At 73.2% G+C, this 55,591-nt stretch carries 51 protein-coding genes and 1 pseudogene (1 of these 52 cut by a window edge); 20 read left to right on the top strand and 32 right to left on the bottom strand.

Going from position 1 to position 55,591, the window contains the following annotated elements:
• From IE239_RS05340 to IE239_RS05325, 4 genes are all read right to left on the bottom strand, one after another.
• A protein-coding gene (locus IE239_RS05340) for a helix-turn-helix domain-containing protein (protein ID WP_190148095.1) crosses the window boundary here: on the bottom strand, positions 1 to 923 show its 5' portion. It extends 739 nt beyond the left edge of the window; the window shows 923 of its 1,662 coding nt (coding positions 1-923); it begins with the start codon at positions 921 to 923; the stop codon falls past the left edge of the window.
• A gap of 527 nt (positions 924 to 1,450) precedes the next feature.
• Entirely contained in the window at positions 1,451 to 1,714 is a 264-nt protein-coding gene (locus IE239_RS05335) for a hypothetical protein (protein WP_190148094.1), read from the bottom strand.
• A gap of 9 nt (positions 1,715 to 1,723) precedes the next feature.
• On the bottom strand, positions 1,724 to 1,954 hold the full coding sequence (locus IE239_RS05330; protein ID WP_190148093.1) for a DUF397 domain-containing protein: 231 nt from the start codon (positions 1,952 to 1,954) through the stop codon (positions 1,724 to 1,726).
• Between the two features lie 8 nt (positions 1,955 to 1,962).
• Positions 1,963 to 2,766 carry a helix-turn-helix domain-containing protein gene (locus tag IE239_RS05325; RefSeq protein WP_190148092.1) on the bottom strand — a complete coding sequence of 268 codons (804 nt, stop codon included), beginning with the start codon at positions 2,764 to 2,766 and terminating at the stop codon, positions 1,963 to 1,965.
• Between the two features lie 236 nt (positions 2,767 to 3,002).
• Between IE239_RS05325 and IE239_RS05320 the strand changes: the two genes are divergently transcribed.
• The 3 genes from IE239_RS05320 (at position 3,003) to IE239_RS05310 (ending at position 5,199) form a co-directional block, all read left to right on the top strand.
• A complete protein-coding gene (locus IE239_RS05320; RefSeq protein ID WP_190148091.1) occupies positions 3,003 to 3,425 on the top strand; it encodes an ATP-binding protein in 423 nt (140 codons plus the stop codon).
• A 33-nt stretch (positions 3,426 to 3,458) separates the two neighbouring features.
• Positions 3,459 to 4,373: an RpnC/YadD family protein gene (locus IE239_RS05315; protein WP_190148090.1), complete on the top strand. Its 915-nt coding sequence runs from the start codon at positions 3,459 to 3,461 to the stop codon at positions 4,371 to 4,373.
• 121 nt (positions 4,374 to 4,494) lie between these two features.
• Positions 4,495 to 5,199, top strand: a complete 705-nt coding sequence (locus IE239_RS05310; protein WP_190148089.1) for a DUF6445 family protein — start codon at positions 4,495 to 4,497, stop codon at positions 5,197 to 5,199.
• A gap of 30 nt (positions 5,200 to 5,229) precedes the next feature.
• On the opposite strand, the gene IE239_RS05305 is transcribed toward IE239_RS05310, so the two are convergent.
• Positions 5,230 to 5,760 carry a hypothetical protein gene (locus IE239_RS05305; protein ID WP_229877820.1) on the bottom strand — a complete coding sequence of 177 codons (531 nt, stop codon included), beginning with the start codon at positions 5,758 to 5,760 and terminating at the stop codon, positions 5,230 to 5,232.
• Between the two features lie 236 nt (positions 5,761 to 5,996).
• Between IE239_RS05305 and IE239_RS05300 the strand changes: the two genes are divergently transcribed.
• Entirely contained in the window at positions 5,997 to 6,485 is a 489-nt protein-coding gene (locus IE239_RS05300; RefSeq protein WP_190148088.1) for a DUF7144 family membrane protein, read from the top strand.
• Positions 6,486 to 6,528: 43 nt separating this feature from the next.
• Here the strand turns inward: IE239_RS05300 and IE239_RS05295 are convergent, their stop codons facing one another.
• Complete coding sequence (locus IE239_RS05295; protein ID WP_190148087.1) at positions 6,529 to 7,407, bottom strand: M23 family metallopeptidase; 879 nt, start codon at positions 7,405 to 7,407, stop codon at positions 6,529 to 6,531.
• 62 nt (positions 7,408 to 7,469) lie between these two features.
• Entirely contained in the window at positions 7,470 to 8,453 is a 984-nt protein-coding gene (locus IE239_RS05290) for a glycoside hydrolase family 26 protein (RefSeq protein ID WP_190148086.1), read from the bottom strand.
• A gap of 335 nt (positions 8,454 to 8,788) precedes the next feature.
• On the opposite strand from IE239_RS05290, the gene IE239_RS05285 reads away from it, so the two are divergent.
• Positions 8,789 to 10,486, top strand: a complete 1,698-nt coding sequence (locus tag IE239_RS05285; RefSeq protein WP_229877819.1) for a lysyl oxidase family protein — start codon at positions 8,789 to 8,791, stop codon at positions 10,484 to 10,486.
• A gap of 294 nt (positions 10,487 to 10,780) precedes the next feature.
• Positions 10,781 to 12,178 (top strand): LCP family protein, encoded by a 1,398-nt coding sequence (locus tag IE239_RS05280; protein WP_190148084.1) that lies wholly within the window; start codon positions 10,781 to 10,783, stop codon positions 12,176 to 12,178.
• Positions 12,179 to 12,570: 392 nt separating this feature from the next.
• Here IE239_RS05280 and IE239_RS05275 read toward each other — a convergent pair whose 3' ends face one another.
• From IE239_RS05275 to IE239_RS05240, 8 genes are all read right to left on the bottom strand, one after another.
• Positions 12,571 to 14,184, bottom strand: a complete 1,614-nt coding sequence (locus IE239_RS05275; protein WP_190148083.1) for an NADase-type glycan-binding domain-containing protein — start codon at positions 14,182 to 14,184, stop codon at positions 12,571 to 12,573.
• A complete protein-coding gene (locus IE239_RS05270) occupies positions 14,181 to 14,738 on the bottom strand; it encodes a phage tail protein (protein ID WP_229877815.1) in 558 nt (185 codons plus the stop codon). Before IE239_RS05270 ends, IE239_RS05275 begins: the two co-directional genes overlap by 4 nt.
• Positions 14,735 to 16,693: a putative baseplate assembly protein gene (locus IE239_RS05265; protein ID WP_190148082.1), complete on the bottom strand. Its 1,959-nt coding sequence runs from the start codon at positions 16,691 to 16,693 to the stop codon at positions 14,735 to 14,737. Before IE239_RS05265 ends, IE239_RS05270 begins: the two co-directional genes overlap by 4 nt.
• The gene (locus IE239_RS05260; RefSeq protein ID WP_190148081.1) at positions 16,693 to 17,136 is read right to left on the bottom strand and encodes a GPW/gp25 family protein; all 444 of its coding nucleotides are present in this window, start codon (positions 17,134 to 17,136) and stop codon (positions 16,693 to 16,695) included. Before IE239_RS05260 ends, IE239_RS05265 begins: the two co-directional genes overlap by 1 nt.
• Positions 17,137 to 17,185: 49 nt before the next feature.
• Positions 17,186 to 19,087, bottom strand: a complete 1,902-nt coding sequence (locus IE239_RS05255; RefSeq protein WP_190148080.1) for a VgrG-related protein — start codon at positions 19,085 to 19,087, stop codon at positions 17,186 to 17,188.
• Complete coding sequence (locus IE239_RS05250; RefSeq protein ID WP_190148079.1) at positions 19,087 to 19,812, bottom strand: CIS tube protein; 726 nt, start codon at positions 19,810 to 19,812, stop codon at positions 19,087 to 19,089. Before IE239_RS05250 ends, IE239_RS05255 begins: the two co-directional genes overlap by 1 nt.
• Before the next feature lie 99 nt (positions 19,813 to 19,911).
• Positions 19,912 to 20,337, bottom strand: a complete 426-nt coding sequence (locus IE239_RS05245; RefSeq protein WP_069774064.1) for a phage tail protein — start codon at positions 20,335 to 20,337, stop codon at positions 19,912 to 19,914.
• A gap of 155 nt (positions 20,338 to 20,492) precedes the next feature.
• The gene (locus IE239_RS05240) at positions 20,493 to 20,876 is read right to left on the bottom strand and encodes a hypothetical protein (protein ID WP_229877813.1); all 384 of its coding nucleotides are present in this window, start codon (positions 20,874 to 20,876) and stop codon (positions 20,493 to 20,495) included.
• A gap of 2,263 nt (positions 20,877 to 23,139) precedes the next feature.
• Between IE239_RS05240 and IE239_RS05235 the strand changes: the two genes are divergently transcribed.
• Positions 23,140 to 23,937, top strand: coding sequence for a hypothetical protein (locus IE239_RS05235; RefSeq protein WP_190148077.1), 798 nt, complete (start codon positions 23,140 to 23,142; stop codon positions 23,935 to 23,937).
• A 479-nt stretch (positions 23,938 to 24,416) separates the two neighbouring features.
• On the opposite strand, the gene IE239_RS05230 is transcribed toward IE239_RS05235, so the two are convergent.
• The 4 genes from IE239_RS05230 to IE239_RS05215 form a co-directional block, all read right to left on the bottom strand.
• Complete coding sequence (locus IE239_RS05230; RefSeq protein ID WP_167467653.1) at positions 24,417 to 24,575, bottom strand: DUF6760 family protein; 159 nt, start codon at positions 24,573 to 24,575, stop codon at positions 24,417 to 24,419.
• Positions 24,572 to 25,066, bottom strand: coding sequence for a hypothetical protein (locus IE239_RS05225; RefSeq protein ID WP_190148076.1), 495 nt, complete (start codon positions 25,064 to 25,066; stop codon positions 24,572 to 24,574). The genes IE239_RS05230 and IE239_RS05225 overlap by 4 nt, the downstream gene beginning before the upstream one ends.
• On the bottom strand, positions 25,066 to 25,509 hold the full coding sequence (locus IE239_RS05220) for a phage tail protein (protein WP_069774061.1): 444 nt from the start codon (positions 25,507 to 25,509) through the stop codon (positions 25,066 to 25,068). The genes IE239_RS05225 and IE239_RS05220 overlap by 1 nt, the downstream gene beginning before the upstream one ends.
• Before the next feature lie 72 nt (positions 25,510 to 25,581).
• The gene (locus tag IE239_RS05215; protein WP_190148075.1) at positions 25,582 to 27,174 is read right to left on the bottom strand and encodes a phage tail sheath family protein; all 1,593 of its coding nucleotides are present in this window, start codon (positions 27,172 to 27,174) and stop codon (positions 25,582 to 25,584) included.
• Positions 27,175 to 27,496: 322 nt separating this feature from the next.
• On the opposite strand from IE239_RS05215, the gene IE239_RS05210 reads away from it, so the two are divergent.
• Positions 27,497 to 28,909, top strand: a complete 1,413-nt coding sequence (locus IE239_RS05210; RefSeq protein WP_190148074.1) for a hydrolase — start codon at positions 27,497 to 27,499, stop codon at positions 28,907 to 28,909.
• A 182-nt stretch (positions 28,910 to 29,091) separates the two neighbouring features.
• On the opposite strand, the gene IE239_RS05205 is transcribed toward IE239_RS05210, so the two are convergent.
• The 3 genes from IE239_RS05205 to IE239_RS05195 all read right to left on the bottom strand — a co-directional run bounded on the left by IE239_RS05205 (position 29,092) and on the right by IE239_RS05195 (position 32,667).
• Positions 29,092 to 31,092 (bottom strand): ATP-binding protein, encoded by a 2,001-nt coding sequence (locus IE239_RS05205; RefSeq protein WP_190148306.1) that lies wholly within the window; start codon positions 31,090 to 31,092, stop codon positions 29,092 to 29,094.
• A gap of 89 nt (positions 31,093 to 31,181) precedes the next feature.
• Positions 31,182 to 31,856 (bottom strand): Pvc16 family protein, encoded by a 675-nt coding sequence (locus IE239_RS05200; protein ID WP_190148073.1) that lies wholly within the window; start codon positions 31,854 to 31,856, stop codon positions 31,182 to 31,184.
• A 151-nt stretch (positions 31,857 to 32,007) separates the two neighbouring features.
• Positions 32,008 to 32,667, bottom strand: a complete 660-nt coding sequence (locus tag IE239_RS05195) for a helix-turn-helix transcriptional regulator (protein ID WP_308435381.1) — start codon at positions 32,665 to 32,667, stop codon at positions 32,008 to 32,010.
• Positions 32,668 to 32,958: 291 nt separating this feature from the next.
• Between IE239_RS05195 and IE239_RS05190 the strand changes: the two genes are divergently transcribed.
• Positions 32,959 to 36,027: an AAA family ATPase gene (locus IE239_RS05190; RefSeq protein WP_190148072.1), complete on the top strand. Its 3,069-nt coding sequence runs from the start codon at positions 32,959 to 32,961 to the stop codon at positions 36,025 to 36,027.
• A gap of 249 nt (positions 36,028 to 36,276) precedes the next feature.
• Positions 36,277 to 36,630, top strand: coding sequence for a hypothetical protein (locus IE239_RS05185; RefSeq protein WP_190148071.1), 354 nt, complete (start codon positions 36,277 to 36,279; stop codon positions 36,628 to 36,630).
• 96 nt (positions 36,631 to 36,726) lie between these two features.
• Here IE239_RS05185 and IE239_RS05180 read toward each other — a convergent pair whose 3' ends face one another.
• Positions 36,727 to 38,286: a DEAD/DEAH box helicase gene (locus tag IE239_RS05180; protein WP_190148070.1), complete on the bottom strand. Its 1,560-nt coding sequence runs from the start codon at positions 38,284 to 38,286 to the stop codon at positions 36,727 to 36,729.
• A 101-nt stretch (positions 38,287 to 38,387) separates the two neighbouring features.
• Positions 38,388 to 38,591 carry a cold-shock protein gene (locus IE239_RS05175; RefSeq protein ID WP_057577999.1) on the bottom strand — a complete coding sequence of 68 codons (204 nt, stop codon included), beginning with the start codon at positions 38,589 to 38,591 and terminating at the stop codon, positions 38,388 to 38,390.
• A gap of 266 nt (positions 38,592 to 38,857) precedes the next feature.
• Here IE239_RS05175 and IE239_RS05170 point away from each other — a divergent pair, with 266 nt between their 5' ends.
• Positions 38,858 to 39,238 (top strand): DUF952 domain-containing protein, encoded by a 381-nt coding sequence (locus IE239_RS05170; RefSeq protein ID WP_190148069.1) that lies wholly within the window; start codon positions 38,858 to 38,860, stop codon positions 39,236 to 39,238.
• 130 nt (positions 39,239 to 39,368) lie between these two features.
• Here IE239_RS05170 and IE239_RS05165 read toward each other — a convergent pair whose 3' ends face one another.
• Both IE239_RS05165 and IE239_RS05160 read right to left on the bottom strand, forming a co-directional pair.
• Positions 39,369 to 39,824 carry a tellurite resistance TerB family protein gene (locus tag IE239_RS05165; RefSeq protein WP_190148068.1) on the bottom strand — a complete coding sequence of 152 codons (456 nt, stop codon included), beginning with the start codon at positions 39,822 to 39,824 and terminating at the stop codon, positions 39,369 to 39,371.
• A 149-nt stretch (positions 39,825 to 39,973) separates the two neighbouring features.
• Positions 39,974 to 41,005: an SCO2400 family protein gene (locus IE239_RS05160; protein ID WP_190148067.1), complete on the bottom strand. Its 1,032-nt coding sequence runs from the start codon at positions 41,003 to 41,005 to the stop codon at positions 39,974 to 39,976.
• Positions 41,006 to 41,302: 297 nt separating this feature from the next.
• Here IE239_RS05160 and IE239_RS05155 point away from each other — a divergent pair, with 297 nt between their 5' ends.
• A complete protein-coding gene (locus IE239_RS05155; RefSeq protein ID WP_190148066.1) occupies positions 41,303 to 42,529 on the top strand; it encodes a right-handed parallel beta-helix repeat-containing protein in 1,227 nt (408 codons plus the stop codon).
• Positions 42,530 to 42,687: 158 nt separating this feature from the next.
• Here IE239_RS05155 and IE239_RS05150 read toward each other — a convergent pair whose 3' ends face one another.
• The gene (locus IE239_RS05150; RefSeq protein WP_190148065.1) at positions 42,688 to 43,413 is read right to left on the bottom strand and encodes a helix-turn-helix domain-containing protein; all 726 of its coding nucleotides are present in this window, start codon (positions 43,411 to 43,413) and stop codon (positions 42,688 to 42,690) included.
• 235 nt (positions 43,414 to 43,648) lie between these two features.
• On the opposite strand from IE239_RS05150, the gene IE239_RS05145 reads away from it, so the two are divergent.
• From IE239_RS05145 to IE239_RS05135, 3 genes are all read left to right on the top strand, one after another.
• Positions 43,649 to 44,317 (top strand): DUF4097 family beta strand repeat-containing protein, encoded by a 669-nt coding sequence (locus IE239_RS05145; protein ID WP_190148064.1) that lies wholly within the window; start codon positions 43,649 to 43,651, stop codon positions 44,315 to 44,317.
• A gap of 122 nt (positions 44,318 to 44,439) precedes the next feature.
• Positions 44,440 to 45,402 carry an ATP-binding cassette domain-containing protein gene (locus tag IE239_RS05140; protein ID WP_190148063.1) on the top strand — a complete coding sequence of 321 codons (963 nt, stop codon included), beginning with the start codon at positions 44,440 to 44,442 and terminating at the stop codon, positions 45,400 to 45,402.
• Entirely contained in the window at positions 45,399 to 46,226 is an 828-nt protein-coding gene (locus IE239_RS05135) for an ABC transporter permease (RefSeq protein WP_190148062.1), read from the top strand. The genes IE239_RS05140 and IE239_RS05135 overlap by 4 nt, the downstream gene beginning before the upstream one ends.
• Before the next feature lie 185 nt (positions 46,227 to 46,411).
• Here IE239_RS05135 and IE239_RS05130 read toward each other — a convergent pair whose 3' ends face one another.
• Entirely contained in the window at positions 46,412 to 47,113 is a 702-nt protein-coding gene (locus IE239_RS05130; RefSeq protein WP_190148061.1) for a TetR/AcrR family transcriptional regulator, read from the bottom strand.
• A 139-nt stretch (positions 47,114 to 47,252) separates the two neighbouring features.
• Between IE239_RS05130 and IE239_RS05125 the strand changes: the two genes are divergently transcribed.
• Both IE239_RS05125 and IE239_RS05120 read left to right on the top strand, forming a co-directional pair.
• Positions 47,253 to 48,287, top strand: a complete 1,035-nt coding sequence (locus tag IE239_RS05125; RefSeq protein ID WP_190148060.1) for a medium chain dehydrogenase/reductase family protein — start codon at positions 47,253 to 47,255, stop codon at positions 48,285 to 48,287.
• 207 nt (positions 48,288 to 48,494) lie between these two features.
• Positions 48,495 to 49,214: an SRPBCC family protein gene (locus IE239_RS05120; protein ID WP_190148059.1), complete on the top strand. Its 720-nt coding sequence runs from the start codon at positions 48,495 to 48,497 to the stop codon at positions 49,212 to 49,214.
• Positions 49,215 to 49,373: 159 nt separating this feature from the next.
• On the opposite strand, the gene IE239_RS05115 is transcribed toward IE239_RS05120, so the two are convergent.
• The 3 genes from IE239_RS05115 to IE239_RS05105 form a co-directional block, all read right to left on the bottom strand.
• On the bottom strand, positions 49,374 to 49,652 hold the full coding sequence (locus tag IE239_RS05115; RefSeq protein ID WP_190148058.1) for a CBS domain-containing protein: 279 nt from the start codon (positions 49,650 to 49,652) through the stop codon (positions 49,374 to 49,376).
• 83 nt (positions 49,653 to 49,735) lie between these two features.
• Complete coding sequence (locus tag IE239_RS05110; protein WP_190148057.1) at positions 49,736 to 51,244, bottom strand: DEAD/DEAH box helicase; 1,509 nt, start codon at positions 51,242 to 51,244, stop codon at positions 49,736 to 49,738.
• A 201-nt stretch (positions 51,245 to 51,445) separates the two neighbouring features.
• Positions 51,446 to 51,649 (bottom strand): cold-shock protein, encoded by a 204-nt coding sequence (locus tag IE239_RS05105; protein WP_030224351.1) that lies wholly within the window; start codon positions 51,647 to 51,649, stop codon positions 51,446 to 51,448.
• A gap of 496 nt (positions 51,650 to 52,145) precedes the next feature.
• Here IE239_RS05105 and IE239_RS05100 point away from each other — a divergent pair, with 496 nt between their 5' ends.
• Positions 52,146 to 53,009 carry a polysaccharide deacetylase family protein gene (locus IE239_RS05100; protein ID WP_190148056.1) on the top strand — a complete coding sequence of 288 codons (864 nt, stop codon included), beginning with the start codon at positions 52,146 to 52,148 and terminating at the stop codon, positions 53,007 to 53,009.
• 118 nt (positions 53,010 to 53,127) lie between these two features.
• On the opposite strand, the gene IE239_RS05095 is transcribed toward IE239_RS05100, so the two are convergent.
• Entirely contained in the window at positions 53,128 to 54,321 is a 1,194-nt protein-coding gene (locus tag IE239_RS05095) for a YihY/virulence factor BrkB family protein (RefSeq protein WP_229877808.1), read from the bottom strand.
• Between the two features lie 246 nt (positions 54,322 to 54,567).
• Here IE239_RS05095 and IE239_RS05090 point away from each other — a divergent pair, with 246 nt between their 5' ends.
• Complete coding sequence (locus IE239_RS05090) at positions 54,568 to 55,092, top strand: MSMEG_6728 family protein (protein ID WP_190148055.1); 525 nt, start codon at positions 54,568 to 54,570, stop codon at positions 55,090 to 55,092.
• Between the two features lie 221 nt (positions 55,093 to 55,313).
• A pseudogene (locus tag IE239_RS05085) lies at positions 55,314 to 55,591 on the top strand (hypothetical protein); the annotation flags it as partial.

The following is a 55,591-nucleotide window of genomic DNA, read 5'->3' as shown; positions in this document are numbered from 1 at the left end:
ACGGACCCGCGGTCTTCCAGCAGCGCACGGGCCGCGTCCTCGACGAGACGGTCGTCCGAACTGTGGGTGCGATGGTGCAGCAGGTGGGCGGCGGCGGCCCGGGCCGCCGCGCGCAGGGCTTCGGAGGCGTTGGGCGCCAGCGGCCGACCGGCCACGGCGGCCACCCAGATCGATCCGAGCGCCTCCCCGCCCGCCCGCACGGCGCCCACCAGGCGCTCCGGGTTCTGTCCTTGCGCCGGCCGGTGCAGTACGTCGTCCCCCGCCCACAGCGCCTGGAAGAACCCCGCCTCGCGCATGGCGGCCACCCGCCACGGTGGGACACGGCGGCCGAGGATGGTCAATCGGCGCTGCTCGTCCACGTTCTCCTCGGTGGAGGAGTAGGCCAGCACCCGGGACTCGGTGTCCTCGATGGTCACCGCGCCGCCCACCAGGGCCGCCACCGCGTCGGCCAGCGAGTTGAGATCCCCCAGACGCGGCCCGCCGAGCCCGGCCATCGGCGGCACGCCCGCCGAGGCCAGCCCCGCCCGCAGCACGCCCACCAGATGGGCCCAGGTGCACCAGGCGGTACGGAACAGCAACGCCGTACCGCCCTCCTCGGCGGCCGTCTGAAGGGCTCCCGCGGTGGGTTCGGGCCGGCCCGGACCGAACACCACGCCCGCCGCACCCGACTCGCCCGCCCGGCGCACGACGTCGACCGCCAGGGCCGAGCGCGGATCGACGCCCACGGCGAGCAGCAGTTCCCGTGGGCTGACCGCGGGCTCCCGGAGGTCGAACACGTTCACGCCGGTGACCGTGGTCCCCAGTCCCTTGGGCGCCGAGTGCAACTCCACGGCGCCCACCCCCACGACGGACAGCAGCCGCTCCAACGTCACCCGTGACTCGCCGGCCGTGTCCCAACCGGCCGCCACCCCAAGGTCCGTCATGTCGCCCCCGTCTCGTGCCCCCGCCCGGCCCCGCGCCGAGCCAGAGGCGTACACACGCCACCACGCTCGGTGGCCGATCGGGAAAACGTACGACATCACGGTTTCGGCCCGCAGTCGATGCGGGCCGAAACCGGTTCTTCGGGATCTCCTCGTGCGTGGCGATGACGACCGCCTCCATCCGGTCGACGCCGAGGGTGGGCGGCCGGCCCGGCCGGGGCTCGTCCACCAGGCCGTCCATCCGCTCGGCGAGGAACTGCCGCCGTCACTTGCGGACCGTGTCCGCGGAAATCCGCAGGTGGCGTGCCACCTCGACGATGGGCGGGACGTCAGGGCCCGCACACGCAGGCACGATCCGCGTCCGCAACGCCAACGCCTGGGCGGAGTTCGCCCGCCGGGTCCGGCGTTCCGGTACAGCGCGGTCGTCATCGCCCGGCAGCAGCGGTTCCGGCTTCGGACCACGACGCGGCACCGGCACCCCGGCAGGAGAACTCGTACAAGGTCTCACGGCGGACTGCCGGTGCAGGACCCTAGATGCCCTCGATGCGCTTCACGCCCTCGACCCGCGCCATGGTCTCGACCTCCTTGAGCCGACGGCGGGCCTTGAAGGCGCGGTTGATGGTGTGCACGCGGACCGCGGTGAACACGGCGACGGCGGCGCCCAGGCCCACCCCGATCCACTCGTGGTCACGGACGCCCGCGTAGAAGAGGAGGCCGCTGAAGGGGACGCCGACGAGGACGAGCAGGGGCTCGCGCACCCAGAAGGGAAGGACGCGGATCACGAGACCGATCATCCGGTCACTTCAGCAGGCCCGGTCCGCGACTGCCGTGACGGAGGCCACAATTCCGGGAGTTCTCGTGCGTATGGCGTGCAGAAAATGCGTGACGGCGGCGGGGGTGACGGAGAGTACGGAGGCGGGCGCGTCCGACTCGCGCAGATGGAGCGTGGCGAGGGTGGAGGCGACCTCGACGCAGTCGTTGCCGTCGCCCTCGCCGGAGTACGACGATTTCTGCCAGTTCCCAGGGGTGTTCACGAGGCGCTTCAGAGCTCCTTCGCCAGCTTGTCGATGAAGGCACGCGACCGTTCGGGTTCGAGCGATACCGCCACCACCTTAAGGAAGCGCGTTCGGTAGGCCTTGAGTTGAGCGTCGGAATCGATGAAGACAGAACCGTGAGGCAGGTCGCGCACCACTGTGTCGAGCCTGGGCAACGGGCCACCCACATACGTCATGGCGCTTGAAGCCCGGGAGAAGCCATCCAGGTCGAAGGGGATGACGCGCAGGGTGATATGGCTCTTCTCGGATAGCTCGACGAGGTGCGCCAGTTGAGCCCGTGAGTCGTTGCGGTCACCGACTCTGATGCGCAGTGCCGCTTCGTGGATGACCACCTCGTACGGGATGGTCATCCTCTGGCGATTCAATCGGTGGCGAACCCGCAACTCGATCTCTTCGGGCGTAAGTTCGGGAACCCGTGAGGAGAACACGGCGCGGGCGTAGCGCTCGGTCTGCAACAGGCCGGGCACGAAGAGGATGGCCACCTCGCGCCGGAACGAGGCGTGGTGGTCCAACTCCGACAGGTCCAGGAACGGTGTGGGCAGCAGGCCCCGGTACTCCTCCCACCAGCCGCGCGTCCGGTCCGTGGCCATGGCGACCAGGGCATCGATGAACTCGTGGTCCGTGCAGGAGTAATGGGACGCGAGACGGCGGAGCCGTTCTTCGCTCACGCCGGCGAGTCCGGACTCGATGTGGGTGATCTGGGCGGGACTCACGCCGAGCAGAGACGCTGCCTGACGGGCGTTGAGGTCCGCTGCCTCGCGAAGCCGACGCAGTTCGGTTGCCACGCGCATCTGGCGTGCTGTTGGTTCCCGCCTCAAGGCTCAGCCGCTCCTAGGTTCAACGCGTCTGCACATGCGACTCGTTCGACGTCAGATTACGCGATCGGCTTGCTGCGTCTCTATATTTAGATCTACTGTCGGTGACGCACCGAACACGCTGCGGAAGCGCACCGCTCCGTCCTGCCGGGACGGCTGCGGCATGCCACCGCTCGTGATGTCACCCCCCGACCCACCCGTGGAGCCGAGCCATGCCCGAAACCGGACGCACCCGTGACGACGCCTGGGAGTACTCCCTCTACATCCCCACCGACCCCAGAGCGGTCACCGTCTGCCGCCGCACCCTGCGTCTGATCCTGACCCTGCACGGGTTGACCGACCTGATCGACACCGCGGAGCTGCTCGCCTCGGAGCTGATGTCCAACGCCGTCCTGCACACCAAGGGCCCCGCGTGTCTGCGCCTGCGCTTCCGGGACGGCGTCCTGCAGATCGGCGCGTGGGACGCGGACCCCGAACCGCCCCGGCCGCCGGGGAGGCCGGACGATCCGGGCGAAGCCGAGAGCGGACGCGGGATGACCCTGGTCCGGGCCTGCTCGGACCTCTGGCACTGGCAGCCGCTGTCCCGCATGGGGCACCGAGGCAAGCTGGTGTGGTGCGAACTAAATGCGGCGTAGCTCGTTGATCACGTCGTACAGAAAGGAGAGCCGATGGTCGGCTCGTCGCACGAGGCGCTGCACCGGATCTTCCAGAAGGAACCCGGTCTCCTGATCAGCGCCCTGCAAAAGGTGTTGTCCGTCCCCTTTCCCACGCCCCACGACTTCGCTGCCATGAACGTCGACCTCACCGAGATCGAACCCATCGAGCGTCGGGTGGACACGCTGCTCAGGGCCGAGACCGACGAAGGGGCGTACCTCCTGGTCGTGGAGTCCCAGGGCAAGCCGGACGAGCGGAAGCGCGGTAGCTGGCCGTACTACCTCAGCTATCTCTACGAGAAGTACCGCTGCGAACCGGTGCTGATCGTCGTCACGCAGAGCAGTGCCACGGCCCGCTGGGCGGCGGAGCCGATCCATCTCGGTGTGCGGGGGATGCCTTCGCTGACGGTACGGCCCTTCGTGCTGGGTCCGGACAACGTTCCCCTCATCGCCACCCGGCAGGAGGCCGAACGGGACGTACCCCTTGCGGTGCTTTCCGCCATGACACACGGCCGGGGGCGGCAGGCCCCCGCCATACTGGAATCGCTGGCAGCCGCCCTGCGGACCATCGACCGGGACAGTGCCGCGGCACTCGTGCAGTTCGTCGACTCGTGCCTGACAGATCCTCAGGCGCAACGGATGTGGAGGGATCTCATGACCGCGATGCAGTACTTCTGGCGACACCCCCTCGCTGAAGAGGTGCGTGAAGAAGGGCGTGAGCAAGGGCGTGAGCAAGGGCGTGAAGAGGGGCGGGTCGCGGACCGCGCCGAGATGATCCTTCACATCCTGGAATGGCGTGGCATCTCCGTGCCGGACGCCGTCCGCGAGCGCGTGGTGTCCTGCTCCGACCTCGATCAGCTCACCACCTGGTCGCAGCGCGCCGTCCATGCCACCACCGCCGAGGGCCTCTTCGCCGATCCGACCGGATGACACCGGGGCCTCCTCGGTTGACGAACCGTTGACCGCGCCGGTGAAACGTTGACCAGTTCCCGGTGGAGTGCGGACGAACGGCAGGGCGAGTCGTGGCGCGCCTCCCGCCTAGATTCGCTGCATGTCCATGCCACAGCGGTCCCACCGGCCCGTGAGGGCTGCCGCCACGCTCCCGGTCCTGCCCTACCGCAAGCCCACCAGGGGGCGTGACTACTGGGTTCTCGACGACGTCTTCCCCGAGGCCGACGTCACGGCGATCCGGGAACGGTGTCTCGCCCGGGACGACTGGGTCGAGGGCCACCCCTACACCTCGGAGAGCTGGCCCGGCCTGCGCACCATGCCCGGACTGGAGCCCGCCGAACTCGGGCGCGTGGAGGGGCTGGTGAGGAAGGCCACGGGGGCACGCAGGCTGTGGGTGCAGCAGGCGCCCGGCGGCGGCACCCTCAACCACAACTGCGTCCAGGTCGTCGGCGAGGGGGAGAGCACCCCGCGCCCGCACTCCGACTCGCGGGCGCTGTGCCGGTACGCGGCCGTGCTCTACCTCAACCCCGCCGTCCCCAAGGACTGCGGGACCAGTTTCTACCGGCAGTCCCTGCCCGGCGGCCGGCTCGGCGGCAACGTCGTCCAGGCCCCGCACAACAACCTCGTCGAAGCCCTCGGTACCCGGTTCGTCGCGCCCGACGCCTTCGAGGAGGACGTGAGGGTGCCGCACAAGCCCAACCGGCTGCTCCTCTACCATGCCAACCTCGTCCACAGCGCCACCGGTTACTGCGGCACGACGCTGGAGGAGAAGCGGATGACGGCCGTCTTCTTCTGGATGGCCTGAGCCGGCCGTACGGTCCCGGGGCGGTCCGGGTCAGTACCGCACCGCCCGGGCCACCACGGCCTTCACCTCGCCGGACAGCTTGCGGTTGCTGCGGGCGGTGGCCTTGCCGGTCTTGCCCGCCGGGACGTCGGAAAGGGTCACGAAAACCGTGTCGAGCCAGTTGCCGCCGCTGTCCTCGAAGTCGACCTGGACGGCGAAGGACTTCGTCGAACCGGCCTTGTTGACGGCCGACACCTCGACCGTGGTGCGGTCGCCGTCAGAGCCGGGCGTGCCGAGCTTCACGTCGTTCTTGACGTCGATCCCGCCCTTGATCTCGTCGAACAGGCGGTTCGCCTCCGCCGTCGCCGACTCGTACGCCTTCGACGCCTGCGAGGCGAGCGATGACGCGGCCGCGGTCGCCTCCGAGCCGACCGACTGCGCGGCGGACGCGGCCTGACTGGCCACCGAGGAAGGGCTGCTGTCGCCGGAGCAGCCGGTGAGCCCGGCGGGCCCGAGGATCGCCGCCGCGCAGGCCGCCGTCATCAGCACGCCCTTCTGCCGACGGGTGCGGTGAGCTGCCATCTCTCCTCCAGGTAGCTGTCCGGACCCGGGGGCGGATCCGGTTCCAGTGAAAGACGGGACCGCCGCGCCCGCATGCCGGCTCACCCGAACGGCACACCCCCGTGGTGGCGGCCCCCGTCCGGACGGAAGGTCGACGCAGGCCGACGAGGGCCCGACACGGTCCGACGAAGGACGAGAAGGACGGCGGGTCCGCACGACAGGGGCCCGCTGCCGCCGAGAAGGAGACGGGATACGCCATGAGCGACCAGCCGCACGCACAGCCGTCGCACGGGTCCCCGGTCTGGGATCCCTCCCACCAGGGCACCGGTACGCCCCCGGCGGGGCGCTCGGACGGGCCGGGCGGCGGGGGAGCGGCCGCCGGCGGGGTCGTCTTCGCGGGTGTGCTCATGTTCGTGAGCGGTGTCCTCGCCGCCTTCGAGGGCATCGCGGCGATCGCCCGGGACGACGTGTACGCGCGGATCGGCAGCTACGTCTACGAGATGAACCTCACCGGCTGGGGCTGGGTCCTGGTGGCCGTGGGCGTCGTGGCCGCGGCGACCGGCTGGGGCCTGCTCACGGGCGCCGTGTGGGCACGGGTCAGCGGCATCGCGCTGGCCGCCCTCAGCCTGGTCCTGCAGTTCCTGTTCCTGCCGTACGCGCCGGTCTGGTCGGTCGTCCAGATCGCCGTCGACGTCTTCGTCATCTGGGCGCTGGCAGCCTACGAGCCCGCCGCGTCGCCGCGGTGATCCTCGGGACGGCCCCGGGTCAGGACGTCAGGGCGGCAGGGCGTCAGGGCGTGTCCGAGACCCGCACCTCCTTGCGGCGCAGCCAGGGCAGGGGCGGCACCGCGGACCCGGCGTAAGGCGTGATCCGCACCTCGAAGTGCAGATGCGGGCCGGTGACGTTGCCGGACGCGCCGGAGAGGCCGATGCGCTGACCGGCGCTCACGCGCTGACCCCGGCGGACGTCGATGCGGGACAGATGGGCGTACTGGGTGAAGTAGCCGTCGCGGTGCCGGACCAGGACCTGGTTGCCGAAACCGTCGCCGCAGGTCGTGATCCGGACGACGCCGGAGCCGACGGCGTACACGGGGGTGCCGTGATCGACGGCGAAGTCCTGGCCGGTGTGCCGGTGGGCCCAGTGGGAACCCCTGGCGGCGTATCCCGCGGACAGCCAGTAGCGATGGGCCGGGGCCGTCCAGGAGTGGGCGCGCGACTCGGGCCGGCGGCTGTGCTCCCCGAACGGGCAGTGGCCCTGCCGTCCGGACGGATCGACGGCGACCGGGTCGCCGGCCTCCCTCGCCCCGGCCCGCAACCGGTCCCACAGACCGGAGCGCAGCGTCTTGCGGCGGCGGTCGGCGTCGTGGATCCGCGTGGGGAGGGCCTCGGCCTCCCGGAGCCGGTCGACCCGCTCGCGCGCCTGCTCGTACGCGCGGACGGCACGGGCGGCGTCGTCGTGGAACCCGCCGCTCCTGGGGCTCACGTGCCCTGCGGCGCCTGCGGGCACGGCGCCTGCGGGCACGGCGCCTGCGGGCACGGCGCCTGCGGGCACGGCGCCTGCGGGCACGGCGGCGAGGGCGAGCAGGAGGAGGGCGAGCAGGGCGGACCCGGCCGCGGCGCTGAGGCGCGCCCGCGTTCGCGGATGACGCGCGTGGTGTTCTCGTCCCATCGTGCGATCATCGGACCGGTGAGGCGTGCGGCCGACGCGCCCTGCCGCACCGCCGGGCGGGTTCAGCCGGACGGACCAGCGATCAGGATGCGGTAGACGGCCGAGGACCGCGGGTTGCCGGCACAGCGCCACACTCCGTGCGGACAGTAGTCGCTGATGGTCTGGTAGAGCGGCCGGTGCTCGGCGAACCAGTCCAGCATCCCGCGCACGTAGTCCGGGTCGTCGCCGTTGCGGTACAGACCCCACTCCGGGTAGGACAGCGGCTTGTCGTGGGCCCGTGCGAACCGCACGTGCGCGGCGAGGCCGTAGGGCTCGGCGACCTGCTCCTCGAAGGACATGCCGGGCGGCTGGTCGTAGGCGTCCATGCCTACGACGTCGACGTACCGGTCGCCGGGGTAGCAGGCGGTCCACGGGACGGCGTCCCGACCGCGGCTGGGCGTGAACTCGAAGCGGAACGCCTCCGGGCCGGCCACGGAGCGCATCGCGTCGACGATCCGGACCCAGTACCGCTTCCAGGCCAGCGGATCGGGCCCGCAGCGGTGGGTGTAGGTGACCCCGTTCATCTCCCACCCCACCACCAGCACGGCGTCCGGCACCCCGAGCCCGACGAGCCGACGGGCGAGCGCCCGGAAGTGCCCGTCGTAGTCGCCGCGCGCCCCCCTGCGCAGCTCCGCGCGCACGACGGCGTCGGACACGTGATCCTCGGTCCGCTCCAGCATCGGCACGTTCAGGACGAACATCCGGTCGGGGCGCTGCTGACGCCACCGCGCCCAGTGCTCCAGATAGCCGGGCGCCCCCTCGATGTTGCTCCAGCGGTCCCCCGGCAGATAGGTGTGCCCCACCCGGGGCGTGGCCGGTCCCAGCCAGGCGTCGAGTCCGGCGACCCGCCGCACGCCTGGTCCGTCGTACCCGACGTACGCGCCGAACGCTCCCGGCGGCGCTCCGGCGCCCCGCCCGAGCGGGACGCAGGCGGGCCCGGCGAGCAGCGCGAGGGCGACGAGCAGCGCGGTCAGCGGAGCCCGTCGGGCGCGAAGGAAGCGGAACACCGGCTCATGATGGTGCCGCCGTCTCCTCCCCCGCCCAGAAACCGGCGCCGGACCACCCGCACCGGGTACGGGCAAGGGCGCGGGCACGGGAACCCGGTCCGCCCGGGCACAGAGGTCAGGGCGGCGGGGCGGCGACCGCGACCGGCGGTACGGCCGCCGGCGACAAACGCGTTCGCGACTTCTTGCTCTCAACAGGCAACCCTGGAAGGCCTTTTGGGGCTCTCACAGGTTGCTCACAGGTCCGGCTCGGCGCGTGGGGTGCGTCTGCAAGGCGGTCGGGGTGTGGGCTGTTCAGTCCGATGCCACCGACCATGGCACTCGCAGACGAGGAACCGATGACCAGACAGCACCATCGCAAGGGCCTTCAGCGTGCGGCGTTCGCCGCGGGGGCCGCGCTCACCGTCGTCGCCGTCGCCGGGGCCGCTCCCGGCGCCGGCGCGGCGACCGGGAGCACGCCGGGCAAGCCGCAGCTCAAACTGATCGCCGCCTCGAAGTCCGTGATCCTCGACCGGGTCGACTACGAGGGCGGGTTCTACCTCGACTTCGACCTCGGCACGTACGTCGCCGTCGACAACGCGCCGCTCGAGTTCAAGGTGACGCGCAAGTCGTACAAGGACCGGATAGTCGCCCAGCAGATCCTGCGCAACGGGTCCAAGGTGACGACGAAGACGCTGCCCGCGGGGACCCTCGAGGACTTCCGCGGACTGCCCGGCTTCCTGGAGGTGTCCGTCAAGAACGCCTCCGGGGCCGAGGTGCAGCGGACGACGGGGGCGTTCTGCCCGAACAACGCCGCCGGACGGCTGCGTCCGGACGCCCCGGCCACCTCGCACTACCCGGAGAGCTGCCCCACCAACCCGTTCACGCTCGGCTCGGTCTGGGGCGTCGAGAAGGGCTGGGCGGCCAACACCACCGCGGTCGACTACGACCGGCAGCTGGACCTGCCCGCCGGCGAGTACACCGCCACGGTCTCGATCGCGAAGAAGTACCGCGACATGTTCGGCATCCCGAACGACCGGCCGACCATCAAGGTGACGGTCCGCCAGCAGACCGACGGCGGTGAGGGCGGCGTCGGACTGCGTTCGTCGGACTCCTCCGCCCACAGCGCTCACTCCGGACACTCCGGCGCCATGGGCGCCGCGGGGGGCCACGGCGGCCACCACTACGGGCCGCGCGGCGCCGACGCGCCCACGCCCCCCGCGCTGTCCCACGCCCTGGAGGCCCGCGGTCTCGCCCACCACCTCGGCGACGGCGCCGGTCACACCGACGGCTCCCGCATCGCTCCTGCGCTGAAGGCCGCCGCCCAGCGTCCCGCCGGGCGGGCCGGGGTCCCGGCCAACGTGCCCAAGCCGGACCTGCGGTCGCTGCCGGCCTGGGACATCGCGGTCACCGACGGCGAGGACGGCGACGCGCCGGGCAAGGACTACCTGGCCTTCAGCGCCAACGTCTGGAACGCCGGTCCCGCGCCGCTCGTCGTGGACGGCTTCCGCAAGCCGGGCGCGGACCTGATGGACTCGTACCAGTACTTCTACGACGCGGCCGGCAAGCAGATCGGCTACACGCCCGCCGGCACCATGGAGTGGGACCCGCGCGTCGGACACGAGCACTGGCACTTCACGGACTTCGCCAGTTACCACCTGCTGTCCGCGGACAAGAAGGACATCGTCAAGAGCGGCAAGGAGGCGTTCTGCCTGGCCAACACCGACGCCGTCGACTACACGGTGAAGAACGCCAACTGGCACCCTTACAACACCGATCTGTCGACCGCGTGCGGTGAGCAGAACTCCATCTCCGTGCGCGAGGTCCTCGACGTCGGCTCCGGTGACACGTACACCCAGTACCGTCCCGGCCAGTCCTTCGACGTCACGGACCTGCCCAACGGCACGTACTACATCCAGGTCGTCGCCAACCCGGCGCACCGTCTCCAGGAGACGAACACCAAGAACAACGTCTCCCTGCGCAAGGTCGTCCTGGGCGGCACGAAGGGCGCCCGCACGGTGTCCGTCCCGCCGGTGGACCTGATCGACGCGCCGTAACCGAACCACGCTGCCGGACCCAAGTCCGGTGCTCCGGAGCTCTGATGCCGGTCCGGCGATGTGACGGGACGTCTGTCACATCGCCGGGCTCGGGGCAACCGCTGCCCGGCTCCGTGGGTCTTGTGAGTCGCCGGTGCTTCCCGGACGTATTCCCTCTCGCATGTAGGGTTCCGGCGTTCGGCGGTCACCACGGCGACCGATGCCGACGACCCGAGCACGGTGTACGGGGTGAGACGGCCGAAGCGGAGGGGGCGAGCGCCCGTGGGCGGATCGAGAAGGCGTGGGCGTACTTCGGTGGAGGCCGCCTGGCAGGGGAGCGGCGGCCGGGCGGCCGGCTCGCGGAGCGGCGGGACGCGGCTCACCCGGCGCGGGCGGGTCGTCGCGTGGGGTGCGGGCGTGACCAGCCTCGTCCTCCTAGGGGCCGGCGGGGCCGGTGCGTGGATCTACTACGACCTCAACAACAACATCAAGTCCGCCGACGTGGACGACAAGCTGGGCGACGACCGGCCGGTGAACCTCAGCCCCGGCTCGAAGAACATCATGATCGTCGGTTCCGACACCCGCGCGGGCGCGAACGCCAAGTACGGCAAGGACCTGACCACCATGCAGTCGGACACGCTGATGGTGCTGCACATACCGGCCGACCGTAAGTGGGCCTCGGTGGTGTCCTTCCCGCGTGACTCCTGGGTGGAGATACCCGGCTGCCAGAAGGGCGACGGCAGTTCGTCCTCGCCGCACCACTTCAAGATCAACGAGGCGTTCGCGATCGGCGGCAGCAACGGCAAGGTCGCCGAGGCCGCCGCCTGCACCATCAGGACCGTCGAGTCCAACACCGGGCTGCGCATCGACCACTTCATGACGGTCGACTTCTCCGGGTTCAAGGGCATGGTCGACGCGCTGGAGGGCATCGAGGTCTGCCCGAAGGACGCCATCCACGACAAGAAGGCCCACCTGGACCTGGAGGCGGGCTGCCAGACCGTCAAGGGCGAGAAGGCGCTCGGATACGTCCGCACCCGCTACAGCGTGGGCGACGGCTCCGACATAGGCCGCATCGGCCGCCAGCAGGAGTTCATGGACGCGCTGGCCAGGAAGGCCAAGTCCAAGCTCGGCAGTCCGGACGCGATGTACGGCTTCCTGCAGTCCATCACCAAGTCCCTGACGACCGACCCGGACCTCGCGGGCATCCAGCCGCTGTACGGGCTCGCCGACGAGCTCAAGGGGATCCCGAGCGACCGCCTGGGCTTCCTCACCGTCCCCAACTACGGTCGGGTGGCCGACCAGCCCACCGACAAGGCCAACGTCGTCTGGCAGTACCCGCAGGCCGCCGACCTGTTCACCTCCCTGGCCAAGGACAGGGAGACCACCAAGGCGCAACTGGACGCGTCGAGGAAGAACGTCGTGTACGCCTCGTCCGTGCGGGTCCGGGTCCTCAACGGCACCGGCGTGCCCGGACGCGCGGCGGCGGTCGCCGAGAGGCTGAGGGAGGCCGGCTACAGCGTCGTCGGCACGGGCAACGCGCCCGGCGGCACGGTCGCCAGAACGTCCGTCACCTATCCCGCGGGCCTCGACGGCAAGGCCGCCGTCCTCGCCTCCCGGCTTCCCGGCCTGCGGGCCACCGCGGACGGTTCGGCCGCTGCGGGTGCGGTCACCCTGGTCGTCGGACCGGAGTTGAAGGTCGAGGACGTCGCCTGATCGCCCAGCGGTCGTTCCTGGTCAAGAACGCCCCGGAGATGGGGTAAGCTTGATCTTGAGCCGGTCACCGGAAAGAAAAACGGTGAACGACCTCTGCGTCGGTGGTCCAAGGAAAGACGCCTCGCTTCCCGCGGGGAAATGCAGGTGCAAGGCCTGCCCGGCGCTCTGTGAAGAACGAGTCCCATCCCGTGTCAGACGGGGTGGGACTCGTTCGTTTCCCCCTCGTTCCTCTCCCCCGGCTCTTCGTCTCCCCCGTCCGGGGACCCGTGCCCGTGCCCGTGCCCGTTCGCGCTCGTGTTCCGGCTCCTGTTCGTGTTCCCGCCCCGGCCCCGAGGGGCGCGGGCGGCAGGAGGGGGCGCTCCCCCTTCTGCCGCCCGCCGCCTCGACGGCCGTCAGGACGCGTTGGCGCTGGAGCGTCCGAAGAACTCGATCTCGGCTATGGACACCTGCTTGCTCCCGGAGGCCGCATACGAGGACTCGATCGTGAAGCGGACCTTCGTCACCTCGCCGACGCGGAAGGCGCGCCGCTGGCCGCCCGCGCTCTGGTCGAGGACGACGTCGCGGGTCGTCGTTCTGCCGTCCTTGAGGGTGATCGTCGCCTTGATGCGGTGCGGGAGCGCGGATTCGCTGAGCTGGTCGGCGCGGGTGGAGGTGCCCGAGGTGATGATCACGTCCAGCAGGCGGGTGGGCTCGTCGAAGCGGGCCTCGATCCACTCCCCCTCGCCCGACTGCGAGACGCCCGGTCCCCACCAGCTGTTGCTGATCTTGTCGAAGGCCAGCTCCGGCTTGTGCCCGGGGTAGGAGCGCGACGCGGCGACCGAGTCCGGCGCGACCGGGGCGCGCTTGGAGAAGTGGTCGCGGGTGGCCTGGACGGCGTCGGGCGTGTTCACCCCGGCGACGATCAGAAGGGTGAGGACGACGGCCGCCAGCACCCAGGTGACGATGCGGTCGAACGTACGGCGCAGACGCGGGCGGTCGCCGGCCCAGGGGGTCTCGCCGTTGCGGTTGAACAGGCGGCGCCACCAGGGGAGGCGGACCGAGGAGCGGTCCTCCAGGGTCATCGGCATCGCGCAGCGCACACAGAAGTGCCGGTCGGGGTTGTTGGGCGTGGCGCACCAGGGGCAGGCCACGCCGTGCGTCTCGCCCAGGACCGGACCGGGGGCGCGGACCTGCGGACGGTCCGCGACGGGCCTGCCCGGCAGGACGGGCGCGACGGACGGGGGCGCGGCGGGGCGCGGCTCCGCGTCGGTGACGGGGACGAGCAGGGAGCGGGCCCGTGCGGCCATCGTGTCGCCGAGGACGGGTGCGGGCGCGGGGCCGCCGGATTGCGCGGGGGCCGCGGGCGTCGCCGCCGGGACCGGCACGGTGGGCGCGGTCGCGTCGGGCGCGGGGGTGGACGCGCTGGACGGGGAGGCGGGGGAGGCGGGGGTGGGGGCCGAGGAGGGAGCGGCGGCGGGGCCGGGGGGCGGTGTGCCGTCCGCCGCGGTCGCCGTGCCGTCCTCCGGCGGGGCGGGCGGGAGAGGGTTCTCCGCGGTGTCCTCGTTGTCCTCGTTGTCCTCGTGGTCGCCGTGGTCGCCGTGGTCGCCGTGGTCGCCGTTGCGGCCGTGGTCCTCCCCGGCTCCGTCGTCGGTGTCGCCGGCGGTGTGGCGGTCGGCGGGGCGCTGCCGGTCGTCGGGACGGCTGTCGGCGGGGGCGGGACGGGCGTCCGTCGTCGTGGCGTCCGCCCCCGCCCGGGACGGGGACGGCTCGTGCGCGGATTCCCCGGACCGGCGCCCGGCTCCGCCGCCGGCCGGGCCGGTCGCCGTGCCCGGGTCGCCGCCGGGCGTCGTGCGCGCGCCGCCTGCCGTGCCCGCCGTGCCGGTCCCGGTCCCTGCGCCGGCTCCGGGAGCGGCTCCGGCGCGGGCCGGGGTCCGTTCGGTCCAGCCGAGCACGGCCCCGCACGCGTCGCAGAACGACTGGCCGGGCTCGGCCCGCGTTCCGCACTCCGCGCAGTTCTGGGTGGTCATCTCTCCGGGGTCCTTTCGGCTGCGGTCACCTTGACCGAGTACGGCATGTGGGCGGGGCGGGCGGCGGCCACGAGGGCGTCCAGGCGGTGTTCGTCCGCCGGGCCGGGGTCGGGCAGGCGGAGCGTGACGTGCAGATGCGGACGCCGTTCGCCGGGGAACGGGCCGAGCGGGCGGGCGCTCCACGCGGACCCGCCGCTCTCCGAGATCTCCGGTTCCACGCCGAACGCCAGGCGGACGGCCTCCGACAGGCCGAGGCGCGTGCCGCGCACCCGGTGCAGGTACGCCGCCGCCGCGACCGCGGCCCGCAGTCTGGCCTCCGGCTCCGTGCCGTCGGTCTCCGCGCCGACCCAGCCGGTCAGCCAGCGGGTGAAGTCGATCGGGGCGAGGGCCGGGTCGAAGTAGGCGGGCAGGCAGTCCAGCGCGTTGAGGATGGGGGCCATGACCTCGTCCAGACCCTCGACGAAGCGCTGCGCGAGGTCGTCGTCCGCGAAGACCGCCGGCAGCATCGCGCCGATCGGGGTGGACGAGCGGAGTCCGTCGACCGAGCCCCTCACGCGCCGTCCCCGATCACGCGGACGCGGTGGTCGTAGGAGAAGACGAGCGCCGGGGCGGCCAGGTCGATGCGGTCGGTCGCCTCGCCGCGTTTGCCCGTCAGGGGGTCGGCGGGGTGAAGGGTGACCTGGTCGACCAGTTCCACGCCCGGGACGCGCTGAAGCACCGCGAAGACCTCGCCGGACTGCACGGGGCGGCCGAACGGCCAGCCCTTGCCGTCCGCGCCGCCGGTCAGCGGGTCCAGGTGGCGGTAGAGCGCGTCGTGGGCCTGGCGGCGCACACGGTCGGTGTCGACGCCCCGGAAGGCGTGCACCGTCGCCACCACCGTCACGCCCTGGTAGAAGGGCGGGCCGACCGCCAGCCGGGTGCCGATCAGGCGGCGTTCGTCGAGATGGCGGGTGATGCGGTCCAACAGGGTGTCGCCGGGGACGAGTTGCTCGAAGCGCAGCCGGCCGCCGGGGTCGGGCACCGCCTGCGGGACGACCAGGACCCGCACCGCGTACGAGCCGTGTTCGTCGGGCTCGCCCTCCAGACAGGTGATGCGGGCGGTCTCGGGGGCGGCGCGCCGGGCCAGCTCCTCGTAGTCGCGCAGGGTCACCGCCCGCTCCTGGGCGCGCAGCGTGATCGGCGCGCGGAGTTTCGCCTCCTCGACCGTCTCGCCGTCGACCCCGCCGCGCGCGGCCTCGCGGTTGACGACCTCCGACACGTAGGGGACGGACGTGCGCAGCACCTGGACCGCGCCCCGGGCCACGTTGCCCGCGCGGCCGCCGCCGGTGCGGTAGCGGCGGGCGCGGATGACCGAGCCCTTGGGGGCGACCGCGCCGTACTGGCGCAGGCGGCCGTCGGGTTCGCGCACGGACGGGCCGAAGGCGATCTCGCCGGTGGCCGCGTCCAGGGTGATGTGGCGGTCCTTGGGGCCGGAGGCGGCGAAGTGCGGGACGACCTGCCAGTCCGTCCAGCCCTCGTGCTCGGCGGTCTGCAGGAGCAGGGGCGGGTCGTCGCCGACCACGGGGGCGTGGACGAGGGCGAGGCGCTGGCCGGGCAGCCCCGTGGACTCGCCGAGCGCCTCGTCGTGGACGGTCTCGGCGTGCACGGCCGGGGCGGTTCCGCCGACCGTGAAGACCTCCGCGGAGCGCACGGTCGGCGACGTGGTGTAGAAGGGCTGGCCGGTGAGGGGCTCGGTGACGCGGCAGCGCAGCCAGCCCGCCTCCTGGCCGCCGGAGCGGGACAGCACATGGCCGCCGGGGACGTGCAGGACGACTTCGCCGGGGCGGTTGAGGCCGCCGGTGCCGTCGCGGTCGACCTCGCACTCCTGCCAGCCGTCCTCGGTCCAGGCCTCCCAGAGCAGCGGGGGCTGGCGGGGGTCGACGCCGACGCCGTCGACGCGGCTGTCCAGCTCCAGGACCACCGCGCAGTGCGGGACGGCCGCGCTCAGCCCGAACAGCATGCAGTCGCCGGGGCGCGGCGCCTCGGCGAAGCACAGCAGGTCCTTGCCCTCGGCGAGGTCGGCGGTCCGGTCGGCGACCGGCTCGCCCTGGTGCTGCACGACCAGACGGTTCAACTGGCACGGCACGACGACGAGTTCGCGTTCCGTGGCGAAGACGACCGCGTCCTCGCTCTCGGTGCGGACCGTCGCCACCTCCGTGCCCACCGGCAGGAGCACCGGCTCCTCCTGGGGCGCCGACAGCCAGAACGTCACCTCCGTGCGGGCGGCGGACGGCGGGAAGAGCCGGATGCCGACCAGGTCGAGGAAGGCGAGATGGTTCTTCTCGGGGACGCGGTTGAGTCGGTAGACGATCTGGTCGGCCATGTGGGCGACCGTCTCGACGAGGGTCACGCCCGGGTCGGAGACGTTGTGGTCGGTCCACTCCGGCGCGCGCTGCTGGATGTAGCGCTTGGCGTCGTCGACGAACTGCTGGAAGCGGCGGTCGTCCAGATTGGGGGAGGGCAGGGCCATCAGCGGTCGCTTTCGGAGGCCGTACCGGAGGAGCCGGGGTCGCCCGGCTCGTCGTGGGACGGAATGACGTAGAACGGGAAGACGAGAGAGCGCGGGTTGTTGGTGCCGCGGATGGAGTAGCGGACGTCGATGAACAGCACGCCCTGTTCGGCGCCGGCGGTGACCTCGACGTCGTTGACCTCGATGCGCGGCTCCCAGCGGTCCAGGCTGGTGTACACCTCGTGCTGGATGCGCCCGGCCGTCGCCTCGTTGACCGGGGCGAAGACCAGGTCGTGGATGGCGCAGCCGTACTCGGGGCGCATGGGGCGTTCGCCCGGCGCGGTGGCGAGGATCAGCCGGATCGCCTCCTCGATCTCACGCTCCCCGCTGACCAGGGCGATGCCCCCGGTGGGGCCGATGCGGAGCGGGAACGCCCAGCCCGATCCGACGAATTGCTCGGCCATCAGAGGGCCACCTGCCTTCTCCTGGTTCTCACGGCGTGCGGACTGCCCGTCACGGCAGCGGGTACGGCTTGGCGTTGACCATGACCACGCCCTGGAGCGTGAGGGTCGCGGCCCGGATGCCCACGTTGGCGGTCGAGTTGATCTGGAGAGCGGCGCCCGCGCTGAGAGTGGCGGCGCCGCCCGCCTTGAGGTTGAGCAGGCCCGCCGCGTCCACCGACACCATGCCCGTCATCGACCTGATGTTGACCAGGCTGCCCCGCAGGGTGAGGGAGCCGCCGCTCCTGATGGCGATGTTGCGGCCCGCGCTGAGGGTGAGGTCGGTGCCCGCCTTGACGGACACCGAGCGGCTGCCCGTGATGCTGACGGTGCCCTTGCTGTCCACGGTGATCTCGGTCTGCGCCCGGTCCAGGTTGATGACGAGTTTGTCGTCGCCGCTGGTGAGCCGTACGCCCCGCTTGCCGCCGGTGCGCTGGCTGAGCAGGTCCAGCCGGTTGCCCTCGCGGTCGGACAGGGTGTGCCGGGAGGCGCGCTGCCGGGCGCCGTCGTGCAGGGGGACGTCCTTGACGGGGGTGGGCTTGTCCCTGCCGTTGTAGAGGCCGCCGATGACGTACGGGTGGTCCAGGGCGCCCCGGTCGAAGCCGACCAGCACCTCGTCGCCGACGTCGAGCGGGAAGATCGAGCCGCCGCGCTTGCCGCCCCACTGCACCACGCGCGTCCAGTCGCTGACGTAGGCGTCGTCGAGCCAGGGGAACTGGAGCTTGACGCGTCCCTGCTTGAGCGGGTCTCCCACGTCGGTGACCAGGGCGTTGGCGGTGCCGGGCAGGTTCAGGCCGTTCTGGACGCCCCCGCCGCCGGAGGCGAGCCCGTACAGGGAGCGCCACTGCCGTCCGCTGACGGTGACCCAGACCTCGTAGTGCCTGCCGTCGCCGAAGACGTGCCGTACGGAGGTGGCGGTGTACTTGCCCTCGAAGGGGGCGCCGACGTCGGCGAGGGTGACGGGCAGTCCGGGGCGCAGTTCCGGGGCGCCGTACGCGACGATCTCGAGCTCGGCGAAGGAGCCGGTGACGTCGTCGGCGAGGGCCTCGGCGGCGAACTTCACCTCCGACTGCCGGTCGTACGGCGTCTGCGCGTCGACCAGCTTGGCCGGCTTGAACTTGGCGGCGGCCTCACCGGGCGTCGTCCCGATGCTGATGCCCGGGTTGGTCTTCGCGGGCGAGGTGGCGGTGAGCTTCTTCTTCGTCGTCACGTCCCAGCCGCGCGCCTCGACCGTGGCGACCTGCTCGGCGGCGGTGACGGCGGCGCGCAGACGCAGGATGTCGTTGCCCGCCTCGAGGACGAAGGGGCTCTTGTCGCCGGGCGTGGAGGTGGGCGGGGCGCCGGACGCCGGCTCGGGCCTGACGAACTGGAGCTTCCCCTTCGCGTCCACCGACATGACCATCTCGTTCTCGTCGGCGAGCCGGGCGAGGAAGTCCCAGTCGGTGACGTTGGCCTGGCTGATGAACTCGTAGACCGTCTTGGTCGACTGGATCTTCCCGGTCGGGACGCCGTCCTGCGCGGCCAGCTTGCGGACGATGTCGGAGGCGCTCTGGTTGCGGTAGGCGGCGACGCGGCGCTGGCGCATCAGCCGGTGGCCGAAGTCGTAGCCGCGGATGACGGTGAAGGTGCCGATGCCGTCGTAGTCGGCCTCCAGACCGCACACCTCGCCGGTGAAGAGCGGGTCGGAGGCGCCCTTGCCGTCGGCGATCGGGGTGAGCACGACGGGGGTGCCGAACTTGACCTTCAGCTTGCCCAGGACGAGACGTGCGGGGTCGCGGAAGGTGAGCCGGAACGCGGCCGGCACGCCGAGACCCTGGTCGACCCAGCCCTCGACGAGGAGTGGCGCGATGTCGACGGGGAGGGGGCTGTCGCCGAGGGTCACCTGGATGACGCTGGAGAACGCGGCCTGGACCACTAGTAGCGCACCTCCTCGACGGCGGGCAGCACGAGCTCGACGCCGTTGGGCAGCCGGGACGGGTCGTCGATGCCGTTGGCCTCCGCGATGGACCGCCACGCGGCGGCGTCGCCGTACTCGCGCCAGGCCAGGGACTGCAACGAGTCGCCGGCGACGACCCGGTGCACCCGCTGTGCGGTGAGCGCGCCCGAGGTCGGGTTCTGGCCCTTCGTCTTGCTGGGGATCTCGTGCAGGCGCACCTGGCAGGTGGCGCGGATCGGGACGCCGGTCGTGCCGAACAGCGAGTACGTGACGTCGATGCTGCTGACGTAGGCGGTGAAGCGGGCCGTGGAGAACGAACCCCACTGGAACACCACCCAGGGCGGGGAGGGCTGCTTGGCGGCGATGCTCTTGGTGGTGACCTCGCAGCACTCCAGCAGCGACTCCACCTTCTTCAGCACGGTGTTGCTGCCGGGCTGGTCGGAGGTGTCGAGGAAGATCTCGACGGTCATCTCGCGCGGCTCGGGGCCCATGAACTCCGGCACGGAGCCGTCCCGGACCGCCGCGGTGGGGGTGACCTTCCACTGGGCCCGGCGGCCCAGCTGCAGTTGCGCCGGGTTGAAGTCGAACCCGAAGGACCTGATCAGTCCGCCGGGGGTGGTGCTGGTGCCGACCGGCGGTTCGTGGATCGCGAGGGTGGCACGGACCAGGCTCTTGCCGGCGCCGCCTTTGCTTCCCTTGGCCATGACGTCCTCGTCCTGTTGGGTGTTCTGCCTGCTGTGCTTGCGCTGCCTGCTGTGCCTGCGCTGCTTGTGCTGCCTGTGCTGCCTGCTCTGCGTGCCCCGCTAGTCGGTGAAGCCGTGGTGGGTGATCTCCAGAACCTCCGTGGCCACGCCCGGGCTGTCCGGGTTCAGCGACGGGCCCTGCCAGCTGACCGGAAGCACGTCGATCAGGCCCCAGCGGGCGACCTCCGAGCCGTCCGCGCGCAGTGCCGCGATCTGGGCGGTCGGGCGGGTCACCCCGGTGGTGACCGAGGAGATCCACTTGGCGACCTTGGTGGTGTCCGGGGTGAGGGGCCGGGTCAGCCGGATCGTGGAGAACGTCACCCGCGAGGGCAGCTGCCAGACGAACCCGTTGTTGCCGCCCTCCTGACGGTGCTCGATCTCCACCTGGGACGAGAGACCCTCGCACCCGTTGAAGAAGCCGAGGCTCTCGCCGTCGATGGTCAGGGTGAAGAAGACGGTGGAGCCCGGGTCGAGATCGGAGGGCATCGGGGCCTGGCCTTTCCGGGAGAAGGGGGCGTCGGGGAGGGGCGGGGAGGGGAGGCGCGGGCTTGTCGGGCGGGCGTCGTGGTCGGGTGGGCGTCCTGGTCGGGAGGGGCGGGTCAGTGGCGGGTGGGCATCGGCTGGGGTCGGTGGCGGCGGGGTCAGCGGCGGGGGTCGCGGAGCCTGCCGATCCGCTCGCGGTCGAGCCGCAGTTCGGTGCGCAGCAGGCGGGTGATGCGTCCGGTCAGACGGTGCGTCAGCTCGTCGAGCTGGAAGTCGGTGAGGGCCCGTGGATCGAACCCGGGCCGTGCTTCCGGCTGCGCCTGACCCGACGCCTCACGCTCCGCCGCGGAGGTCGGTGACGCCGACGCCGACGCCGACGCCGACGTCGACGTCGACGCCGACGTCGAGGAGGCGTGCCTGGTCTCGCCGGACGGCGGGTGCGGCGACTTGGGCAGGGCCGGCGCGGGGGCGGTGCGCTGGACGGCGAGGGGGGCGGCGGTGGGCGCCGGGAGGGGCAGCGGCGTGGGCATGGGCATGGGCATGGGCGTGGGCATGGGGAGGGATGCCGGCGCGGGCGACGCGCTGCGCTGCACGACGGGGCGCGCGGGGGCTGCCGGGGCCGTGGAGGCGGGCGTGGGCGCGGGCGCGGATGACGTGGGAGGGGGTGCGGGGGTGGGATACGGGCGGGCGACGGGGTGGCGCGAGGGGCTGCCGGGTGCGGTGCGGCGCAGCTGGACGGGGACCGGCGGCGCGGCCGGGACCGTGCGGCGCTGCACCGGGAGCGCGGACGTGGCCGCCGACGGGCGGACGGCCGTCGGCGCGGGGCCCGCTCGGTGGGGGAGGAGCCCGCCGATGGGGGCCGAGGCAGGGGCTGACGGCATCCCGCCGGGTGACGGCTGGTGGAGTGGCTGGACGCCGAGGGGGGCCGCCGGGGCCGCCGGGGCCATGGAGGGCAGGGGGGCCACGGGGGCTATGGGGGCGGAAGCGAACGGCGTTGGAGGGCGCGGGGGTTGTGGAAGGCGGGGCGTCGCGGCGGTGCGCTGCACCACCGGGGCCGTCGGCGCGGGACCGGTCGTCGTCGTACGTGGAGCGCTCTGAGGCGTGACGGGAACGCCGCCCGGTGTCTCGAGCGGCCGGGTGTCGGCGGGGCGGCCGGAGAGCGGGGCGCCCAGCAGGGGGCGTGCGGGGACGGAGGCGGCGGGCCGCGCGGCGGGCGTCGGCGCGACGCCGCGCTGCACGGGGACGCCGAGAGGGGTGGACGAGCGCTGGGCCGTCTCCGGTCGTGCACGGGGGGTGTCGAAAGATGAGGGGGAGGAGGGGGCGGAGGGGGCGGTGGGGGCCTTGAGGCCGGGGGGCGTCGCGGGCACCGGGCCGGTGGCGACAGGCGTCGTCGGCGGGACCGGTGCGGGGACGTTCGTCGGGGCGCCGAGGCCCGCCCGACGTCGGGGCGGGGTGGGGCCGGCCGGGGTCCGCTGAACGGTCGGCCCGGGGGTCGCGGACGCGGCCGTGGAACCGACGGAGGTCTGCGGCGGGCCGGCGGCGGGGCGTGCGAAGGAGGGCGGGAGAGCCGAACCGGCAGGCGGCGGAACCGGGTTGCCCGTCGCAGGGGGCCGGGTCCCGGCCGGTTCGCCCGACGGCGACCCGGGGACCGCGCCGGACGGAGTCGCCACTCGCTGGACGCCCAGGGGCGTCGCAGGCCCGCTGCCGCCCGAGGGCGGGGCGGCGGGAGAGGAAGCAGCGGAAGAGGGCGAGGGCGAGGGTGAGGAAGGGGACGCGGGCGAGGGCGAGGCGAGGGAGCCGTGAAGAGGGGCCGCGCCGGAAACGGGTCCGGAATCGCGGTCGGCCGACGACCCGGTGCGGGACCCGGAGGGCACGGGGGCGGGACCGAAGGCGGGAGCGGCCCGTCCGCTCACCGGGGCAGGCGGCACGGCCCCGTCGGAGCGCGGGGCGGGCACGGCGGAGGAACGGGACACGGCGGACGGCCGGGGCGCGGAGGGAGAGGAGGGGCCGGGAGCGCCGCTCGGGGACGGCGGCACCGCATGCCCCGCGACCGCGCGTTGGACGGAGTGAGCGCCGGCGGACGGAACCGTCGCCGCGCCCCGACCGGCGGAGACCGCGGGAGGCCGCGCTGTTCCTCGGGAGACCTCAGGGATCGCCGGGACAGGAGGGGCGGAGGTGGGGCCGACGACGGGCGCGACACCGCTCACCGCCGAGGAAGCGGAGGAAGCGGAAGCCGTGCCGGCGTCGCGGCCCGCACCCGGCACCGCCCGCTTCAGCGGCGCCGGGCCGGCGTCGGTGACGTCCGCCGCGTGCCGGGTCACCGCTCGCTGGAGCGGGACCGGCGGTGGGGCAGGCGTGGAGGGTGCGGCGGGCGCCGAGGGTCGGTCTGTGGCACGGGAGTTGCTGGGCGCGGCCGTTTCGTCGCGGGGTGCCGCTCGCCGCGGCTCGACCGGCCGCGGTGCGGACACCGGGCCGCCTTCCGCACGGGTAACGCCGGTTGTGGGGCGGCCGTGTTCCGCGGGAGAGGCGTCGGACGAGGCGGATCGACGCGGGGTCGCCGTCCGCTGGATCTCCACCGGACGGTGGGCGGGCGTACGCCCCTGTCCCGCGCGGGAGCCGTCGGGCGCGGCGGCGTCCTGTCGGCTCACCGCCCGCTGGACCTCCACCGACCGGCGGGCGGCCGCAGGCCTGTCTCCCGCACGGGCACCGCCGGGCGCTGCCGGTGCTGGTGCCGCAGACGCTGTCGGTGCCGGCATGGCTCCCTGCCGGTCCTCGACTGCCCGCTGCGCCACGACCGGTCGGCCCATGGCCGTGCCCGTGGCCCTGTCTTCCGTGCCGTTGCTGCCGTTGCTGCCGGGCGCGGCCGCCTCATGCCGGTCGGCCGCCGTCCGCTGGAGTGCGACCGGGCGCGAACCGGCCGGGGACCCGTCTGCCGCCCGGGAGACGGGGACGGTGGGCCCGGCGCCTTCACGCGAGGGCGAGGACGAAGGCGAGGGCGAGGGCGAGGGTGTCGGCGAAGGTGCCGCCGCCCGCTGGACCGCCGTCGGCCGACCTTCGACGCCCGAGGGCGCGGGAGGCGTACCGTCCGCCGTCGTCGACCCGTCGGAACCCGCGGCGGTGGCGGCTCGCGGGCCCGGAGCCGGTTCCTCGGCGGTCGTCGGGCCGGCGCTCTCGGCGCCTGTGGCCCGGCCCGAGGCCTGCGCCGCGCCCGTCTCGGCGGACGGTGCGGCGGTCGCCGCCCGGGCGGGCAGCGTCCGCCGCTGGACCGGCGTGGACGTCGACCTGGTCAACGGGGCCGGGTCCCGCGCCGGAGGCGGGGCGGCGGGCGACACCCGGATGCCCCGCGCCGGGGAGACGGCGGCGGGACGGGACGTCTGCGCCGGACGGGCGGCGACCACCGGGACGTCCGGAGGAGCCGGGGCCGTCGCCACGGACGGGCGCGCGGACGCGCTCGACGACGCCGAGGACGAGGCCGAGGGCGAAGAGAACGAGGACGAGTACGAGTACGACGACGACGGGCCGGGCGCACCGGCGGGGCCGAGCCGGTCCGGGGCCGGGCCCTGGGCCGGAGCAGGCAGCAGTCCCGGAGCCGTCGGCGTCTGAGGCTGCGATGACGAGGGCGTGCGTTGCAGCGGTGTCGCCCGGGGCGGTGCGGCCGGCCGTTCGGGCTCCGCCTCCGTGGCCGCGGGAGTCGCCCGCAGGCTGCTCATCAGGCCGCCGGGAGCCGCGTCCAGCACCGTGTGGGAGCGGACGTCCATGAAGGAGGGGTTCTGCCAGGTGGCCAGCCGGCCGCCGAACCCGGCGTCGGCGACGCCCGACGGTCCTGTGGCCGTCGTCCGCCGGATGGGCGGGAGCGAGGGCCAGGCGGCCTGGACGACGCGCGCCCCCGAACCGCCGTCCCCCACCGAACCGCCGTCCCCCACCGGACCGGTGCCGGAACCGGCAGCGGCGACGGGCCCGCCGGCCGGCGTCGGCGCTCCCGCGCCGACGCCACCGAGATCCGAGCCGCCCGTCTTCCCGCCTTGGGCGGGCTCCCCGCGCCCCCCGCGTCCGCCGCGCAGTCGTTCCAGGAACCCCATGCCTCAGCCCTCCGCCCCGCCCCGGGTCACCAGGGAAGCGATCTGGTCGGCGTAGCGGCGCCGGTCGTGGTGTTCCAGGTCCAGGATGTCGTCCTGGCTCCAGTGGAAGTGGTAGGCGACGTACGCGATCTCCTCGTGCAGCCGGTCGGTCGCGTACGTCACGATTCCCCCAGGCGGCTCCCGCCGAGTTCCACCTCGAAGGGCTCCGAGCAGTGGGGGCAGCGCACCGAGGCGCGGGTGTGCCCCTCGGCGTTGACCTGGCGGTAGAAGTCCTGGAGGAACGCCAGGTCCGAGGCGAACATGTTCTCCACGATCCCGTCGTGGACGAGGGGCAGCGTGCCGAGCCGGGTGATGACCCGGCCGAGCAGGACCACCGACAGGTACGCCGGATTCTCCTGGACGCGGATGTCGCGGAGCGGGACCAGTTCGTCCCGCGCCGTCGCCAGCCGCATCACGCCCTCGCGGTGGACCGTGCCCGCCTCGTCGACATAGCCGCGCGGCAGTTCGAAGGGGAACTCCGTCTGCAGCCGGTACGCCGCCGGTGCGGGGACCGCGGCGGGGACCGCGGCCGGTGCGGACTCGGGCACGGCGGTGGCCGGGAGCGCCTCCTGCGGCTCCCCGCCCGCCGCCGCCCGGACAGCCGTACGCCGCATTACTCGATGACCAGTTCTTCGAACGTGATCGTCACGGTCTCGGTCAGCGCGGACGCCTCGCCCGCCTTGACGGTGCTGGTGTCGATCTTGCTGCACCAGGCGTTGCGCATGTTGTACCGCTTGACCGGGTTGTTCATGTAGTCCATGACCATGATCGTGGCGTTCTTGCGGGCCGTGCCCATCACGCCGTTGATCGACTCGGTGATCCACTGGTTGAACGCCGCGGACTGGGTCATGCCGCGCACGACCGTGCAGGTGCCGGCCTTCTTCACGCCCGGCAGCTTCTTGGTGACGGGCTTCCCCTGGGCGGAGACCTGCTGGTACTCGATGACGTCCTGCTCGATGCTGAGGCCGCTGACCTCGGCGAGGTACTCGACCATCACGCCGTCGATCTGCAGGCCGAAATTGTGTGAAGTGAGGGCGTCACCCGGCTGGAGACTCATCTGGCTTTCCTTCTAAGGGAGTTGACTGCGGAGCGGTACGGGTCCGGAGGGAGGGGGCGACGGCCCGCTCGGCTACTCCTCGAGCTCCCCGCTGCCGCTCTGGAACTGGGCCAGGCGGAAGATCACGAACTCGGCGGGCTTCACGGGCGCGATGCCGATCTCGCAGACCACCCGGCCGAGGTCGACCGACTCCGGCGGGTTGGACTCCTCGTCGCACTTGACGTAGAACGCCTCCTCGGGGCGGGCGCCGAACAACGCGCCCGAGCGCCACTCGTTCACCAGGAACGCCGAGACGTTGCGCCGGATCCGGGCCCACAGGGCGTGGTCGTTCGGCTCGAACACCACCCACTGGGTGCCGATCAGGATCGACTCCTCCAGGTAGTTGAAGTACCGGCGGACGTTGAGGTAGCGCCAGGCCGGGTCGGAGGACAGCGTGCGGGCGCCCCAGATGCGGATGCCGCGGCCGGGGAACGCGCGGATGCAGTTGACGCCGATCGGGTTGAGCAGGTCCTGCTCGCCGCGCGTGATCTGGATCTCCAGGTCCACCGCACCGCGGACGACCTCGTTGGCCGGGGCCTTGTGGACGCCGCGCTCGGAGTCGTTGCGGGCCCACACGCCGGCCACGTGGCCGCTCGGCGGGATCAGCCGGGCCTGGCCCGCCGCCGGGTCGAAGGACTTGATCCACGGGTAGTACAGCGCCGCGTACTTGGAGTCGTAACCGGCCGTCTCCTGGCGCCAGACGCGGATCTGACGCGCGTTGAGGCCGGGCGGCGGGTCGATGATCGCGACGCGGTCGCCCATCAGCTCGCAGTGCGCGATCAGGCCGAGCTGGACGGCCTTGACGGACTCCAGGTCGATCGCGCCGCGCTGGTAGGCGGCCATGAGGTCGGGGACGGCGACCATGGACACCTCGTCGACGGCCTCCAGGCCGCCGAAGCCGGTGCGGTCCGAGCTGTCGCCCAGGTACTGCGCGGGGCCGACCGGGGCGTTCTCCTGCGTCGGCGCGGCGGGGGCGGCGGAGGGCGCGGCCGGCAGGGCGACCGTCTGGTTCTCCGGCCGGGCCAGCTGCGCGGCGGGCGCGGCCTCGGCCACGGTGATCAGCCTGGAGCGTTCCTTGACCTGCGTGACGACGTAGGAGCGGTTGCCCTTCTTCGCGCTCACGTCGAAGGTCTCGACGGGCTTGTCGCCGTCCTTGACGATCAGCTTGAACCGCTCGGCGGGGCCCTCGCCCTCGGCGTCGGCGACCTCGACGCTCAGCGGGCCGCCGCTGTCGCCCGACGCCAGCGCCGTCACGGTGAAGGTGCCGAGCTGCTTCGGCTCGCCGGCCGGGAGCGCGGCGGGCGCGGAGCCCGGACCGGCCACCGCGGCGGGGGACTTGGCGTCCCCGGCGGCGCCGGCGGGCGAGCCGCCCACGCGGACGACGTAGGCCGCCGAGCCGCCGTTGTTGAAGAACCCGTACACGGAGTGCGCGAGGTAGTAGCCGTCGGTGAAGTCACCGAAAGCCGCCACGTACTGGGTCCAGTTGGTCACCAGGGTCGGCTCGTTGAGCGGGCCGGTCGGGGCGAGCCCGACGAAGGCCGCCACCGAGGTGCCCACCCCCTCGATCGGGCGGGAGCCGCTGGCCACCTCCTCGACGTATACGCCGGGCGACAGGTAGGACGGCATGCTGTGCTCTCCTCGGGGTACGCGTCAGGACGTTCTCACCGTCACGCGCGAAGCGCGTACGCCGAAACGTCCCCCGGTGCACACTCCGGGGCACTTCGCCTGCCCCCGCGGGCAGTCCCGTGCCGGCCGCGCCCGCCCGTCGGCACGGCCGCGCCCCCTGTCACCGCCGCACCACCCCGCCCGCCCCGGCCGGGGCCGGACCGGGGGCCCGGGACTTCGGGGGTTCCCGGGGACTTCCGGGCAGTCGGCCGGGGGTCGGCGGGCAGGGTGGCCTGCCCTTCCGCCTCTGACGCCGGACGCGCCCTCCCCGTAGCGTCGGCGCGTGAGCCTGTGGACTTCCCTGGAACCCTCTTCCGTCACCGTCGATCCCGGCAGCAGGGCGACCGTGCGGCTGCGCGTGCGCAACACCGGCGACGTGGTCGACGAGTACCGCTTCGAGCCCGTGGGCGCGGTCGCGCCGTGGACGACGGTGGAGCCGCCGACGCTGCGGCTGTATCCGGGGACGACGGGGACGGTGGAGCTGACGTTCGCGCCGCCGCGCACGCCGGACGCGACGGCCGGCCCCAACCCCTACGCGGTGCGCATCACGCCGACCGAACATCCGGACGCGGTGACCGTGCCGGAGGGGAACCTGACGGTCACGCCGTTCACGGAGGTGCGGGCCGAACTGGTGCCGCCGACCGTGAAGGGACGCTTCCGGGGCCGGCCCCGGCTCGCCGTCGACAACATCGGCAACACCCGCGTCACCGCCTCGCTGAGCGGCAGCGACACCGGCGACCGGCTCTCGTACGACCTCCAGCCGGGCAGCGTCCAGATCGAGCCGGGGCGCGCGGTGTTCGTCGACACCACGCTGCGGCCCCGCCGGATCATCTGGTTCGGGTCGAAGGAGGAGCAGCCGTACACGCTGAACGTGCAGCGGTCGGGCGCGGTGCCGCTGTCGGTGGACGGCACGTTCGTGCAGCGCGGGTTCCTGCCGCGCTGGCTGGCCACGGCGCTCAGCCTCACCGTGGCCCTGGCGATCGCGTTCGTCATGATCTGGCTGGCCTACAAGCCGCAGGTGCGCAGCCTGGCGTCGGAGAAGGTCGCGCAGGCGGACGTCAACACGCTGGCGCCCAGCCCCTCGGCCACGCCCGCCCCACCGCCCCTGGTGCCCACCCCGACGGCCCCGCAGGTGCCCGAGGCCCCGGTGAGCAACCAGGCGGGCGACGGCGGCGCCGGCGGTGGCGGTGGCGGCGGCGAGGAGTCGAAGAAGCCGGCGCCGCCCAAGAAGGAGACCGCGGCCGTCGCCGTGAACAAGCTGGCGGCGCGCAGCGACGGGCGGCACATCTGCTACCGCGCGTACGTGGAGGACAAGGGCTGGCAGGACCCGGTCTGCGACGGCGCGATCGCCGGCACCACCGGCAAGGGCCTGGCCATCAAGGCCCTCAACATCGCCACGGCCCGGACGGGCGGCGTCACGGGCAACGCCGCTCATGTGGACGGCGGCTGGCTGACCGGCGACAAGTGGTCGAAGGCGTCCGACGGCGTCGACATGTACATGGGCTCCAGCAAGCCGGCGGTGTCGGTCATGGAGGGATTCACCATCAAGACGAAGGAGGGCTCCGTCTGCCAGAACCCGCACATCAAGGACCGGGGCTGGCTGGGCAACGGATGCACCAAGCCGGGCGACTGGATCTACGGCGGCAGCCCGATGCAGGACCGGCTCCAGCTGGAGGCCGTCCGCTTCACGGTCTGAGCGGGCTCACCGGGCACGGCCGGCCGTCCCCCTGGGGCGAGCGGTCGTGCCCGGCTCTTTTCCGACCGTCCCCGCCCGGCGTCGCCCGACCGTCCCCGCCGGCCGACGCCCGGCACCACCGCGACGGCGCCGCAGACCGCACCGGCACGAACCGGCATCGGCCCAAAAACGCCTTGCGGCGTCTACCAGTTGGCCTCACCCGGCACCAGGCGGCCCGCCTTGCGGTACTCGCGGCGGGCCCCCTCCAGCAGGTCGCCGTCGCCGACCGGCTCGTCGCGTCCGGCGGCGAGATAGGCGGCGGTGACGACCGCGCTGCGGATCGAGCCCCCGGCCAGCTCGAAGTCCCTGGCCAGCGGCTCGGGGTCGACGCCGGCCACGCACGGCACATGGGCGAGCCCGTGCCGCCACAGCGCGAGCCGCTGGCCTGCGTCGGGGAACGGGAAGTCGACCACGAGGTCGAGGCGGCGGGTGAACGCCTCGTCGATGTTGGCGCGCAGGTTGGTGGTGAGCAGCGCGATGCCGTCGAAGGACTCCAGTCGCTGGAGCAGGTAGGCGCTCTCCATGTTGGCGTACTTGTCGTGCGCGTCCTTGACCTCCGAGCGCTTGCCGAAGACGGCGTCGGCCTCGTCGAAGAGCAGCACGGCGTCGGTACGGTCGGCCTCGGTGAAGATGCGCTCCAGGTTCTTCTCGGTCTCGCCGACGTACTTGTCGACGACCGAGGACAACTGGACGACGTACAGGTCGAGCCCGAGTTCGGCGGCGACGACCTCGGCGGACAGCGTCTTGCCGGTGCCGGACTCGCCCGCGAACAGACCGAGCACGCCCCGGCCGCGCCCGCCTCCCGCGCTGAGCCGCCAGTCGCCGAGGACGCGGTCGCGGTGCCGGGCGCGCAGGGCCAGTTCGTGCAGCTGGGTCAGTGGCCGCTCGGGCAGGACGAGGTCCTCCCAGCCGACGTCGGGCCGGATCCGGCGCGCGTGCTGTTCCAGCCCGGACGCCGACTGCTGCCGGGCGGCGCGCCGCACATGGCCGGCGGTGAGCGGGCCGCCCTCGAACGCGGCCAGGGCGGCGGCGGCGTGCGCGGCCCGCGCGACCCGCTCGCCGCCGAGGCGGTAGGGGGCGACGGTGGCGGCGAGGTCGAAGCCGGGCGCGACGGGGCCGCCCGCCGCGTCGAGCGCCGCGGCCCAGGCCGCCGTCCCGCCTGCCCGGCGGCGGGGGGCCTCCAGCACGAGCGGGTCGCGGGCCGTCCAGTGCGGGTCGTAGGGGCGCGGGTCGGTGAGCAGCACGGTGACGTCGGGTGCGTCCGCCAGCGCGTCGATCAGCGGACCCGGCCGGTCCGGCAGGCCGGACAGGACCACCGCCCGGCCGCCGAGGCGCGCCTCGCGCAGCAGCGCGGGGACGTGGTCCTCGGCGCCGGTGAAGCGCAGGGCGTCGACGCCTGCTGTCCGCAGGGCGGAGCCGATCGCGGCGAGGCCGTCGCCCTCCCGGTGTTCGCGCAGGTAGGCGGTGAACGGACGGCCCGTGCGCAGCCGTTGTGCCAGCCGGCCGGCGAGCTCCTCGTCCTCCGGCAGCGGCGGGGGCAGCGGGTGCAGCCGGCCGTGCAGTGCGGGGTCCGGGGTGTCGTCGCCCAGCAGATGGCCGAGCAGCCGGTCGGGTACGCGCAACGAGCGTGACAGGAAGGGCCGTTCGGGCTCCTCGACGTCCAGCAGTCCGTACGCGCGCAGTGGCGCCGAGGCGTGGAACCGGGCACGGGCCGGAGCCAGGTGGGCGGGCGTCCCGCACAGGTCGAGGGCGAGTCCCACGGTGGCGCGCCGTCTGCTCACGTCGTCGTTGAGGTAGCCGTAGAGCGGTTCGAAGGACCGGTCCAGGTCGGGTGCCAGCGCGACGAGGAGGATCGCGGCGTCCAGGTCGGTCAGGCGGAGCCGGACGGCGAGGCCGGTGAGGGCGTCGTGGCCGGCCGGGAGGAGGCCGTCGGCGGGTTCGGGCGTCCCGCCCGTGAGGTAGTGGCGTACCGCCTCGTCCGAGAGGTACAGGCCGCGCAGCGGGTCGGCGGCGGTGGGGTCGCCGGCGGCGCGATGGTCGACCAGCACGCCGACCCCGTCCCGCAGCGCGGCGAGCCGGGCGAGCAGCGCGGCGGTCCCGTCCGGCGCGGCGGTGTCCGCGGTCGCGGAGGCGGTCGACGGGATGGTGCCCGCGGAGGCGGCGGGCAGGACGGTGTACTCGGGGGCGGCGACGTCGTCCTGCTCCGTGTGCGCCCCGTTCACCGCTGGTCCGGTCACCGCTGGTCCGGGCGGCGGGACGCGGCCTCGCGGGCCTCGCGGGCGGCGGCCACCTGGTGGGGGCGGTGGGCGCGTTCGCCGGACTCCGGGGGGTCGCCGTCGATGCCGCGCACGCGGACGACGGCGCCCTCGGTGACCGGCGGCCCGGCGTCGTACTCGGGGTAGGCCGGGAACGGCGCGGTGACCACCAGGTCCAGGGACGGTTTGAGCTCGCCGCCCAGGGCGGACCAGATCTCGGCGAGGGACCGGGACTCGGTCTGGATGCCGGCCACCGTCACCGGCATCGCCAGGCCCAGCGCTCGCAGAGAGCGCGGGAGTTCGTCGGCGCTGATCAGCTCGCGCGGCAGCAGCGTCGCCAACACCGCCGACAGCAGCCGGTGTTCGTCCTGCGGCGTCCGCGTCCACGCGGTCACCAGGTACGACAGCCGGAACCAGCGCGGCGGTTGACGGCGCTTGACGACGATGTCCCGCTCGTCGCGCACCGCCATCTGGCCGCGCTGACGACGGGAGACGTCCTCGCGGATGTCGTACAAGTAGGTGTTGATCACCGGGGCGTTGCGCCGCGCGGCCCAGTCGCGGGTCGGGGCCTCGAACGACACGTCGATGCCGGATCCCGCCAGCGAGCCGCCCTCCAGCAGGCCTTTGAGGACCTCGTCCACCTCGTGGATCACCGTCGCGCTCCTCAACTGCCTTGCCCGTGTGCCCTGCCGCGCCCGCCGCTCACCGATCGTGCCCCGGACGGCCCGCGTCGCGCACGCGCGCCGGGGTCGGCGGCCGGGCAGGGCGGCCTGCCCGCGTGTCCGCATTCGATTGCCCGTTCGGTCAGATGTAGCCTTCCCGGAGGGCATATGCCACCGCGTGCGCCCGATTGCGCAGATGCAACCGCGTCGTGAGTCCGTGCATGACGTTCTTGACAGTTCGTTCGGAGTAGGACAGCTTGCTGGCGATCTCTCCGGTGTCCAGGCCCTCGGCGACCAGCCGCAGGACGTCCACCTCCCGGGGCGCGAGCCCCAGGGAAGGGGCGCCGGGCCGGCCCGCCGCACCGCGGTGCAGTGTGCCCACCTGGCTGATGAGCCTGCCGAGCAGGTCGGCGGGCAGGTCGCCGTCGCCGCGCTGCGCGGCCACCACCGCCTGCACCAGCCGGTGCGCGGTGGCCTCCCGGCGCCAGACGATGGCCCCGACCCCGCACTCGATGACGTCCAGCAGTTCGGTCTCGCGGATCGTGCCCACGACGAGCACCGCGCGGGCCCCCTCGCTGCGCACGATCCGCCGCAGCCGGGTCAGCGCCGCCTCGTCCAGGGTGTCCTCGACGAGCAGCGCCACCGTGCCGGCGGCGGACGAGAGGTCCTCGCGGACCTCGACCTCCGGCCGGCCGCGCAACTGGCTGACGGCGCCCTCGCGGGAGATCGGGTCGGATGCCTGGACGGCCACGGGAATCCGCCGCCGGCCGCCGGTCTCTGTTGTCCGAGGTGAGCTGAGCAACCGTTTCCCCCATGTTCACGGGCCCGCGGCCCGGCGGGAACCGGTGGCGGGTGGGTATGGTCCAGACTTCTGCGCCCCCTGTGGTGCGCGCAATCGTGGAGCACCACGAGGCCGACCACGAGAGCAAGCCCGCGAACACCACGGCCCGGCAGTGTCGCCGCAGGTCAGCGCTGTGAGACCGGGCGCGCTCGGCGACTTCGTGAGCCTCGCCACAACGAACTCGTGGACCCGGGCCGAGGGGCACGCCCTCTTTCCGTACAAGTCCTACGAACTCGACCTCAGGAGGCAGGCATGACCGGACCGTTGCGGGAACGCGACGACGCCCACGCCCTGCTCGCCGCGGAGGTCGAGCGGGCCCGCGCCGGGGCCGGCCGGCTCGTCCTGCTGCGCGGGGCCACCGGCACCGGCCGCTCCGCCGCGCTGGAGGCCGCCGCCACGCACGCGAGCCGGCTCGGCCTGCGCGTCCTGCGCACCCGCTGCTCGCCCGAGGACACCACGGTGCCGTTCTCCGCGGTCCTGCATCTCCTGGGCCCGGTGCCGGAGTTCGCGGACGTCGCACCCGGCGGCGAGGACCGGGGGAGCGCGGCGCGGCTGTGGCGGCTGCTGCGTTCGTACGCGGACCGGGCGCCGCTCATGATGGCCGTGGACGACGTCCACCTCGCCGACGAGGCCTCGCGCCGCTGGTTCGTGGAGGCGGCGCGCCGCATCGACCGATTACCGGTACTGCTGGTGGCCACCGAGCGCAGTCAGTACGACATCGCGCCGCACGCCGCCGGGCTCGCCCATGCCCTCTCGCCGTCCCTGGTGCGCACCCACGCCCTGGCGCCGCTCACCGACGAGGGTTCGTCCGCCCTGGTCCGGGCGGCGTTCCCGACCGCCTCGGACCGGTGGACGGCGGAAAGCGTGCGGGCCGGGGCGGGCATCCCCCTGCTCCTGCACGCCCTCCTCGACGACCTCGCCGGCGCCCCGCCGCCGACGGCCGTCCCGACGACGTGCGCCGCGCTGTACCCGGGGTCCTATCCGGCGGCCGTCTCCTGGTGGCTGGAGAGCGCGGGACAGGCGACGGCGGAGGTGGCGCGGACGCTCGCGGCGCTGGAACCGCCGGACCGCACGGAGCATGCGGACGGACCCGCGGACGACGCGGCCCGGCCCGTCGAGGCCACGACCGCCCACCACGCCGAGCAGGCCGGACCTGCCGGGCACTCCGGTCACGCTGCTCCCTTCGGGCACGCCGAGCGTTTCGGGCAGGCCGAGAACCCCGGGCACTCCGGGCAGGCCGAGAACCCCGGGCACTCCGGGCAGGCCGAGAACCCCGGGCACTCCGGGCAGGCCGAGAACCCCGGGCACTCCGGGCAGACCGGGCGCGCCGGGCAGGCCGACAGGCGCGCCGGAGGCGCATCCGCCGAGCACCCCGACGCCGACGGGAGCGGGGCCCCGGCGGCCCCCGGGAACGCCCTCGCGGCCCTCGTCGCCGACGCCTGCGGCGCCGACCCCGCCCGCGTCACCGGCTGGTTCACCGCGATGACGCGGCTCGGAGTGCTGCGCACCGACCCGTCCGGCCGCCCCCGGTACGCGCATCCCCTCCTGCGGGACGCCGTGCTCGGCGGCTGGTCCACCGCCCGCCGCCAGGAGGCGCACCGGGCGGCCGCCCAGGCGATGCTGCGCCGCGGCGACCATGTCGACGCGGTGGCACGGCAGTTGCTGGGCAGCGCACCGGCCGGGCTGCCCTGGGCGCTGCGCGTGCTGCGCGACGCCGCCGCCGTCGCCGCCCTCGAGGCACGCCCCGACGACGCCGTCCGCTATCTGCGCCGAGTCCTTCAGGAGCCGCTGCCCGACGACCTGCGCCAACGCCTGCTCACGGAGCTCGGCTCGCTGGAGTACGCCGGCGCCGACGCCCCGGCCGGCATCCCGCGGCTGTCCGAGGCGCTGGACCTGCCCGCCGCCCCCCGTGACCAGGTCCGCACGGCGATCGCTCTGGGCACCGCCCTCGCCGGCCGCGGCGACGTCCGTACGGCGGTGGCGGCGCTGCGCCGGCTGGAGACCCGGCTGGCGGACGGCCACGCCGACCTGGCCCACACGCTGCAGACGGCTTCCGCGCTCCTGTCCGACCAGGACCAGACGGTCCGCGGGGAGGCCTACCGGTGGGTCACCGACACCGCGGAGCGCTCCCCGGAGCTCGTCGGCGCCTCCGGCCGGGCACTGCTCGTGCGGTACGCGGCCACGGCCGGGGACATCACGGCCCGGGAGGCGATGCGACGCCTGCGCTCCCTGCTGGCCGAGCCCGCCGACTCCCTCGCCGAGCCGTTCCTGCTGGGCACGGTCGCGGCGGTGGCCCAGTGGGCCGACGAACTCGACGAGGCGGACCGCCTGGTGGAACGAGGCCTTGCCGGACAGCACCCCTCCCTGCTGCACCCGATGGCCCAGGCCCTGCTGGACACCAGGTGGGACACGGCGGCGGCGCGCGGCGCGTACGGCGTCCTGCTCGCGACCCACTCCGGGACCCGCGTCCGGCGCGGCCCCGGCGGCCCGGGCAACGCCGACGCGCACACCCTGCTGGCCCTGGTGGAGACGGGCCGGACGCAGGAGGCCCGCCGGCTGGCGGACGCCTTCGACCTTCGTGACACTCCCGACTCCTGGGAGCTGAACCGCTTCCTGTACGCGCGGGGCGTGCTGCGGTTCACCGAGGGGGACGTCCCCGGCGCCCTTCATGACTTCCTGGAGTGCGGCCGCCGTCAGTCCGCGCGCGCCGTCCTCAGCCCCGTCGTCACGCCGTGGCGGACGGCGGCCGCGGAGTGCCGGCTGGCCCTGGGCAACCCTCAGGAGGCGCTCACCCTGGCGGCGGAGGAACTGCGGCTGGCCCGTGTGTGGGGCACCCCGCGCACCATGGGACGGGCGTTGCGCGTCCTGGGCCGGGCGACCCGCGGCCGCCGGGGACTGGAGCTGGGCGCGGAGGCGGTGGCCGTGCTGCGCGGCTCCCCGGCCGAGGCGGAGCTGGTGGCCTCGCTGCTCGCCCACGGCCTGCAGCTGACCGAAGCCGGCGACCGCGGCAGGGGCCGAGAGCACCTGCGCGAGGGTGCCGAACGCGCCGAACGTCTGGGCAACGTCCGTCTCCTGACCCATGCGGAGCGCGCCCTGCGCACCGCGGGCGCCCGCCGCACGACCCCGGCGCACACCGGCTCGGCGGCCCTCACCGGCAGCGAGCGCCGTATCGCCGAACTCGCGGCGGAGGGCCGCACGAACACGGAGATAGCGAACGGGCTGCACCTGGCCCGCCGTACGGTCGAGACCCATCTGACCAGCGCCTACAAGAAGCTGGGGATCCGCCGGCGAGGGGAACTGCGCGAGGCGCTGGAGCAGTGAACGACCGGCCGCGGTCCGCCGTGACCGGCCACGGCGACCCACGGCAGATCACGGTGGCGGGCAGCGGGTCAGAGCGCCTGCGGCTGCCCGCCGGTACTCGTGGGGGCGGCCTCGGGCTCGCCGGCCTGCGGAGCAACTCCCGCGAGCGGCGGGGCGGTCGGCGGGGCCGGGACGGGCTGTGACAGGCCTGCGACCGGCGCAGTGGCCCGTGTCACAGCCCGTGGGGCGGCGGACTGGTGGGATGACCGGATGCCCACCGCCTTCACCGCCCTGCGCCGCCTGCTGCCGCCGCTCGCGGTGCACCTGCTGATCGGACTGCCGACGGCCGTCGTCGTGCTGTGCGCGCGCTGGTACCTCGCCCACGGGCACTGTGACTACGGCGACCTGCACCGCCGCGACCTCGATCTGTGCACGTACGACCAGATCGAGAACAGCGGCCTCGTGCTGCCGGCGCTCGTGGTGTCCTCGGCGTTCGTCGCCCTGCTGCTCGTCCTCTTCGACGGCCTCGGGCCTCTGCGGACCGGCCGGCCGCTCCGGCCCCGGCTGCTGACCCTCCCCGCGATCCTGCTGCCCTACGCGGCGTACGCCGCGCTCGGCGGCTGACGCTCCCGGCCCGCGCCGCCGACCGGCTGACGCGCATCACGTCACCGGGCGATCACTTCCGCGCCTTCGGCGGGGCGAAGAGCGGGCCGTCTCGGCTCAGCGGCCGGCCGTGCCGTTGCCGCCCGCGGCCGAGCGCCGACGGCCCTGAGCGGGACGCCCGCGCCGCGGACGGGGGGCGGAGCCGTTGTGCTCGGCGCCGCCGTTGCCCCCGTTGCTCCGTGCGCCGCCCCCGTTGCCCCGCGCGCCGCCGTCGCGGCCCGAGCCGGAGCCCTTGCGCGCCGCGCCGCTGCGCGCGGGACGGTTCTCGGCGGTGGGCGGCGGCGTGAGGACGACGGGCACGCCGGAGGGCGCCTGAGCACCGGTGATACGGCTCAGTTCGCTGCCTCCCGAGCGGACCCGGGTGGTCTGCGGGGTGATGCCGGCGTCGGCCATCAGACGCGTCATGTCCCGGCGCTGGCTGGGCAGCACCAGCGTGACGACGGTGCCGGACTCGCCGGCCCGGGCGGTGCGTCCGCCGCGGTGCAGGTAGTCCTTGTGGTCGGCGGGCGGGTCGACGTTGACGACGAGGTCGAGGTTGTCGACGTGGATGCCGCGGGCCGCCACGTTGGTCGCCACCAGCACGCTGACGTGGCCGTCCTTGAACTGGGCCAGGGTCCGGTTGCGCTGGGACTGCGACTTGCCGCCGTGCAGCGAGGCCGCGCGCACCCCGACCGCCAGCAGCTTCTTGGCCAGCCGGTCCGCCGCGTGCTTGGTGTCCAGGAACATGATCACGCGCCCGTCGCGGGCGGCGATCTCCGTCGTCGTGGCGTGCTTGTCCTCGTCCTCCACGTGCAGCACATGGTGCTCCATCGTGGTGACGGCGCCCGCCGACGGGTCGACCGAGTGGACGACGGGGTCGCTCAGGTAGTTGCGGACCAGCCGGTCGACGTTGCGGTCCAGGGTGGCGGAGAACAGCATCCGCTGTCCGTCGGGGCGTACCTGGTCGAGCAGCGCGGTGACCTGGGGCATGAAGCCCATGTCGGCCATCTGGTCGGCCTCGTCCAGGACGGTGACGGCGACCCGGTCCAGCCGGCAGTCGTCCCGGTCGATGAGGTCCTTGAGCCGACCGGGCGTGGCCACGACGACCTCGGCGCCGCCGCGCAGGGCGCTCGCCTGCCGGCCGATCGACAGGCCGCCGACCACGGTGGCGATCCGCAGCCGCAGCGAGCGGGCGTAGGGAGTGAGGGCGTCGGTGACCTGCTGGGCCAGCTCACGCGTGGGGACGAGGACCAGGGCCAGCGGCTGACGGGGCTCGGCCCGCTGCCCGGCGGTACGGGCCAGCAGGGCCAGTCCGAAGGCGAGGGTCTTGCCGGAGCCCGTCCGGCCACGGCCCAGGACGTCCCGGCCGGCGAGCGAGTTCGGCAGCGTCGCGGCCTGGATGGGGAAAGGCGTGGTCACGCCCTCGGCGCCGAGGGCGGTCAGCAGCTGCTCGGGCATGTCGAGTTCGGTGAAGGCCTCGACCGCAGGCAGCCCCGGAGTGAGGGTCACGGGCACGGCGAACTCACCGCCGGACGCGGCGGGACGGCTCCCGCGTCCGTTCCGCCCGGCCTTGGCCGAACGGGACGGGGCGCCCTGGCGCCGGTCCGTACGGGAGCGGACGGAGCTGTTGCGGTTCATCCGTGACCTTCCTCGAAAGGGCGACACACCATGAACCGGGGCCCGCACTCGAGAGTGCGGGCCCCGGCCGTGTCGTCCGCTTGAAACAGACGTCAGACGATTCAGGCGGGGAGGATGTTCTCCGCCTGCGGGCCCTTCTGGCCCTGCGTCACGTCGAAGGTAACCTTCTGGCCTTCCTGAAGCTCACGGAAGCCGGACGTGGCGATGTTCGAGTAGTGGGCGAAAACGTCCGGGCCGCCACCCTCCTGCTCGATGAAGCCGAAGCCCTTTTCCGAGTTGAACCACTTCACGGTGCCAGATGCCATGCTGTATCTCCTTTGGGGCAATGCCCGGAGTCCACACCTTGCGGACCCGGCGTCGCAGGATCAGGAAAAGCCCCAAAAACAAAAAGAGTGCCCGTCGACGTATGGTCGAAGAGCACTCAAAAGCCTCTGGTAACCGAAACTGCCACTTTTATCACGGTAGCACAGGTCGGCACGCGGAGTCTGTGTCGAGGAGCACACCGCGTCCGACCGGTGTGTCCGACCGCAGGCGCGGGGGGCCGGCAGGACGTCCACGGGAGCACCGGAACATGATCTATCACGTCGTACCCCTCGACGAGTGGAGCGCCGACCCCAGCCGGCCCTACGCGCCGGTCTCCCTCGCGCAGGACGGGTTCGTGCACTGCTCGCCCGACGAGGAGACCACGCTCACGATCGCCGACGCCTTCTACCGCACCGCGCCCCGGCCGCTGCTGGCGCTCGTCCTGGACGAGGCGCGGCTCACCGCGCGGTGCGCGTGGGAGGCGGCGGACCCGGCGCCGCCGCCCGGTGTCGCGGGGGACACCCTGTTCCCGCACGTCTTCGGTCCGCTCGACCGCGAGGCCGTCGTCCGCGTCCTGGAGGTCCGCTGGGACGAGCACGGCCGCGCGACCGGACTGACGGACGCGACCGGACTGACGGACGCGGGCTGACCGGTCCGGCCGACTCCGCCCGGCCGCCCGGCCCTGAGGCGGCCGGGGGTGCGGGAGCGCGCGTGGGGCCCTCCCGCACCGCGGGCCCGTCGGCCCATCCGGACGAGCCCCGCCGGCCGGCCGGGAAAGATCAGAGGTCGAACTCGTGCGGCGGCAGATCGAGGGTGAAGCACGCCTCGCGCACCACGGCCTGCTCGGTCTTGTCGAAGTCGCCGTCGGCGCCGCCGATCACGATGCCGATCTGCACGACGGCGCGGGCCTCGGCGGGCTTCTTCTTCGCCTTGGCGATCTCCTGCAGCACGCTCACCTTGCCGAAGTCGAAGTCGGCGGTCAGCTTGTCCAGGTTGTCGTCGAAGCGCCGCTGGAGGTCCGTGGCGTCGAAGTTCTGCAGCACCTCGTTGGTGGCGATCAGCTGGGCCACCCGACGGCGCTCGGCGGGGTCGACGGTGCCGTCCGCCGCCGCGACGAGGGCGCACATCGCCATGCTCGCGTCGCGGAAGGCGCCGCTCTTCAGGTCGTTCTTCTTCGCCATGAGCTGGGTCTGCATCGTGGACGCGGACTCCTTGAAGCGGTCCCACAGGGCCATGAGAACTCCAGACGGTCGGTTCGGTTCGGTATCCGCACCACGGGTGCGGATACATCTACAGCAACGTAGAAACTACCGGCCGACCGGATAAGTTCCGGTGCGACTCACGGACCTGGCCGAGCCCGCCCGCGGGCTCGGCGACGGCCGGTTCAGCCCAGGCAGAGCAGGCCCAGCAGACAGACCCCGGACGGAGAGGTGGTGGCCGGCGCGGGGCTCGTCTGGGACGACGACGTACCCGAGCCGGTGCTCGAACCGGAGCCGGAGGTCGACGGGGAGGCCGAGTCCGACGACGGCGAGGTAGAGGTCGAGGTCGACGCGCCCGTCCCGGCGTTCGCGGACGACCCGGACGACCCCGACGACGTGTTCGACGCGGAGGACTGCTGTCCGGTCGAGCCGCCGGGAGCGGTGGCGGCGCCGTAGGACGAGGAGCCCGCCCCCTGCCTCGAGGCGGACTGCCGCGTCGTGCGGGTCCGGGGCGGGCCGGCGGCGGTGTCCGGACGGGTGTCCGACGGCGTGGAGCGCTCGCCGAGTTCGGTCGACGGCGACTGCGACGCGACGGCGGAGTGGGCGGGCCGGTGGGCGTCGGACCGGGTCGTCGTGGGGCGGGTGTGGTCGGACGCGGGTTCCTCCCCGCCCGACGAGGTGGGGATCTCCGGCGCGGCGGCCGCCTGCGTCCGGTCGCCGCCCTGCCGGTCCAGCGCGGCGACGGTCAGCCCGCCGCCGACGAGGGCGACGGCGGTCGCGACGACGGCCCGGCGCTGGTGCTTCTTCCAGCGGGCCAGCTGCCGCCGTCGTGCGGCCCGCCCCCGCGGCGCGGCCGGCGCCGGCTCCACGGAGGGCGGGCTCCCCGGCCCGAAGGACGCGACGGACGACGGGCCGGACGCGGCGTAGGGCGACGCGACGGGCAGGGCGGCGCGCGACGACGGTCCGGACGAGGCGGCAGGCGACGACGTGACGGAGGAGGCGGACGAGGCGGACGAGGCGGCGGGTGCCGGGTCGCGTGCGGGCTCCGGCCACGGCGTGGGGTCCGTGTACGTGGTCGTGTAGGCCGGTTGCGCGATGCGGGCCGGGGCGGCGCGGCCGTAGGCCGTGACCGGAGCGATGTCCGGGGCGTAGGCCCCGCAGCCGGGACACACCAGGGCGCCGTTGAGATGCCGACGACACGAGGAGCAGTAGTCCATTGCGGTCTTCCTGAGTTGACGTGCCGACACCCCGCCGGGGGCCGCGACCTGGTCACGTTCGCACGCGGGATCGAACGGCCGTCACGCTAACCAGTCATTCGCGAGACTGCGTGCAGTCCGTGTGAGGCTCCTGTACGGATCCCTTGAGGGCCCTGGGGACGCCTCGGTGCGCGTCCATCTATGTGAACAGAAAACAAGTACGCGACTCTTGACGGGGTCATATCAGGCCCCTAACTTCCGGGAGAAAGCGCTTTCCAGTTCGGCCGACCCGTACGCGACCCGTTCCTGGAGATGAACATGCAGCTGAAATCCCTCATGGCCGGCGTCAGCCTGGTGACCGGCACGCTCGTCGCTCTGTCCGGCACCATGGCCCAGGCCGCCCCCGTCCGCTACGCGGCGGAGACCTCCCTGACCGGCACAGCTCCGTCGGCCGCCGCCGGGGCGATCTACGTCTCGCCGACCGGGACCGACGGCGCGGCCGGCACCCAGTCCGCGCCGACCACGCTCACCTCGGCGATCGGCCGGGTGGCCGCGGGCGGGACGATCTACCTGCGCGGCGGGACGTACCGCTACGCGTCCACCGTCACGGTCCCGCAGACCAGCAACGGCACCTCCGCCGCCCGCACCACCCTGTCCGCGTACCCCGGCGAGACGCCGGTCCTCGACTTCTCCGCGCAGAGCGAGAGCCCGTCCAACCGCGGGCTGCAGCTCTTCGGGTCGTACTGGCACGTGTACGGCATCAGCGTCCAGCACGCCGGGGACAACGGGATCTACGTCGGCGGCAGCAACAGCGTCATCGAGCGCACGGTGACGGCGTACAACCGCGACACGGGGCTGCAGCTCGGCCGGATCGCCTCCACCACGCCGAGCAGCCAGTGGCCGGCCGGCAACCTGATCCTGAGCGCCGAGTCGCACGACAACGCCGACTCCGACGGCGAGGACGCCGACGGCTTCGCCGCCAAGCTCACCACCGGCGCCGGCAACGTCTTCCGCTACGCCGTCTCGCACAACAACATCGACGACGGCTGGGACCTCTACACCAAGAAGGACACCGGCCCGATCGGCCCGGTGACCATCGAGGACTCCCTGTCCTACGACAACGGCACGCTGTCCGACGGGACCGTGAACTCCAACGGCGACCGCAACGGCTACAAGCTGGGCGGCGACGACATCGCCGTCAACCACGTCGTCCGGCGCAGCATCGCCTTCCACAACGGCAAGCACGGGTTCACCTACAACAGCAACCCGGGCTCCATGGCGGTGTCGAACAACCTGAGCATCGACAACGCCCAGCGCAACTACTCGTGGGACGCCGGGACGTCGGTCTTCCGCTCCAACACCTCCTGCCGCTTCTCGGTGAGCGGCTCGAACGACAAGACCATCGGCAACGCCGACTCCACCAACCAGTTCTGGAAGGGCACGAACGGTTCGCGGTGCGCCTCGTACGCGGGCGCCCTCCGCTGGTCCTTCGCCTCGGACGGCCGTCTCGTCGTGACGCTGGGGGGCAGGCAGGTGACCTTGTGACCGGTTCCGGCGGCCAGTGAGCCGGTGAGCTGACGAGCACGACGAGCACGACGAGCACGACGAGCACGACGAGCACGACGAGCACGACGAGCACGACGAGCACGACGAGCACGACGAAGGCCCGGGGCACGGGGACCCGGGCCTTCGCCGTGCCGTGCTCATGCCGGGGGCACCGTGTCCTTGGTGTGGAGGATCTCGCGGGCCTGTTCGGCGGCGCGGAGGGTGCTCTCGCGGATGAAGTCGAGGAAGCGGGCGATGTTCTCCAGGCGCGCGGCGGCCGGTGTGCCCGGGCCGAGGACGCCGACGCCCTGCCGGGCGATCATGACGATCTGGAGCAGGGACTCGGAGGTGGCCGTCATGGACCGGTACCAGATGTCGTCGTCGACGACATAGCGCTCGCGGCGGCGTTCGTCGCGTTCCCGGCGCACCAGGCCCTGGGTCTCCAGGAACGCGATCGCCTTGGACACGGACGCCGGGCTGACCTGGAGACGCTGGACGAGCTCGGAGGCGGTGAGGCTGCCCGCGTCGGTGAGGGTGAGACAGGACAGCACCCGCGCCATCATCGAGGGCGTGCCCGACCCGATGAGGACGGTGGTGAACAGCTCCTCGTACTCGCGCATGGCCTCCGGGTCGCGCCCGTGGGCCTGCGGGGGCGCTTCCGGACCCTGGGGCGCGGCCGGCCTGCGCCGGTGGGCGCGGCGTTCGGTCGCGCGGTGGGCCAGGTCGGCGCGGTAGGAGGCGGGGCCGCCGTTGCGCATCACCTCGCGCGTGATCGTCGAGGTCGGCCGGTCGAGACGCCTGGCGATCTCCGCGTAGGCGAGGCCGTCGGCCAGTCCCAGCGCGATCTGCCGGCGTTCCTGCTGGGTGAGCCTGCCTCCCGGCATCGGGGTCTCCTTCGTGCTCCGTGTCCCGCTCCGTGACGCCGTCAGCATAGCGTTCACTTCCATTCCATTGCAACGAACGCGGACACTCCGTTGCGTTGAATTCCGAACGGTTGCAACGAAATGCAGTATGTGAGCTGCACATATATAACTCCAGCGCAACAAATGTATTGAGAGATCGGTGAACGCAACGTAGCTTTTCCTCTGTCGGAAACAGTCGTCGCCAGAGGAGAGAACGATGCAGAAGTTCGCCACCCCCGCCCCGGTGTCCGCCGTCCTCGACGTCCCCGCCGGACGCATCCGGTTCATCGCCGCCGACCGGTCCGACAGCACGGTCGAGGTCCTGCCCGCGAACGCCTCGAACGGCAGTGACGTCAAGGCGGCCGAGCGCATCGCCGTGGCCTACGCCGACGGCGTCCTGCGCATCGAGGCCGCCCCGGCGAAGAGCCGGATCCTCGGCGGCTCCGGGGCCGTCGAGGTGACCGTCCAGCTGCCCGCCGGCTCGAACGTCGAGGCCAGGACCGCGAGCGGCGAACTCCGCGGCGTCGGACGGCTCGGCGACGTCGCCTTCGAGGGCGCGCAGGGCACGGTCAAGCTCGACGAGACCGCGAGCGCCCGCCTCGTCCTCATGGCGGGCGACGTCACCGTCGGCCGGCTCGGCGGCCCCGCGGAGATCAGCACCCAGAAGGGCGACATCAGCGTCGCCGAGGCCGTGCGCGGCACGGTCACGCTGCGGACCGAGGCGGGCGGTATCTCGGTCGGCGCCGCCCGCGGCGTCTCCGCGGCCCTGGACGCCGGCACCGGCCTCGGCCGCGTCCACAACGCGCTGCGCAACGCCGACGGCGCCGCCGCCCTGCACATCCACGCGACCACCGCCTACGGCGACATCACCGCCCGCAGCCTCTGAACCACCGCTCCGAGCCCCCCGCTCCTCGCGCCTGTGATCCCCGACCCGAAGCGCCGACGCGCAGACCTGACCCGCAGACCCGACCTGCAGACCCGACCCGTAATTCCTGAAGGAGAACCCTCGTGACAGACCTGGCCATCGCGGCGAACGGGCTGCGCAAGTCCTACGGCGACAAGGCCGTGCTGGACGGCGTCGACCTGGCCGTCGCCGAAGGGACGATCTTCGCCCTGCTCGGCCCGAACGGGGCCGGCAAGACCACCGCCGTCAAGATCCTCTCCACGCTCGTCTCCCCCGACCCCGCCTCCGGCGAGATCCGCGTCGGAGGTCACGACCTCGCCGCCGATCCGCAGGCGGTCCGTGCCGCGATCGGCGTCACCGGGCAGTTCTCCGCCGTCGACGGGCTGATCACCGGCGAGGAGAACATGCTCCTCATGGCGGACCTGCACCACCTGCCGAGGAAAGAGGGGCGGCGGGTCGCCGCCGGGCTGCTGGAGCGCTTCGACCTGGTGGAGGCCGCGAAGAAGCCCGCCTCCACCTACTCCGGCGGCATGAAGCGCCGTCTCGACATTGCCATGACCCTGGTCGGCGACCCGCGGATCATCTTCCTCGACGAGCCCACCACCGGCCTGGACCCGCGCTCCCGGCACACCATGTGGCAGATCATCCGCGAGCTGGTCACGGGCGGCGTGACCGTCTTCCTCACCACCCAGTACCTGGAGGAGGCCGACCAGCTCGCCCACCGCATCGCCGTCCTCGACGGCGGCAGGATCGCCGCCGAGGGCACCGCCGAGGAGCTCAAGCGGCTGATCCCCGGCGGGCACGTGCGGCTCCGCTTCTCCGACCCGGCCGCGTACCGGAGCGCCGCCTCCGCCCTGGGCGAGGTCACCGGGGACGACGAGGCGCTGGCGCTGCGGATCCCCAGCGACGGCAGCCAGCGCGAGCTGCGCTCCGTCCTGGACCGCCTCGACCGCGTCGGCGTCGAGGCGGACGAGCTGACCGTGCACACCCCCGACCTCGACGACGTGTTCTTCGCCCTGACCGGCGGCGCCGGCCTTCCCCACCAGTCCAAGGAGTCCGTCCGATGAGCGTCCCCCTGGCCCCCGCCCGCCCGACCCGGCCCTCCCCGACCCGGCTCTCCCTCGTCGTACGCGACTCGCGGACGATGCTGCGGCGCAACCTGCTGCACGCGCGGCGCTACCCGTCCCTCACCCTGAACCTGCTGCTCACGCCGGTCGTGCTGCTGCTGCTCTTCGTCTACGTCTTCGGCGGCGTGATGAGCGCGGGCATCGGCGGCGCCGGCCGCTCCGACTACGTCGCCTACATCGTCCCGGGCGTTCTGATGCTGACCGTCGGCGGCACCGTGATCGGGGCCGCGGTGTCCGTCGCCACCGACATGAACGAGGGCGTCATCGCCCGCTTCCGCACGATGGCGATCCACCGCGGGTCGGTGCTCGTCGGGCATGTGGTCGGCAGCGTGCTGCAGTGCGTCGCCGGCGTGGTGGTGGTCGGGGCCGTCGCCGTGGCCATCGGCTTCCGCTCCACCGACGCCACGGCCGTGGAGTGGCTGGCCGCGTTCGGGCTGCTCGTGATGTTCGCGCTGGCGCTCACCTGGATCGCGGTCGGCATGGGCCTGGCCAGCCCGAACGCCGAGGCGGCCGCCAACAGCGCCCAGCCGCTGGTCCTGCTGCCGCTCATCTCCAGCGCCTTCATCCCGGCCGACACCATGCCGGGCTGGTTCCAGCCGATCGCCGAGTACCAGCCCTTCACGCCCGCCATCGAGACCCTGCGGGGGCTGCTGCTCGGCACCGGGATCGGCCACAACGGGTGGCTGGCGGTCGCGTGGTGCGTCGGCCTGACCGCGCTCGGCTACCGCTGGTCGACGGCGCAGTTCTCCCGCGACCCGGAGTGACGCAGGGCCCGCGAACGCTCCGCCCGAGGGCGGCGTACCCCGACACCGCGTCGGCGTACGCCGCCCTCGGGCGCGTTCCGGGCGCGTTCCGGGCGCGTTCCGGGCCGGCCCGTCCGCGTTGCGGGCCGTTCCGCCGGTCCTGTCGTGGACATCCGTGCCGGCCGCCGGACGTCGGCGCGCTCCGGTCAGCCGGACCGGTCGGGGCCGCCGGGCGGGTCGATGGCGTCGGACGGGTCGGACGGGTCGGTGAGGGTGGTGAGTTCCGCGGTGAAGAGGTGGGCGGGGTCGAAGCCCATGCCGGTGAAGTGGCCCGCGAGCTCCAGGGACAGGACGCCGTGCAGCCGGGTCCAGAACGCCAGGGCCCGGCGCAGGGCGGCGGGCGGGGCCGGGTGGCCGTCCGCCCACTGCCGCCCGAGGCCCTCGAGCTGTGCGGCGAAGGGGGCCGCCGGGCCGTCGGACGGCGCTTCGGCGCTCGCGTCGAGCAGGCTCGCCATGATCTCCGACGCGAGCGCGGTGACGTCGTCGGGCGCGTGATAGCCCGGGACCGGCGTGCCGTAGACGAGGAAGTACCGCTGGGGGTCGTCCAGCGCCCAGGCGCGCAGTGTGCGCGCCAGACCGGCGAGGCCGGCGCCCGCGGCCGAGGCCGCGCGGAAGGCGTCGGCGAGGCTCCGGTACGCGTCCCTGATGAGCTCGGTGATCAGCTCGTCCCGTCCCGCGAAGTACCGGTACAGCGCGGGCCCGCTCAGCCCCATCTGCTTGGCGATCGCGTTGAGGGAGAGTCCGGACGCCCCCGCCGTGGCGATCTGCTCCCACGCGCGCTGCTTGATCTCCGCGCGGACCTGGGCCCGGTAACGCTCGCGCGGGGTGGTCGTGCCCGTCTCCGCCATGGTCTGTCGCCGCCTTCCGCTCAAGAACAGTTAGAGGTTATCACGATGGTTATTGACAGTGACTTGAGCTGTGCGTTACAACTTCTAACGAACGCAAGCAGAGCTAACGAACTGCGGACACGGATCGCTGGAGGTCGTCATGAACACCGCCGAAGAACTCGTCGAGGTCGTCCTGCCGGGCAAGGTCGAGCCCGAGGGGCTGCGGATCCGGCACGGGTCCGTCCCCACCCCGGGTCCCGGCCAGGTCCTGATCCGGATGGAGGCGACCGGGGTCTCCTTCGCGGAGCAGCAGATGCGCCGCGGCCGGTACTACGACCAGCCGCCGTTCCCCTTCGTGCCGGGCTACGACCTGGTCGGCACGGTGCGGGCGACCGGCGACGGCGTCCCCCCGGACCTGGCCGGCGTCCGGGTGGCGGCCCTGGTCAAGGTCGGCGCCTGGGCCAGCCACGTGCTCGTCGACGCGGCCGACGTCGTGCCCGTGCCCGACGGGATCGACCCGGCCGAGGCGGAGACGGTGGTCGTCAACGGCATCACCGCCTGGCAGATGCTGCACCGCAAGGCGCGGGTCCGCGCGGGCCGGACCGTCCTGGTGCACGGCGCCAACAGCGGCGTCGGGTCGATCCTCGTCCAGCTCGCCCTGGCGGCCGGGGCGCGGGTGATCGGCACGGCCTCGGCCCGCCACCACGACGCCCTGCGCGAGCAGGGGGTCACACCCGTCGACTACCGCACCGGGGACGTCGCCGCGCGCGTCCGCGAGCTCGCCCCCGGTGGCGTGGACGCCGTCTTCGACCACGTCGGCGGCCGCGGCATCGTCGACTCCTGGAAGCTGCTCGCACCCGGCGGCACGCTCGTCTCGTACGGCACCGCCTCCACGCGGGACGACGAGGGTTCCCAGCAGTGGCCCGTGCTCAAGCTGGTCGGCCGGCTGTGGCTGTGGAACGTACTGCCCAACGGCCGCCGCGCCTTCTTCTTCAACGTCTGGGCGGGCCGCGCCCTGTCCAGGAACCGCTTCCGGGCCCGGCTGCGCGCCGACCTCACCGAGCTCTTCGCGGCCCTGAAGCGGGGCGACGTCACCCCCAGGATCGCCGCCCGCTATCCGCTCGCCGACGTCGCCGAGGCCCTGCGCCTGGCCGAGTCCGGCACGGTCGCGGGCAAGGTCCTCCTCAACCCGTAGCCCGCCCGCCCCGCCTGCCCGGCATCCCCGTACTCCCGTACTCCCGTACTCCAGTACTCCGTCAATCCCGCACGCCCCGGCTGCCCGCGGCAGCGGGGTCGTCCCACCGCGGATGCCCGCCCGGCCATGCGCCGTAGGGCCGTCCGCCGCCCCGCCGTCCGCCGTCCGGCACGCGGCACCGATCACCTCGACGAGAAAGAGGGCGCCATGTCCAGCACCCAGCACACCACCCGACCCACCGGCACCACGCGCGTCAAGGGCTCCGCACGCCCCCGCCGCACCGCCGCGCTGCTGACCGCGCTCGCCGCCGCAGCCGGTGTCCTGACGGCCGTCGGACCCGCTGCGCAGGCCGCTCCCCGGCCCCTTGCCGCTCTCGCTCCCGCCGCCGTACCCGCTCCCGCCTCCGCTTCCGCCCGACACGACGGCGGCACGTGCCGTGGTCAGGGAGTGGATCCCTCCGCCCGTATCCGGTACCGGTCCGACGTCGTGATCCACGCGTCTCTCGAGAGGGTCTGGAAACTGCAGACCGACGTCGAGCGCTGGCCGGTCTGGCAGCCGCCGGTCACCGGGGCTCAGCGCCTCGACGCGGGCCCTCTCCGCAAGGGCTCCCGCTTCCGCTGGACCACCCCGGCGCCCGCCACGCCCAACACCCCGGCCACCACGCTGGAGATCACCTCCACCGTCCGGCAGCTCCAGCGCGGCGCGTGCGTCCTGTGGAGCGGGCCCGCGATCGGCGAGGGCCTGCGTATCGACGAGGGCGTCCACCTGTGGACGTTCACCGAGACCGACCACGGCGTACGCGTCCACACCGAGGAGACATGGACGGGCGCCCAGGTCGAGGCCGACGTCCCGACGGCGACGGCGGCCCTCGGCGCGGGACTCGAAGCCTGGCTCCACGACCTGAAGACCACGGCCGAACGCGCGTGAGGCGAGCGGGGGCCGCCACCGCGGCCCCCGTCGGCTCGGGAACATCCGGGCGTCCGGCCGGTTCGGCCGGACGCCCTCCGGCGGCCCCGGTCTCAGGTCTGCCGGTCTCAGGACTGCCGGCCGACGCCGGCGCGGCGCGTCTCGGACGTGCGGCGCGTCTCAGACGTGCTGCGACCCGGGAACGTCGCGCAGCCGGACCCGGTCCGTGTACGCGGGGGTGTCCCGGAAGACGGTGAGCCGGGCGCGGCTGACGGCGCCCGTGCACTGGTCGTCCCCGTCGCACAGGACGAGGTGCTCGACTCCCGCGCCGGCCATCAGGGACAGGGCCACCTCGACGGTCATGTCGTCGAGGACCCGGGGCCCGGACGGCTCCACGCCCTGGACCCTGGTCGTGGGAGCGGAATCCGCCCGGTGCTGTCGCGTGCGAACCGGTGTCAAAGATGCCTCCTGCCGAAGTGGACGAAACGACCGTCCCCACCGCCGCGTGGGTACGCGGCGGTGGGGACGGGGGTGACGAGGTGTCAGGCCGCCGGGCCTGCGACGGGACGCCGCCGGCTCCCGCGCTGCGCCGGCTCCCGGTCGGGCCGGCCCGTGCCGCGCCGGCCCCGGTAGCCCGGGGACGACGACGAGGCCGACGACCCGGACGAGGGGGACCCGGCGCGCCGGGGACGCTTCGCGGCCACCGGCGCGGCGATGACGACGGGGACGCCGGACGGCGCCTGGGCACCGGTGATGCGGTTCAGCTCGGCCTCGCCCGAACGCACCGGGGTGACGTGGGGGGAGATGCCGGCCGTGGCCATCAGCCGGGTCATGCCGCGCCGCTGGGCGGGGGTGACCAGGGTGACGACGCTGCCGGACTCGCCGGCCCGGGCGGTGCGTCCGCCGCGGTGCAGGTAGTCCTTGTGGTCGGTCGGCGGGTCGACGTTGACGACGAGGTCGAGGTTGTCGACGTGGATGCCGCGTGCGGCGACGTTGGTCGCCACCAGCACCGTCACATGGCCGGTCTTGAACTGGGCGAGGGTGCGGGTGCGCTGCGGCTGGGACTTGCCGCCGTGCAGGGCCGCCGCGCGCACGCCGCTGTTCAGCAGGTGCGTGGTCAGCCGGTCCACCGCGTGCTTGGTGTCCAGGAACATGATCACCCGGCCTTCGCGTGCCGCGATCTCGGTGGTGGTGCGGTGCTTGTCCGCGTCGTGCACATGGAGCACGTGGTGCTCCATCGTGGTGACCGCGCCCGCCGACGGGTCGACCGAGTGCACCACCGGGTCGCTGAGATAGCGCCGGACGAGCAGGTCGACGTTGCGGTCCAGGGTGGCGGAGAACAGCATCCGCTGTCCGTCGGGGCGTACCTGGTCGAGCAGCGCGGTGACCTGGGGCATGAAGCCCATGTCGGCCATCTGGTCGGCCTCGTCCAGGACGGTGACGGCGACGTCGTCCAGCACGCAGTCGCCGCGGTCGATGAGGTCCTTGAGCCGCCCGGGCGTCGCGACGACGATCTCGGACCCGTTGCGCAGAGCGCTGGCCTGCCTGCCGATCGGCATCCCGCCGACCACGGTCGCCAGCCGCAGCCGCACGGAGCGCGCGTACGGGGTCAGCGCGTCGGTGACCTGCTGGGCGAGCTCGCGGGTGGGCACGAGGACGAGCGCGAGCGGCCGCCGGGGCTCGGCGCGCCGGCCCTCCGTGCGCGCCAGCGCCGCGAGGCCGAAGGCGAGGGTCTTGCCCGAGCCGGTGCGGCCGCGGCCGAGCACGTCGCGGCCGGCCAGCGAGTTCGGCAGGGTCGCCGCCTGGATCGGGAACGGCACACTCACGCCCTGCTGGCCGAGCGCGGCCAGCAGCGGGGCCGGCAGCGCGAGGTCGGCGAACGACTCGACGGCGGGCAGCGACGGGGTGACGGTCTTCGGCAGCGCGAATTCACCCTGCGGCGCGGACTGGCGGCGGCTGGGGCCGGAGGAGCGGCGGGGGCCGCCGCCGAAACGGCTGCCGGCCGAGCTTCCGAAACGGTCATAGGTGCGAGTTTTCTGCGCACGGTTCATGAAGAAACCTTCCTTGATACGGGCGCGTGCCAAGGAATTCCGCAGCGAGATGAACAGCGCAGAAAATCGCGGGAACGAGCCGGAAATCGGATCTGCCGGAGTGCCGGCGGACGGGGAGGAAAACACCCGGAAATGCAGCAAGCCGGGGCCCGCACCCCAAGGTGCGGGCCCCAGCTGCAGAAGTACGCGTCAGCGCCTGTGTCAGGCGGGGACGATGTTCTCGGCCGTCGGGCCCTTCTGGCCCTGCGCGATGTCGAACGACACCTTCTGGCCTTCCTGGAGCTCACGGAAGCCCTGGGCGGCGATGTTCGAGTAGTGGGCGAAGACGTCGGCGCCGCCGCCGTCCTGCTCGATGAAGCCGAAGCCCTTTTCCGCGTTGAACCACTTCACGGTGCCGGTTGCCATAACTGTCTCCTTCGGGACGGTGCTCGGAGTTCGCCGTGTGCGTACTCCGGTCGCCGTGATGATCAACCCGTCGGAAAACCTCAAGGCAACCACAACTGCAACTGGGCTCGACACTAGCACGGCGTCATTCCGGTCGCCTGAAAAATAATTCCGACGTACTTCCGACCCAGGGAATAACCGTCGCGCGCCACGACTATTTCTCCTGTCGCGACCGTAGATATTCCTCCGCCGTGGACGCGGCGTCCCCCGCGGCCGATCCCGCTGCGGGGCTGTGACCTGCCCTGATGCCCCGTCCGGGCCCATATCGCCGATCGCTGCCAGGGCGTCGGTGAGCGGTGCGGCGTCCGGCGTCGAGACGAAGGACACATCACCCCGCCCGTCGCCGGCCCCGCGGGCGGACCCGCAGGCCAGAGGGTGGAACCTCGGACACCAGTTCGGCGTCAAGCAAGTCGGACAAGCTGACATACGGACGACGGACGACTCGGGGTGGCACGCGGTGGACAGGCGGATCAAGACGGCGGCGGCGGCCTGTCTCCTTCTCGCGGCGGGACTGGTCACGGGCTGCACGGCCGGATCCTCCTCGGCCTCCGATTCCGCCGCCCCGGACCGCTCAGCGTCGCCCACCCGGGCCGCGAGGGGCGGAGCGGGCGGGGCGGCGGCAGGGGAGGCGGCCGTCCGGGCGGCGTACCGCAAGTGGGGCCTCGAGCCGCTGGCCGCACCGCCCGCCCCGCCCTCGACCAAGCCCGCGGGTCGCAGGGCCGCCGACGGCGGGGTGCCGGTGATCAGCGAGATACCCACCGAGCAGAAGATCGTCTTTCTCACGTTCGACGACGGCGCCGAGAAGGACCCGCGGTTCGTGACGATGATGCGCGAGCTGAAGATCCCCTTCACGATGTTCCTGACGGACGCCGCCATCCGCGCCGACTACGGCTACTTCAAGCCGCTCCAGGAACTCGGCGCGGGCGTGCAGAACCACACGCTGACGCATCCGAACATGCGCACCCTGAGCGCGGCCGCCCAGAAGCAGGAGATCTGCGGCCAGCAGCAGAAGCTCAAGGAGCACTACGGCAACGTGCCCCGGCTGTTCCGGCCGCCCTACGGCAACTACAACGAGGACACCCGGGCGGCCGCCGCGTCCTGCGGCATCGAGAGCATCGTCCTGTGGCGCGAGTCCATGCAGATCAAGAACATGCAGTACCAGCGCGGCGACAGGAAGCTCCACCCGGGCGACGTCATCCTGGCCCACTTCCGCGGCCCGTCCGAGCTCAAGGGCACCACGATGACGGAGATGACGGCCAACCTGCTGCGCCACATCCAGGAGCAGGGCTACACGGTCGCCCGCCTCGAGGACTACCTCTGAACCCGGGCCGCGCGGCGGCACGGCGACCGGTCGGGAAGGCCGGCGTCCCCGGACCGCCGCGGTGTCACCTGCACGCCTGCCGACACGACGGCCTTCACGCCTGCCGGCGGCACGCCCGTCAGCCGGGCGGCGCCTCGGGTCCGGATCCCAGGCGGCGACGGTCCTCCTCGTCCCACTTGCGGGTGTCGCGCGGCTGGACGTAGGGCTCGTCGTCGGCCGGGTGGCCGCCGACGACGGCGCGCTGGCGCACCATCTCCGCGTCGAACTCGAGGCCCAGCAGGATCGCCAGGTTCGTGATCCACAGCCACACCAGGAAGACGATCACGCCGGCCAGGGTCCCGTACGTCTTGTTGTATGACGCGAAGTTCGCGACGTACAGCGCGAACCCGGCGGAGGCGATCATCCAGATCAGCAGGGCGAGGAAGCTGCCCGGCGTGATCCAGCGGAAGCCGCGGACCCTGGCGTTCGGGGTTGCCCGGTACAGCAGCGCGATCATCAGGGTGACCAGCACCACCAGCACCGGCCACTTGGCGATCGACCAGACCGTCAGTCCCGCGTCGCCGACCCCCAGCGCCGTGCCCGCCTGCCGGGCGAGGCCGCCCGTGAACACCACGATCAGCGCGCTGATCACGGCCATCACCATCAGCGCCACGGTCACGCCGACCCGCACCGGCAGCACCTTCCACACCGGACGCCCCTCGGGGACGTCGTAGACCGCGTTGGCGCTGCGGATGAACGCGGCGACATAGCCGGACGCCGACCACACCGCCAGCAGCAGACCGACGACCGCCATGACCGAGCCGATCCCGCCCCTGCCCTCCATCTGCCGCACCGCGCTGCGCAGGACGTCCTGAGCCGGGCCCGGGGCCAGCTTCTGGATGTTGTCCAGGACCGTCTGCGTGGCCGACTGCCCGACGACGCCCAGCAGCGACACCAGCGCCAGCAGCGCGGGGAACAGGGCCAGGATGGAGTAGTAGGTCAGGGCCGCGGCCCGGTCGCTCAGCTCGTCCCTCCTGAACTCCTTCAGAGTGCCCTTCAGCACCGCCGACCACGAGCGCCGGGGCAGATCGGCGGGACTGTCCGGAGCCCGCCGCTCCACCTCCTCGTCCGGCCCGGCGGAGACCGCGTCCTGCTCGCCCCCGCCCGCACCGGCGTCCGGGCCCTCGCCCTCCTGGCCTGCGGAGGCCGGAGCCCGCGCCGTCCCTTCCTCGCGCTCTTCCACGTGTTCTTCCACGTGTTCTTCCTCGTGCGCGGCGGCTTCGCGCTCCTCGTGGCGTCCGTGCCACCGGCGCCCCTTCAGTGTCCGTGTCATGCCGCTCGGGTATCCGACCCGGTGCCACCCATACCTTTACTTCTGGCATATGGGACTTTTCTTCAAAGCCTCGGGGTCTTCATGCCGGTGCGCGCGGGTACCCGGCGACGTGCGCGACGACCGTAAGAGCACGTGAGCACGTGAGCACGTGGCACGGCGAGACCGGCGCCCGGCGCGGACGCATCCGCCCCGGGGGACGCCATGAGTTCTCAGCGACGGCGCCACGGGCTCTGAAGGAGCGGCGATATGCAGACCTTCCTGCCCTGTCCCGACTTCAGAGCCTCGGCGCTCGTTCTGGACCGGCGCCGGCTCGGCAAACAGCGGGTCGAGGCGTTGCAGGTGCTCCGCGGTCTAGTCCGGCCGGGCTACGGGTGGCGCAGGCATCCGGCCGTGCGCATGTGGGCGGGCTACGAGGAGGCGCTGGTGCGGTACGGACTGGAGATCTGCCGCGTGTGGTGCGACCTGGGCCACCAGGACACCTGCGCGGCCACCCTGGTCGCCGACTTCACGGCGTCCCGCCCCCTCGCGCCGACCGCGGGCCAGGATGCGCAGCCGCGTGACCAGGCCCGGCTGGCGGCCGCCGGGGAACTCCCGCCGTGGCTCGGCGAGGAGGCCTTCCACCGCAGTCACCGGTCGGCGCTGGTGCGCAAGGATCCGGCCGTGTACGCGCCGCTCTTCCCCGACGTGCCGGACGATCTGCCTTACGTCTGGCCGGTCTCGGACCGGGAGGCCGCCTCGGACCAGGAGAGCGGCGACGTGCCGTTGTCGTGACCCCCCTCGGGGCCTCGCAGGGCCTCTTCGTGCCTCTCCAGGTAACGCCCTCGCGAGCGCCCGGGGCGAACGGCGCGGAAACGAACGCCGACGTCGCCCCCACGGGTTGGACAAGAGCACGCGGAAAGTTTTGCCGGGAGCACGACAAGAGGAGTAACCAGCGGTAACTTCGGATTCGCTCCCCCTCGCAACCGCTTTCACTCCTCAGGAGACATTCCCGCATGCGCAGACTCCTCGCCTGCCTGGCGGCGACCGCCACCCTCGGCGGACTCGCCGCCGCCGCCACCCCCGCAGCGGCCGCAGCAACCACCACGAGCACGGCCACCACCGCGGGCACAGCGGCCGCGGACTCGGGCAGCTTCAACGTGCTCAGCTACAACGTGGCGGGCCTGCCCGAGATCATCTCGAGCGCCTCGACGCCGCGTGACACCAGCACCACGGCCATCGGCCGGCGCATCGCCCCCTACGACATCGTGCACGTGGAGGAGGACTTCAACTA

Source organism: Streptomyces humidus, assembly GCF_014649655.1.
In the GTDB taxonomy this organism is placed as follows: Bacteria; Actinomycetota; Actinomycetes; order Streptomycetales; family Streptomycetaceae; genus Streptomyces; species Streptomyces humidus.
Note: the sequence above shows the minus strand (reverse complement) of the source record. Positions and strands in the feature narration are given on the sequence as shown.

What these genes read in the sequence shown, in the direction of transcription:
- IE239_RS05305 (WP_229877820.1), bottom strand. Translation starts at nt 5,760, where the DNA reads ATGGCAGCTCACCGCACCCGTCGGCAGAAGGGCGTGCTGATGACGGCG.
- IE239_RS05110 (WP_190148057.1), bottom strand. Translation starts at nt 51,244, where the DNA reads ATGAACCGTGCGCAGAAAACTCGCACCTATGACCGTTTCGGAAGCTCG.
- IE239_RS05295 (WP_190148087.1), bottom strand. Translation starts at nt 7,407, where the DNA reads ATGGGACGAGAACACCACGCGCGTCATCCGCGAACGCGGGCGCGCCTC.
- IE239_RS05165 (WP_190148068.1), bottom strand. Translation starts at nt 39,824, where the DNA reads ATGGCCCTGTGGGACCGCTTCAAGGAGTCCGCGTCCACGATGCAGACC.
- IE239_RS05170 (WP_190148069.1), top strand. Translation starts at nt 38,858, where the DNA reads ATGATCTATCACGTCGTACCCCTCGACGAGTGGAGCGCCGACCCCAGC.
- IE239_RS05265 (WP_190148082.1), bottom strand. Translation starts at nt 16,693, where the DNA reads ATGGCCCTGCCCTCCCCCAATCTGGACGACCGCCGCTTCCAGCAGTTC.
- IE239_RS05335 (WP_190148094.1), bottom strand. Translation starts at nt 1,714, where the DNA reads ATGATCGGTCTCGTGATCCGCGTCCTTCCCTTCTGGGTGCGCGAGCCC.
- IE239_RS05240 (WP_229877813.1), bottom strand. Translation starts at nt 20,876, where the DNA reads ATGCCCATGCCCATGCCCACGCCGCTGCCCCTCCCGGCGCCCACCGCC.
- IE239_RS05225 (WP_190148076.1), bottom strand. Translation starts at nt 25,066, where the DNA reads ATGCGGCGTACGGCTGTCCGGGCGGCGGCGGGCGGGGAGCCGCAGGAG.
- IE239_RS05220 (WP_069774061.1), bottom strand. Translation starts at nt 25,509, where the DNA reads ATGAGTCTCCAGCCGGGTGACGCCCTCACTTCACACAATTTCGGCCTG.
- IE239_RS05175 (WP_057577999.1), bottom strand. Translation starts at nt 38,591, where the DNA reads ATGGCATCTGGCACCGTGAAGTGGTTCAACTCGGAAAAGGGCTTCGGC.
- IE239_RS05275 (WP_190148083.1), bottom strand. Translation starts at nt 14,184, where the DNA reads ATGACCACCCAGAACTGCGCGGAGTGCGGAACGCGGGCCGAGCCCGGC.
- IE239_RS05300 (WP_190148088.1), top strand. Translation starts at nt 5,997, where the DNA reads ATGAGCGACCAGCCGCACGCACAGCCGTCGCACGGGTCCCCGGTCTGG.
- IE239_RS05180 (WP_190148070.1), bottom strand. Translation starts at nt 38,286, where the DNA reads ATGAACCGCAACAGCTCCGTCCGCTCCCGTACGGACCGGCGCCAGGGC.
- IE239_RS05235 (WP_190148077.1), top strand. Translation starts at nt 23,140, where the DNA reads ATGGCCGTGCCCGTGGCCCTGTCTTCCGTGCCGTTGCTGCCGTTGCTG.
- IE239_RS05095 (WP_229877808.1), bottom strand. Translation starts at nt 54,321, where the DNA reads ATGACACGGACACTGAAGGGGCGCCGGTGGCACGGACGCCACGAGGAG.
- IE239_RS05250 (WP_190148079.1), bottom strand. Translation starts at nt 19,812, where the DNA reads ATGGCCAAGGGAAGCAAAGGCGGCGCCGGCAAGAGCCTGGTCCGTGCC.
- IE239_RS05135 (WP_190148062.1), top strand. Translation starts at nt 45,399, where the DNA reads ATGAGCGTCCCCCTGGCCCCCGCCCGCCCGACCCGGCCCTCCCCGACC.
- IE239_RS05285 (WP_229877819.1), top strand. Translation starts at nt 8,789, where the DNA reads ATGACCAGACAGCACCATCGCAAGGGCCTTCAGCGTGCGGCGTTCGCC.
- IE239_RS05105 (WP_030224351.1), bottom strand. Translation starts at nt 51,649, where the DNA reads ATGGCAACCGGCACCGTGAAGTGGTTCAACGCGGAAAAGGGCTTCGGC.
- IE239_RS05150 (WP_190148065.1), bottom strand. Translation starts at nt 43,413, where the DNA reads ATGCCGGGAGGCAGGCTCACCCAGCAGGAACGCCGGCAGATCGCGCTG.
- IE239_RS05160 (WP_190148067.1), bottom strand. Translation starts at nt 41,005, where the DNA reads ATGGACTACTGCTCCTCGTGTCGTCGGCATCTCAACGGCGCCCTGGTG.
- IE239_RS05190 (WP_190148072.1), top strand. Translation starts at nt 32,959, where the DNA reads ATGACCGGACCGTTGCGGGAACGCGACGACGCCCACGCCCTGCTCGCC.
- IE239_RS05245 (WP_069774064.1), bottom strand. Translation starts at nt 20,337, where the DNA reads ATGCCCTCCGATCTCGACCCGGGCTCCACCGTCTTCTTCACCCTGACC.
- IE239_RS05260 (WP_190148081.1), bottom strand. Translation starts at nt 17,136, where the DNA reads ATGGCCGAGCAATTCGTCGGATCGGGCTGGGCGTTCCCGCTCCGCATC.
- IE239_RS05325 (WP_190148092.1), bottom strand. Translation starts at nt 2,766, where the DNA reads ATGCGCGTGGCAACCGAACTGCGTCGGCTTCGCGAGGCAGCGGACCTC.
- IE239_RS05215 (WP_190148075.1), bottom strand. Translation starts at nt 27,174, where the DNA reads ATGCCGTCCTACCTGTCGCCCGGCGTATACGTCGAGGAGGTGGCCAGC.
- IE239_RS05120 (WP_190148059.1), top strand. Translation starts at nt 48,495, where the DNA reads ATGTCCAGCACCCAGCACACCACCCGACCCACCGGCACCACGCGCGTC.
- IE239_RS05125 (WP_190148060.1), top strand. Translation starts at nt 47,253, where the DNA reads ATGAACACCGCCGAAGAACTCGTCGAGGTCGTCCTGCCGGGCAAGGTC.
- IE239_RS05310 (WP_190148089.1), top strand. Translation starts at nt 4,495, where the DNA reads ATGTCCATGCCACAGCGGTCCCACCGGCCCGTGAGGGCTGCCGCCACG.
- IE239_RS05145 (WP_190148064.1), top strand. Translation starts at nt 43,649, where the DNA reads ATGCAGAAGTTCGCCACCCCCGCCCCGGTGTCCGCCGTCCTCGACGTC.
- IE239_RS05130 (WP_190148061.1), bottom strand. Translation starts at nt 47,113, where the DNA reads ATGGCGGAGACGGGCACGACCACCCCGCGCGAGCGTTACCGGGCCCAG.
- IE239_RS05155 (WP_190148066.1), top strand. Translation starts at nt 41,303, where the DNA reads ATGCAGCTGAAATCCCTCATGGCCGGCGTCAGCCTGGTGACCGGCACG.
- IE239_RS05315 (WP_190148090.1), top strand. Translation starts at nt 3,459, where the DNA reads ATGGTCGGCTCGTCGCACGAGGCGCTGCACCGGATCTTCCAGAAGGAA.
- IE239_RS05090 (WP_190148055.1), top strand. Translation starts at nt 54,568, where the DNA reads ATGCAGACCTTCCTGCCCTGTCCCGACTTCAGAGCCTCGGCGCTCGTT.
- IE239_RS05185 (WP_190148071.1), top strand. Translation starts at nt 36,277, where the DNA reads ATGCCCACCGCCTTCACCGCCCTGCGCCGCCTGCTGCCGCCGCTCGCG.
- IE239_RS05320 (WP_190148091.1), top strand. Translation starts at nt 3,003, where the DNA reads ATGCCCGAAACCGGACGCACCCGTGACGACGCCTGGGAGTACTCCCTC.